Below are 57,671 nucleotides of genomic sequence, written 5' to 3'. Positions count from 1 at the left end.
GTCCAGATAATTTTGCAACGACAGATCACCGCTTTCGAAGGCCAGCATCTGGATCGCCATAAAGGCCTGCTCGGCGCCAACGTAATCGGCAAATTCTCCCTGCGCACCCGCTTCCAGAAGCGCAGACAAAACGAGCTGGCTGTCGATCCGGTTCGGCCTGGACGAGACGTACGCCTGCAATCGTCGAAGCACGTCATCGAGCGCCGCCGCCGCTGCCTGCATGCTCGCGGGACTCGCCGCTGTTGCCGCATGCAACGCCGCTACGGCCGCCGCCAATTCGTCAACCAACGCGCCACCGGCACCCTTTGCCACGGCCATTGCCATCACCAGGCTGCCGTCATTGAGGTAGGGCATGCCCAGCGCCAGTCCCCGGTGGCGTTGGCGCGGTTGCCAGCGCACAACTTTCATCGATCGGTGGCAGGCGTGACAATCGAACAGCCCGAGTTCCGGCAACAGGCCACTACCCAGGAAAGCCGGATCCTGGACCAGGGAAAGGCGTTGCCTGCTGTCGGCGAGCACGCCCGATACCCAGGCGAGCACGTGCCCGGCATCTTCCTTGCGCTCACGATAATCCTGGTCGACCTGGTAATGCGGCTGCCGGCCCGCCGTCCGCCAAAGTTCGGTAAAAGTATCCAGTTCAAATGCCAGCCTCGGATGACCTGCAGCCATCAGAGTGTGCGTGGCGAATTTGGTTTTTGTCCCCAGGTGACAGGATAGACACAGCCTCGCCCTGTCCACCACCTTGTCAGCCGGGTACATTCCGGCTTCGATACTGGCGGCGCGACTGGTCCCGCCTGCGTCGTCATGGGTGCTCAGCCATTGCCCGGCTCCGCCATGACAACTCTCGCAACCAACCCCGTCGGAGATCTGGAAACGCTCGCCACGCAAGCTGTGGGCTACATTATCGGCGTGGCAATCCAGGCAAAGATCGGCTTTCTCCGCGGCCTTCAAGCCAAGGCGGGCCGCGATGGCCTGTGACTGCTTGCCAAGCAGGGTTCGATAAGCGCCGGAATGCGGATCGGACCGCGTCCAGCTCACGTATTCGGTTTGCAGCACGCGGGAACCGCTGCGTGTCGTCGCCGATCCATGGCACTGCGACGCGGCGCAGGACGCCACACCCAGATGCTTTCTGCCATCGTCGGCAGGCAAAGTCTCGGGCCATGCGCCCACTGGGAACATTATCGCGAGAGCCAGTAAGCTACCGATCAGCGGGGTTGTGAATCTGTTCAAAGATTTATTCGTCATGGACATACCATGGATCTCCTTCCGCATCGAGATAAAGAGCTTCCATCTCCTGACGGTTCAACGGCCTGGATCCTCTGCGGCCAAACACGGCAATCTGCCCACCGGTTTCATCCACGCCACGATCCCGATCGAGACCCTTCGACAGCGACAACGCAGCGCTTCGCGTTGGATAACTCGCAATGATTTCAGGCCTTGGTTCCGGGCTAAACCCGTAAAAGTTTGGCTGCGATTCCGGTGAGGTCAGTTGCAATACCTTCAGCCCGCCTTTGCCATCGGCCAGGTAAGCGAACAGCGATGCGTTGGTCGACGCGGCGACAACGTCATGCGCATCGACGATTTGCCCGCCAGCATCGAACATCGTCAGCAAGCTGGGTTGCTCCGGATTCCAGACGTCGATAATGGCCAGACCATCCTTGCCGGCCGCAACATAGGCATAGGTACGCGCGACATAGAGTTTTCTCGCCTCGCGCAATGACACGCCCGCGCCATCGACCAGCACCGGGTTCTCCGGATCGGTGACATCGACCACCCGCATGCCGGTGCTGTCGGTGACAAACAAATATCTGAATTGCAAGGCCGATGCGTAACCGCCATCGAGCGGCAGCACTGCGGATATCTTCGGCTCCAGAGGATCGTCGAGGTTGACGATGACCAGCCCCCGCTCGGTCATCAGGTAAGCATAATAACCACCCAGCGTGACATGCCGTGCGCCTGCCAGCGCACCATCGCCGTCCCAGGTCAGAGCGCGTGTTACAAAGTTATTGTCCAGATCGCCATCTGAAAAAGTATTGATATCGACCAGGATCAGCCCCTCTATCCGATCGGAAATCACCGCGTAGTTGTAAAGCGGATGAAATGGCTGCTCCTGGTTTTCTACCCGCATCAGCTCACCCTGGTTTTTTGGCGGGTGGATCGGCTGATTGGTGGGCAGGGCGATGCAAGTCGCATCGCGACTCGGTAAATGCGAGTCATGGCCGAGCGGGCTGAACGGCGCGCCGACGATACGCTGACTGAAACCCTTGTTGGCCACGTTCGCTACATCGTAGACCCTGACCCCATCGGCCCCCTCGGCCGCATAGAGATATTCACCCCGAAGCTGCACGCAACTGGCCGCCCCTGCGTCACGATGATGTTCCTGCTCAAGAACATTGCCATTGCCTTGGTGAGCGCGGTAATTGTCGGGATAGGCGTAGCGCTGCAGGTAACTTCCTATCACCGCCTGCGGTTCATCCCATTCCGTAACCTGCACCGCGGATACCGCGTCTGCCAGGCCGAGCCAGACATTGAACCCGACAAAGTTGACGAAGTTCGTCCCCAGCAACAGCAATTGCGCCATCGCGGCATTGTTGTCCCGGTCTGCCGACAAGTGACATTGCGTACAGGTCCTGGTTTCCGTCTTGCGCGTCGTGTGGGGGAAATGCGGGTTAAAAGCCTGTGAGCTATAGCCACTGGCGGCAACGGGCGCCTGCTGTATATAAATGCGTTCGCGGTTCGCATTGGTCGAGGACAGGACCAGTGCGGACGACGAGCGCACCGGCGCTATCTTGCCGTCATTAGCCGGGCCCCGTTTACCGAGCATGAACATCTGATCGCGCGCAACCTGCGGATTGTAGGTCGCGTAGTTCCGGGTTTCCCCACCTTCATATTGGTGACGCTCGGTCTTCCAGTTTGCCTCGATCGGCAAATGACAACCGGCGCAGCTGGTCACCCACGAAGTATGGCAACTGTAACATTCCAGTTCCTCGTCCTGGTGTGCGAGATCGGCCGTTAGAATTTGCGGCCCCCACTCCTGGGTGCGCACATCCCGGCTCATCAGCTTGGCCCGCGCCGCCTTCGCGTTATACGCGTCGTGCTCAGGATCGACCGAGTCCTTGACCAGGCTCAACTCCCATTCCTTGTCAGGGTCCAATAACGAGCGCTGAATCAGTTTGCCGCCCCGCCACTCGAAACGCCGCTTGCCATTGGGGTTTCTCAGCAGGCGCAGATCGTAACCGCCGGGCCGGGCCGCCGGCCCGGAAGTCAGCAGTGTCGGGTATTGTTGCGCAGTCCCATGGCAATCCTTGCATTCGATTTCGATGGCGCTGGCGACCTCGCCGTAGATATGCCCGTTACTGTGATTGTCCTGGGCGAAATGACAATCGACGCAGTGCATGCCCTTGTCGAGATGAATCGAGGAAAGATGCACGGCCTTCTGAAATTTCTGCGGATCATCGTTGGCGACGATATTGCCATCGGCGTCGAGAAGCCTGCCGGTCTGGTCGCGCTTCTGAACGGCCCGGAAATTCCAGCCATGCCCATGATAATCGGCAAACTGCGTGTCATTTAGCTGTGGATTGAGCCCGGATACGCCACGCAGAAAATCGAGATCGGCCCACTTTCCGCGGACCACTGCGCCCTCCGGATTCCGGTCCAGAACTTCGCGCTGGGCCTGGGTACTGAGCTTCTGTTGCTGTTCTGGCCACATAAATGGAGCATCGGATTCGTAATCCCACATCGTGTAACCGAGATAAGTATTCATAAACATGTTCGGCTGGTGCATATGGCAAACCATGCACTGGCTGGTCGGGATCATGCGGGTAAACTGGTGCCTGAGCGGATGCCCGGATTTGCCCTTTGGAATCGCTGGGTCCACCGACGCCGATACACCGTCGTGACCGTATTTCGCATAGCCACCCGAATGCCGGGGGTCACGGTCGTTGGCATAGACCACATGACAGGAGGCGCATCCCGACGAGCGGTAGTCACCCGGTTGGTCGTTGGTGCCGAGAAACCACATCAGCGGATCGTTCAGCCGAGTCTTGTGGATATTGATCAGCGGCACGGAAATTCTCGCACCGGTTCCCGGCCCGCGGTTCGACTGGCGGATATCCGGCCGTCCCGGTTCCTCCAGCCGCTGGATCTGGCCGCTGACGTTTGGCAGACCGATCTCCGGGAACAGGTTGCCGATATTTCTGCCGCCGCGTTCGAACACGCGGAACACATCGGCGGGTTTGACCGTTTCCCAGGCGGGCATGGGGCTTAGTCCGGGCAAGACGCCATGGGCTTCCGCAATCTCCGGGGCCAGTCCCGTACCGGTCACTGCCGCCGCTTCCCCGTCGGCCGTATAAGCCTCACCCAGGATATATTTCTTGAATGGCAGGATGCCGTTGTTATAAGCGGCGGCGCCCCAGAACATGGCGCCGGTAGCCATCAGCGAGCGCACATTGGCATCGATCAGCGACTGGTGGCAGGCGCCGCACGCCTGGCTGGCCACCCGGTAATCCGATGGGTTTACAAAACGAACGTACTCGGCGCTCTCCCGGTTGAGCAAGGTATAGCTGCGCTCCGGGTTTGCGCTATCGGGGTAGTGCCAGGATTCCGGGTAAAGGGGCCGCACATGCGCGCGCCGCATCGTCTCGTCATAAGCGGTCTCTTTTGGTTCCGCACCTTGCGGCCTGCCGATGGTGGCAAGACCACCATGGCAGTCCGTACACCCCAGAACGACCGCATCGCCTCGGTGCATCGTTGCGGCATCGGTACGCTCGTGGCAGGAAACGCAACCGGCGCTCTTGGCACGCGCCGCGTCCCGCGTCTGCAGCCGTGGCGCCGGTGGATAAAAGGGGTAGTCGATGGCCTGCGGCTTCTCACCCTCGCTGGCCGGCGACCAGTCGGGAACTACTACCAACAGCGCCAACAACGCCGTTCGCAGGCAGGTGGTTGACAGCACATGTAGTGCGCGGCTCACCATCAGTACTCCATCACCAGGTTGGCCAATATGGCATACGGTGTGTCATTTCCGAACAGGCTCTTGTAACCGGCGCCCGGCAGCAAGGCTGACGCGGACAAGCGCAGGATGACGTTTTGCGAAATCAGCGGCCGGTAAATCAACGACAAGGAAACATCCTGCCCGATATTCCGGGATATCCCGGATTGGTTGCGGCTGGCCTCGAGTACCGCCGTTTCGTTGAACCATAGTTGATTCAGATTGACCGAAAGCCTTAACCGCGGCGTCAGGTCCAGGTCGGCGCCAAGACCGACCAGGCTCAGGCCGGGGTTGGTAAAATTGGATTGCGCCTGCCCCTTGGATGGCCTGAGTGAGTTCAGCAAACCATTCTGACCCGACAACGCGACCTTGCCGCCGCCGATAAACGGTACCGCCTGACGAATCCAGAAACTGGTGTCGGCGCCGGCAATCAGCGGGTTTTCGAGTATGGCATCGAAGCCGGTGGCGCGATCATCGAAGGGATCGTCATCGCCGCTGGCATAAACCATGGTTGCCCGAATCCGGTACCAGTCGAAATCGATCGAGGTTTCCGCCGCAGCAAAAAAAGCACGTATGTCGGTTTTGCCGTCCCGGAAAACACTCGGCGTTTCTTCTCCAAAAGCAAAGTAACCGGAGAGGGTCAGATTCCAGCGGCCGATGTGGCCATCGCCATTAAGACCCACATAGCTGACGTCATAATCGCGTAGCCTCTCGGTTCCCAGCGACGCAGGCCGGACTATGAACCCGTTGTCGTCAAAAAAGCCCTCGCCGGTTTCCCGGTTCCGGTTGTGTACCAGCACAAACTGGCTGTTGAAGCCGAGCCAGGGAAAGTCCTGCCGATACACATTAAACAGGAATACGTCATCGTCACGCAGTGCGTCCGCCAGGCTTTGCTTGGGGAAATCGTTCAGACCGCTGTTGGTGTCTTTCTCGAATCGCCTGAACCAGCCGATATTGTATTGCCAGCGATTGTTGTCGCGCGTACCGAAAAGCCGGACGCCAAACGGGCTGTCCTGAAACAAGAACCCCCTGAAATCGGCTGTGATCGGCTGGATGCCAATACGCAGGCTGTCAAAATCGTAACGCTCCGAAACGTTTCTCAGGTGCTTGTCGACAAACAACCCCTGGATGCCGACAAAACCCTCCTTCCGGCTGGTGCCGGTTGCCGGATTGACCCTCAAAAAACCGCGTTCATCGACCGCCACATGGTTCAGGTTAAACACTGGCATGAACCGAAACTCGTAATCAGGTGGCCGGAAAACGGTGTCGCCCTTGTAAATCACGGTTTCGACAATCAACAACTGGTTAAAGACCCGCTGATCGCTGCTGCCGAAAATATCGAGGCTGCCGGGTCTCTCGGTGGTCGAGCCGCCCACCGGCGTCGGTAGCCGCCGAAATTCAAAGATCGAGTCGGATACGACTTTCAGACTGAAAAACCAGTCATCGCCAAATGCCGGCCGGTCACCCTTGAGCACATTGTTGCCACTGTATGGGTCCCACCAACGCTCCGGGTAGCCGAGCGCCGAGACGATACGCCAGCGATCCGGCACGACCGTGAATTCCGGCAAGTCTCCCCACGCCGCCGGGGGCAGCCCCTCGGGATCGCAAGGCGGCGGCGCCGGCCGCGGACGCCCCGGTCGCCGCCTGCGGAGCTCGCCATGCCGGCCCGAACAATCCACGGCAACTGAATCCTCCACTGGAACCGGCTGGTCGCCAGGCGCGGGCGCCGAAAACAAAACCAGCGCACCGGCCAGCGCTATCGACGCCAGTTTATTTGTTGTCGCAGACATTTTGTTCGTCGCTGTCGAGATAGGGCGTGGGCGGGCAATTGACGTAACGCAGCCGGGTTCCCTGCGGCACCAGGTTGTCAGCGCGCATCTGGATTTGCGCGTTGTTGATCGTACCCAGTTGCAGCGCGGCTTCGTGTACTCCGAGAAAGGCGATCAAGTCGTCCTGGTCCACGCCATCGCCTGAAACGCCGATCCCCCCGACCAGTTGGGTACCGCGGTATATCGGCACGCTGCCCGGGAAAATCTGGATCCCGTTGGCCAGGGCCGGAATTACCCCAGCAACGGCAAAACCAGTGTCGAAACCGTCTATGCCGGTGCAATTGGCGGACACATCGGGCGCCAGTCCGAGCACAAAAGCTACGTGCTGGATCAGCGCGTTATACACCAGGTCCAGTTGCAAGCCGGTTGAAAAAGGACTCCATTGACCCGTTGCTTTGCTAAACGGCCCTTCGGGATTGCCATCGATGCCGTCAGGGAAAAACGGCCTGGACAGATTGCCGCCCGCCCGGTCGGAGAACGCGACCATGCCATCGGCCAGCGCCGTGGGCAGCCCGAGGAATGACCTGAGCCGGGAAACATACTGTGACAACGGCTCCTTGCGGAGAACGACCAGCCCGCCATCGAGATAAGTGGCCGGCGGCACGCCGTTCAGCGCACCGGCAGCGGCGCTGGACGAGAAAAACGTCGCCGTACGCGCCTTTTGCAAGGAAACATCTATACCAAACACGGGCGCGTCGCGGCTGCGGACGATCCCCAGCACTACGCCGTTGCTGTCCACAACCGATATGCTGACCCGGGCCGGGCTCCCCAATGGCCGGCGAATCTGCGCCCTGGCCCGGTTTGCAACCGCCAAAGCGCGCGACAGAATTTCATCGACCTCACTCGCGGCAAGCGCCGCGGCGCCATCGGTTCCAGCCTGCGGCCGAAACCTCTCGGCATCGACGGCATCGACCAGGACAAAAGCATCCAGCCCGGCGAAGTCCAGGGTATCGGGGCGTATGCCGGAGGCTGGCTGGCCGAAAGCGACTCCCTGCCTGACCGGGGCGCCGCCCGAATAACCGGGCACCACGATCAGCGAGCCGGCAACGCCGTCGATGCTGGAGAAAGATGGCGCGGCATTCGGATCGGCAAACAGATCGGGCTCCTCCGCATCGGAAAAGCGCAGGGTCTTGCCATCGATGCTGATACGTTCCGCCCGTCGCTCGCGCGGCGCCGCCAGGCCGGCTGCACCTGCCAGCGCGACCAGCTCGTCGGCGTCAATGTCGCGATCCGCAATATCGAGGTCGACGCTATAGCTTGCGTCGCTGATAACACCGATGCCGCCCACCGGCGTTCCGGCCTTGTATAGTGGCAATCCGCCTGGATCGGCGGACAACCCCAACGGCGAACGATAAGGGCCGGCGCCGGGCAGGCCGCCACTGAAACGCTGATTCAGGTCTGAACACGGCAGCTGGCTGAACTGCACGCCAAACAATGGCCCGCCAGGTTGCATCGTCTCCAGCGGATTGAAATGATCTTGAATGATTTGACTGGCAGTACGAGTGCTAAACGCATTGCCTTCACTGGAAAGATAAGCGGCGGTTACCGCCTTGCTGATCGCCGCCATCGAGTCCGGCACGATGTTGACCTGTTCGAGGCCGCCGCTGACCGGCATGCCGGACGCAACCGTCACCGACGTTGCCGCCCCGTTCATCCGAAAAACAGCCAGCACGTTGCCGAGCCGGTCGACGACGGCGATCGTCGCGCTGACTCCGCGAGCCTGCGCCTCCGCAACCGCTTGCGCGATCACCCCTTCGACATCGGCGACGCTGAGTTGAGTCGGCGTATCGGCGCAAAATCCGCTGCAGCCTATAGGTGGAGTATTCGGGTCCACACTGACCGGGGGCTGGCCAGGCGATCCGCCGCCGCACCCATAAAGCACGAGAACCAGGGCAAAGCAGAAAAATCGGCAGCCGGTCCACGCGGGCTTGCCGAAAAGGCTGCCGGCGTCGATTGCCGCGGTCACGGGAAAGCGCCCTTGTCAGGCGTGTGAAAACGGTGGCACATGATGCAGGTGCTCGCGATCTGCCCGCTGCGGTTTCGCCGCGCTACCGCGCTGCCATGACACTCGCGGCAAGTATCGATTCCCGGCATCAAAACATCCGCGGATGACTCGGAGCCTGCGGCGGCATGACAAAGGCCGCAATCCGCTGCCTCGGTGTCGTGCGCCCGATGTGAGAAAACGGCATGCGGGTAAAACTCCTGCGTGAGCTTGACCGCTTCGACTCGCCACGGCACGGCCCCGCCCTCACCAGTGCTCGATACCTCGTGGCAATTCACGCAGGTGGTTCTCTCGAAGATATCCTGGGCAACCGCCATCGCCTTTTTGCGCGCCTCCCCCGCCACCCGGTCCCTGTCTGCGCGGGTCAAGACCTGGCCCGGCCGCCGCAACCGCCGTCCCGCCGCCTCGGGATCATCGCCAAGTAAGCGGGCGCTGTAATATTCGATGAGAATCTGCAGCACTTTCTCCGGTTCGCCGTGGGGAACTTCCCGTTCGGGGTCGTCCGGATCGAAATTCAGGGTATGACATCCGCTGCAATGCTCGTCCATCGAGATCGGGATCATACGCGCGCCACCGGTTTCAACCTGGTGGCAATCGGCACAGACCAGGACCCGCCGGTCATCCGGCGTTGCCAACCCTTCTGCATCGAGATGGATGCTGTGATCGAACTTCAGCCGCGAACGGTCTTTCATACCGGGATCATCAAGCGCGACTCGTCGCACCGTCCATTCGGCATCGTCGTCACCGGGTAATGGCGGCCACAACAAACTCGGCCGGAAATCGGGATGTTGCTTGAGGAAATCAGTGACGACGGCCAGTTCCACACCTGCCGCCAAATCTGCATGGCAATCCGCACAAAGATCCTGGTGCTGTTTGATGAGTTCTGGTGGCTCATTGTGTTCAAGATGACAGCCAGCGCAACGCGCCTGCCCGAGTACCGCAACAGACTGGCTATCCACGCCGATATGCCGGTCGGCGGCATGACAATCAAGACAGGCCTGGTCAGACACCCGCGAGAAAGCGCCAACATGACAGACCTGACAATCATCACCGGCTCCGGAGTGCTTGCTGTGCAAAGGGCCAGCCAGCCACAGCCCATCGCCCGGCAGCACCGGCATGCCGCGCAGGAAGCTCGCAACGCCCGGGTGGATCAGGCCGGATGCCGGGATTATCAGCGCGAAGAGGAGAACGATGACGGCCAGCGCCCAGGACAGGCGTCGTTTGTTCCAGGAGGTCTGCGACAATCGCAGCGACCCGAATTGGGAGGCCAACTCTTCGCTGGTCGCGGCGGAGCTAAGCTCGAAAGTAATCGCGAAATCGAAGCCGGGCGGTGCCTCGATAACCGTCAGTATGTTCGAGCCGACTTCGATAACGTCGCCGGTCTGCAACTTCACGTCTCGTTGCGAACGCCCATTGACCGTGACGCCCGCCAGCGCGCGCGTGGAAATATGAACGTCGCCGTTCCTGGCCTCGATGCGAGCGTGTTGCAGCCGCGCCCTTTTGTCTTTCAGATGCAGGACCTGATCCGTCGCGCGGCCGATCGTTATCGTCGGATCGTCAACGATTTTGTCGTAATGCTCGACGCTCCCGGCAGCACCCTGAGACAGGAATCGGATCAGGTATCTCACCGCATCACCAATACAAGAATACGGTGATGATATGAACGGCAAGTGCCGTCATCAGAGCCACCGATAGTGGCACGTGGATGTACAACCAGGCCTCGAGCATCGCCTGTAGCCGAATGTCTATTCGCAGTCGCTCCAGCAGTTTCCGCTTGTTCCGCAGCAACCCCGACAACTCGGCCATCTTGGCCGCCGTCCCGGCATCCATACTGCGTGACTGCTGCTCGGCGAGCCAGTCCAGCGCCGCCTCCTGGCCGGGGTTTGCAACAACCGTATAGTCGTCACCCGTGGGCAATACGACCTGTGAATTGTCGCGGCCGGCGAGCATCGCCCACGCGGACCCACCGACCACCGTGCGGTTGATTCCGCTGTGGATCAGCTCACCATATCCTCTCGGCAACCCCTGTGCGACACGCTTTGACCGGCTATCGATGTCGTCAATCTGGTCAATCAGATCAGCCCGGCCGGCGCCCTGCCGATTCTCGCTCAGCCGCAGCGGATTCTTTATATACATATAGATGCCGAAAATGCCGCTCAGCACGACGAGAATCATCAGCACGAAGGCAAGCGTGTGCACGTTGATGCCAAACTGGAAACCGGAGTGCAGCAGTACCACGACGATGAGCGCGAGACCCAGGTACACATGGGCCGAGAGCCAGCCCTGAACGGTGCCGGCCGTCGACGAGTATTGCCTCTTGCGCACGCCGAACCAGGCAAGCCAAAAGATCAGCAGGGCCCCCAACGTGCCGAGCGTGTACCCAAGGGCCGTGCCACCGTTGGGCGGTTCCTGCGGATCGTGGAGCGCATAGGCGAGCACGGCTGCCGCGGACACGCCCAGCGCCACCCACAGGTAACGGTAGCGGTTGTACCTGATGATCGACTCTTGCATATCAGCGTGCCCGTTTGGCCAGCGTGACGAATTCGGACGGGCTCATTCTGATCGCCGCTCCGGTCGGGCAGGCGCGCACGCAGGCAGGCCCACCGGACAAGTCCTTGCACATGTCACATTTCACGGCCTTCTTGACCGCCGCCGTTTCCGCGGCCACCTCGCGTTGTCCCGGCGCGGTCCCACTGCCGGTCAGCATCCAGGTCAGCAATCCCGTTGGTTCTTCCTTGGCGCTGGCCATTTGAATCACGTCATAAGGGCAGTTACGCTCGCAATTTCCGCAACCGATGCAGCTATCCGCGATATAGACCTCGCCGTTCGGCGCTCTGTGGATCGCATCGGGAGGGCAATCCTTCATGCAATGCGGGTCCTCGCAGTGACGGCACGAGGTCGGGACATGCACCTGCGCATAGGTCGGTCCGGCCGCACGATCGAGGCGCGAAGTGCCGCCATGCGTCTCGGCGCATGCCTTCTCGCAATGGTCGCAACCGATGCAGAGGGACTCGTCGATCAGCAGGACATCCGTGGCCTCGCCGAGTCCTTGCTGCATCAGGAAAGTAATGATGTCGCCGGCCTCCGGCTGGGCTTCCATGCGCAGGTTTTCGCTGATCCGCTCGCGGACCTTTTCCTGCACGCGCCTCCGTAGCCCGGGGTTACGGTCGAGCATCGACAGGAATGTACTGGCGTCCAGGCTGATCGACTCCGTCGCCACGGTGGCGCGCACCGTGGCCGAGCGGTTGGCGTTGCCAAGGAGGCCCATTTCACCAACGTAGTTGCCGGCAGCCAGATACGAGGTGACGATGTCGCGGCCGCCGATGCGCTTCGAGATCGAAACGGAGCCGCTGCGAATCAGGTGCACGCTGTCGGCTTCGTCGCCCTCCGCGAATAGTATCTCCCCTGCCTTGTAGGATTTCAGCTCCGCCGCTTTCGCGACCTCATGCAGTTCTGCAAACGACGCTTCAGGCACCAGGCTTGCCCGCAAAGCCCGGATGATGAAGTGTTCATCGATCACGCGGCGAACATCGGCGTAGGAGTTCATCAGCTTGATCATCTCCCGGCGCGGCGATTCCAGTAATACGCAGGCCTCGGCTGCCCGCACGGTAGCGGCGCGCCTGCGGCCGGACAGCAGGCTGATCTCCCCGAAGAATTGACCCTCGGTAATGCTTATCTTCTGCCCACCGCCGGCCTCCACCTCGACCGCGCCCTGCAGGATCGTGAAGAAGGTGTTCGTATAGTCGTTTTGTTTGAAGACGACATCGCCGGCAGCCGGTGTCAGGAGCTTGCTCGCGAGTACGAGTTCGCGAAGGACCAGGCCGTTTACATTTGCGAACAGCGGAATCTTTTCGCGAATCAGCGCCAGCGTTTCGTCCACGCCGAGACCGAACGGCAACCCGGCGAACTTCTGCTCGAGGATCCCGTGATCGGCCGGCAGGATGTCATTGCCGGCGATATACTCGACGACCTCATAACCCTGGTTCATCGCTTGCTTGATCAGCGGGTAGCCGCCCAGCGCGCCGATGACGTACATGCCCGCGACGTTCGATTCGTACTGCGTGCTGAGTTCGGGAAGCGTGGCCGGGTCGTCGCTGGGAAATTCGATAGCGCAGGACTCGACGAAGCGGCGCGGCGGTATCGCGCCGAGGCGCGCGATTATTCGATGGCATTCGACACGCGCCTCCGCTGCCTCGGTCTTCAGAATGATCGCCCCGGTCGCCGCGCCGTCGGCATCAATGATTTTGGCGACGGTCGTGCTGTAAAAGCATTGGATAGCGCCATCGTCGATAGCCCGGGATATCAGCGAAAGGTTGCCGTCTTTCGCGCGGGCGAATTCGTCGCGGCGGTTAACGATGACGACATTGTTGTGCTTGGCGAGCGCAACCGCATTTTCGATCGCCGCGTCACCGGCGCCGACCACAACGATCGTTTCCTGGCTGTATTCGCCGGGATCATCGAGCGTGTATTGCACGAGGCGCGAATCCTCGCCTTCGACCCCCAGTTTGCGTGGATTGCCTTGCAAGCCGATTGACAGGATCACAGACTCGGCCGCAATCTCTTCGCCGTCCTTCAAGGTCAGATGGAAGGTGCCATTGCTCTTGCGGATTTCCGTGACTTCGCTCTGGTAGCGAATGTTGACGCCGAGATCGGCGAGGCCTTTTTCCCATTCGTCGAGAACCCGTTCGCGACTACCCGCCTCGAACTCGAGCGCGCTGCGCAATGGCACCAGCCCTGGCTCTGCCATGACGTGTTTGCCCTTCTGGTATCGCTGAATCGTATTCGCGTGGGCAGGACTGCCTTCCAGCAGGACGTAGGTGAGCCCGAGTTCCTCCGCGTGGGCGGCTGCGCTAAGACCGGCAGGCCCTGCGCCGACAATAGCAATCTGGCAGCTCACAGCAGGGTCCCATTATGCATATCGGCTACATGATTCCATAGGCCAGCATGGCATCCGCAACTTTCACAAAGCCGGCGACATTGGCGCCCTGCACATAATCGACCTGTCCATTGCTCTCGCCGTATCTAACGCAGCGCCCGTGGATGTCAGCCATGATCCCTCGCAAGCGCTCATTCAATTCATCGCGCGACCAGGACAATCGCATGCTGTTCTGGGTCATTTCCAGCCCCGATGTCGCGACGCCGCCTGCGTTCGCCGCCTTGCTCGGCGCAAAAAGAGTGGGCGCGTCCTGAAAAACATCGATGCCGGCTTGTACCGTGGGCATGTTGGCGCCCTCGGCAACGGCCATGCAACCATTCTTGACGAGTTCCCTGGCATCGTCCTCGCTGATTTCATTTTGCGTCGCACACGGAAAAGCCAGGTCTGCCGCGATGTCCCAGGGACGTTTCCCTTTATGGAATTTGACACCGTACTCCTTCGCGTATTCGGTCAGCGAACCACGGCGCACCGTCTTCAGTTCCTTGACATACGCCAGCTTCTCGGCGGAAATCCCGTCGGGGTCGTGGATGCACCCGGACGAATCGGACATCGTCAGGACTTTCGCTCCCAGCTCGATGAGCTTCTCAACCGTATACTGAGCGACATTGCCGGCGCCCGAGACCACCGCTGTCTTGCCATCGATGGACTTGCCATGATGTTTCAGCATGTCTTCCATCATGTAGACGCAGCCGTAACCGGTTGCCTCCACCCGAATTTCACTGCCGCCGAACGCGAGTCCTTTTCCGGTAAGAACGCCGGTGAACTGGTTTGCGAGGCGCTTGTACTGGCCAAACAAATAACTGACTTCGCGTGCACCGACACCGATATCGCCGGCGGGAATGTCGGTATTGGGCCCGATATGGCGGAAAAGTTCGCTCATGAACGACTGACAGAAGCGCATGACTTCCCGGTCCGATTTGCCTTTCGGGTTGAAGTCGGAACCGCCCTTGCCGCCACCCATCGGCAGTCCGGTCAGGCTGTTCTTGAAGGTCTGTTCGAATCCCAGAAATTTAAAGACAGCCAGGGTCACATCCTTTTGAAATCGAAGCCCGCCCTTGTAAGGACCGATCGCGTTGCTCCATTGCACGCGGTATCCACGGTTAACGCGTATGTTGCCTTGATCGTCTTCCCAGCCCACTCGAAACATGATGACGCGGTCTGGCTCTGACAGCCGCTCGAGTATGCGGGCTTCCTTGTAGTCCGGCCGGGTTTCCAGGAACGGGATGATGCTGGTCGCGACTTCGCGCACCGCCTGGTGAAATACTTCTTCGCCCGGACTCCTGCGGATCAGTCCCGCCATGAAATGTTCGAGTTCGGTTTGCTGGCGGCTCACGGGCCCCCTCCTCCCGCGGGCGGCGCGGTGGGTACCGGGTCGCCGAAAACCAACGCGCCGGAGACCCATTGGCTAAGGTCGTCAAACAACGTATAGGTCAGCCCGACGCCGCCCGGCAGGCTCGGATCAGACGTGTTCCCGGGGTCGCTGAAGAAACCGCTGAAGAATCCAAAGTCGGTCGAAAAACCGTCTACCGTCACGTTATTATAAAAGCCGGAAAACTGATGTGCCGGCAGACCTGCACGAGCGCCAATATCCCCGCTGCCCGATGCCACCCATATGGATTGACCGATATTCAGGTTCAATGTGTTGAACACTTGCATATTCGTAAAATCCGCAAGAAACGTCGCGCTGCCGACTACGCCGATTTCACCGAGATTGTTGGTCGGTGAGGTGCTGCCGATCAGGCTGTAGTCGACTGCGCCTGACAGAGGAATCACTGGCGGCGTCATCCATTCAGGGCCGCTGATCCAGTGAAGGCTCTGTTGCGAGAGATCCTGACTGGCGTCGGCGCCGGTATCCAACGTGATGCTGGCCATGCCGCCCGACCATCTGCCCCAGCGCAGCATCGTCACCGAGTCGAAGCCTGTCTCCGCGTTGCCCGCCGCGCCGATGGCAAAGTTCGCCCGGACGACACCGCCAGTCGCATCCGGATGCGGACCAACGAAGCCCTCCAGGTTGTTGCCCGCATCGAGTATGTACTCGAGCGGCGTGTTGTCCTGCGTTCCCGCAAATCCGGAAAATAAAGTTAGCGGCAGCGGACCATTGGACCAGCTTATCGTGCGATTTCCCGGATTCCGTTTCGGGTCGGTAAGATCCATCGTGTTGCCATCGGGATCCGTGCCAAAGATGGGAATCTCAGGCGTTTCGTCATCCCTCGGGCCGGCGCCCGAATCCTGTCCATCTGTTTCTTCCGGTGCACCAACGCGTTGCGGACGGCGATCCGTCAGCGGGACCACAAATTTCTGGCCAGCCGTTATCTCGACCTCCCCGAACTCATTGCGGAAAACCACAATTCCGGCAACAACGCTGATATGCAGACCGTTTTGCAGCGACGAACCACCGGCTTCCGGCGCCGATTCGCAATCGTCCTGGCAAAACAGGACCGTATAGTCGGTGCCACGAATGCCGAGCGTGCCGACCGGGGTGCGAACCTCATAGTCCGCTTCGTTCTCCTTGCCGATCGCACCGGTGATCGAGCGGAACCCGCCTTTGATGAGCCTGTACACCGCACGATCCGCGCTCGCTGACGCTACCGCCGTGCCTTCCGGCACCGGCTCGCCGCTGGCGTACAGAAATTCCTCGATCAGCAAACGGCTGTTCGGGCGGATCGCAACCTTCGCGCCGTCCAGCATCAGCAATTGCGCGCGCGCCGCCTCACCGGTCACGATCGCGTCCGCCACCAGGACTGAGTCACCTTTGGCAAGCGGCACCGGTGGGTCGCGTTCGGCGCTGACCGGCCCCTTCACGAAGATTACCTTGCCGGCTTCGATCGCTTCTGCTCTCAATCCGGGAAAAACAGCGAGCATCGCCGCCAGCAGCAGCAGCGGATATACCCACCGCCGATCTTTTTGAACATTCATTTGGGTGACCATCGGATCAATACTCCCACTTCGGTGCGGTCATAGGTGTAAAGGCCGACATCGGAGTCGTTGTCGATGTACAGAACCCGCGGGATTATCGCGAGGCCCGCCGCCAGTACATCGCGAAATTCCAATTGCAACATCGCGGTCGTTTGATCGTCCTTGCGAGAAGCGCCGAAGAACATGCCGTCGTAATCGGTCTCCAGATAGCCGATCGATCCGAACATGCGGGTGTTCCCGGTGACTGGCGCGCTGATGCTAAAACGTACGCCCGCCTTCGAATTTCCATAGGGCGAACCAGACTGTGTTTCGGAATCGTTGCCGCCAATCAGCTCGAATTTGACACTCGCATCCCCCATGACAGGGCGCATCAGACCGAGGCTGTAAAGCAATCGGTCGACATTCAGAATACCGATACTGTCTTCGTATCGTTGCCCACCGTAGCGAATATTGGTGCTTATGTCCCAGCTGTCCCCGATCGGCCGTCCAAGTTCAAAATTGACGCCAGCGTACTTCTCGTTGTAGTCGCCATCGCGGGCACCCCAGTACCCGTCAAAACCGAGCCGACCATGGAACGATTCGTTGCGCCAGGCAATCGCAGCCTGCCCGCTTACCGTGGTTGCGTCTACGAATGACGCATCGGGATTGTTACGATGTCTGGCGCGCATTCTCGCAAACCACACCGACTGCGGGCCGGATTTCCTGACCCAGTTGAATCCCGCACCGACTTCGGTAAACACCGAGCTTGTCTCGACGCTGTTCGGTGTCAGCATGAAACCCAGAAAGTTCTGGCTCCCGGTTGACGCATTGGCATTGGTGTCATGACCGACAAGGGTTTCGATAAAGGGTGTAAATCGGCTTTGGGGTTTCGGCCGGCGATCGATCGCGGCCAAATACTGATTTACAACCTGTCGTACCGTGTCGGGCGGTTGCTCTTCCAGAAGTTGCAGGAAGAGGGAGCGCGACTGGACCTTTTCGCCAGCCTGGAAATGTGCGCGCGCCAGCGCCATGCGGGCACCGGAGAAACTCGGCTCCACGTCCAGAATCCGCTGCAGGCTGAATATCGCTTCGCCATACCGGCCCGAATCCAGCGCTGCAATGCCCAGCAGATAATCGTACAGGGGGTTGCCCGCCAGTTCGGCCTCACGCGTGCCCAGCAGATCGAAAGCCCGATCGTTCTGCCCGCGGCCGATCAGGGTCTCAGCCTCCGCAAGCAACTGCTGCGTCTCAGCGTCCAGGTCGATATGCACGGTTACCGTTGCCGGGCCGACATCCTGGGCGCCGGCCGCAACCGCCCAGGCGCTCAGCACCAGCACGACCACTCGCAATATGCCTTTTGCAATTCCCCGATGGGTTTCTTGTGGCATTTATTTTTCTCTTTGCTTGTCCGGGATTCCCGATCAACCGCGATCAACACGGTCACCGGGCCCAGGATCGTTCTTGTTTCGTTCCTTTCAATCAATCCGACATCATCTGCCGGACCCGGACCGAGCCTATTTGCTCAGATGTTCGAACACACCGTCCCAGTCCGGCGGCGGCGGATCCTTTCTGAACAGTTCGATGCGATCCAGGTAGGTATTATAGAGTAGTTCGTCCTCCCGCGCCGCCGCCAGGCGCAACAACCTTTCCGCGGCATCCCAGTCTTGCGCGCGATAATGCTCGAGTATTTCGGCGAAGCGGGCAACAGCTACGCGCGCCGGTTCATCGAGCCCGTCTGCCAGCCCCAGTGGTTCGTAAATCGCTACCGGTTCAGACTTCCCTTTGACCCGCACCAGATCGAGTTCACGAAACGCTATGCCGGGGGTTCTACGCATGGTCCCCTCACTGACAATCATTTGCACGCCATAATGTTTGGTGAGGCCTTCCAGGCGCGATCCCAGATTTACCGTGTCGCCCATGACGGTATACGCCATGCGAAATTCCGACCCCATGTTGCCAACATTCATTTCGCCGCTCGATACTCCAACACCCACGGCAATCGACGGCCAACCACGAGCCTTGAATGGCTCGCCAAGGTCGGTGGTTTTCTTGATCAAAGCCAGTCCGGCAAGCACAGCATGTTGAGCATGGTCGGCATCTTCGAGCGGCGCCCCCCAAAACGCCATAACACAATCGCCCATGTACTTGTCAATCGTGCCGCGATGCTCGTGGATTACTTTCGTTACCGGCGTCAGAAACTCATTCATCAGCTGGGTCAGCTCTTTGGCGTCGAGTTTCTCCGAAATACTCGTGAATCCACGTACATCGGAAAACAGTACCGACATGTCGCGGCTCTCTCCCTCCAGTGACAGCTCGGCGCCCCCTCCTTCCAGTTCCTCGACGATTTCGAGCGGCACGTACTGGCCAAATACCTTGGACAAATGGCGCTTGCTGCGAGATTCGATGAAATAGCCGTAGTTGATCTGCAGCAATCCGACGACCAGCGTATAGCTAAGCATCGACGCCAACGGCACCACCAGGTCAAGATAGGACCACATCCAAAGATTAGCGGCCAAAGCTACCGCGACAATGCCCAGCACCATCAACAAACCGGCAAGCGCACCCAACCCGGGCAGCAGCAGTCCCGTCAATAGCGCGAGCACCATGAGAACGAAAAGCTCAAGACCCGCGGAGTATGGTGGCTGCTGCTTGATTGTGCCGTCCAGCAGGCCCGCGATCAGGTTGGCGTGCGCCTCGACGCCGGCGTAACGTGCGCCAACTGGTGTCGGACGCAGATCGTGGAGACCAACCGCGGTCGCGCCGAAAAGTACGATCTTCCCTGCCAACTTGTCCCGGGGGGCGGTCCCATCGAGCACCGATCGGGCGGAAACGTAATTGAAACTGCCCTGGCGCCCGCGAAACGGTATGTAGACGGCGGCCTTTTCATCGACTGCAATATCCTGCTCTCCCAATCGAAAAGCCTCCAGGTTCAGACCGCTGTATTGATCCGGATCGGAGGTGGCGAATACAAAACTCACCGGTGGCGATCCCAGGGCCAGGCGAGCGATCGCCAGCGAGAGCGTCGGATACAGGTCGCCCCGATATCGTTGAACCAAAGGCATGCGGCGGTACACACCGTCGGCATCGATCAGCGGCGTGTCTACGAACCCTCCGGTCTCCGCGTTCTGTTGCAGCTGGCTCAGGTTGCCGAGATACCCTCGCGCTTCGACGAAAGGAACCGTCCATCCGGCGATCGCGTCCCTGCGAAAAAGTGGTGGCGGCAGGTCCCCGGTCGCTTCCGGCTCATCGGCAACAAGAAAGTTCTTGAATATGAATCCAGGCACAACGTCACGAGCAATAAACGATTCAGCGAATTGCGTGTCTTTATCCAAGGTCATTTGCAGCCGTCGATACTCGACTTGAAACTCGGGCAAATTGCCCAAAGCAGTGGCTGCAAGATCATTCAGGACGCGTTTCCCCGAAGTTTCCTCCTCCTCGACGTAATAAACGTCGAATCCAAGAATGTCTATGAGGTATTCGTCGAAAAGAGCATCGACGATGCCGGCAAGCGTATCCCGCGACCAGGGCCACTGCCCGAGTACCGCCAGGCTGGCCTCGTCGATTTCGACTATGACGATTCTTTCATCGACAGTGCCGGGCATCGTGAGCTGCACCCGGGCGTCGTAGAGATAGCTCTCGATGCGGTCGATCAGTTCCAGGCGCAGGGTACCCTGCACATGCAGTCCGAAAATCACCAGAAACAGCCCGCTGATAGCCAGCCGTATCAGACCGCGAACCCAGCGATGTTTCGCCCGTGTAACCATGGCCCGAATTTAAGCGATTCCGAGCGCGCTTGCACGCGTGCCCGCCGCGCTGGGTTCAGCTTCAGTTCAGCTACCCTGGGTTAATGTTGGCCCACGATGGAGGAAATGGGAGTGTCAGATATGTTCAAGTCATTACACGGCAGTCGGTTCTTGTCCCTGGCAGTATTGTCGGCGGCATTATGTTCAATGACTCTGGCAGTTACGCCCGTGGCCGCCCAGTCGCCGGGCAATGGCGAAAACAACCATGTCGTGGTCGGCAATACCGGTGATGAAGCCCTGGCCGGGGCAAACCTCGGGCAAGTCGAGCCGTTCACCACCGAGGAACTCGAAGACCTGGTGGCGCCGGTCGCCCTTTACCCGGATGACCTGCTGGCGATCGTTTTGCCGGCCGCCGCGTATCCATTGCAAATAGTGCAGGCTGCCCGCTTTCTGGATGCGTTGGAAAATGATGCCTCGCTGCAACCCGATAAGAACTGGGACGAATCGGTCGTCGCCCTGCTCAACTATCCCGAGGTCATCGATCTGCTAAACAGCGACCTGGAATGGACCTGGCAACTTGGTGAGGCCGTAATCAACCAGGAAGCGGAAGTCATCGAGGCAGTCGAGACTTTTCGTGACCGCGCAATACTCGCTGGCAATCTGCAAACAGATGAACACCAGGTCGTCAGCATCGAAGACGGCGCCATCGAAATCACGCCGGTTGACCCGGAAGTGATTTACGTTCCCTATTACGAACCGGAGCGGGTCGTCGTTTATCAGCCCTACCCCGTGTATCACTATTATCCCAGGCCTTATCCGGTCTATTACTACCCGTACCCGGTGGGCCACCACTTTAGCTCCGGGTTCTTCTGGGGGATCACCACTGCCTTTACCATTAGCTGGCATTCGCATCACCTGAATGTGCACCACTGGAATTACTACAGTCACCCGTACTATGGGCACACCTATTATCGCTACAGCCATTATTACCATCGGCCGTCGCGTCATTACGGTGGACACCGGTTTGCCGGAAACCCGCGGCATCATGGCGATCGCTGGCGGCCAAACCACGGCCATGGCGCCAGACCCAATCACCGGCGTCCGGGCGGCTTTGACCGCGGTGGCAATGATTTTGTCAGGACATCCGATGGTTCGAGACTTGGGCAGCCAGGCACGTTCAGGCCGCGCCCGGGTTTCCGCGGAAAAATTATCAAAGGCGTCAATGCTCGTTCCAAAGGTGCAGACTTCAGAACGAGGGTCAGACCCGCCGTTCGGACGACCCGAGACGCCACCAGACCTGCTCGGCGTGATGGCGCCTGGAAACATAATGCGACACCCGAAACCGCTTTTGTTCCGCCAAACAAACGGTCGTCCGGCAAAATCAGGCGCAGCAACCCGAACCGGGACCAGGTTCGGCGTGACCTGAGAAACGAGCCGGTCGTTCAGAACAAATCGCGCGGCAACCGGGTGGTCCGAGCCGCAGAACCGCGACGCACTTACAGCAGGCCGACAAGACCTGCAAATCAAGGCCGGTCTGTCAACCGGCCCGACCGCAGCCATACAGTGCGGACCAGCCGGCCGCAGCCTGTGGTGAGCAATCGGCCGCACGGCAGACGTGCCGATGCCGGCGCACATTCGAGCAGCCGCGAGGCCAGGCCCTCACCACCGCCAAGGCAAGCCAGACCGGCCACCCGGCCGCCCCAAAGCCGGGCGCCGGAAAGCCGGCCCGCGCCCGCTGCCAGTAAACCTTCACCTCCGCACAGATCCGACGGTGGCAGAAGCGAAGCCAAAGGTGACAGCGGGAAAAGGCACGGCGATGGCCGCGGCAGGCGCCGGTAAAGGAAGAACGCCTGGCCCGTTAACGGCTCTCTGTACAGTCAAGAAAAGAACAAGGCCCCGGGGCAGCGGGGCCTTTTTTTGTTGGTGGCCTGAGCAGATTTCAGCCGCAATCTGCCAACAACAATACCGACCGCCCTGCCTGGCCAACGCGCATCTGCCCCTCGCGCCCTTGAAAACTACGCTCCTGCCGCTGTAGCCACGCCGACAGCCCAGACATGAGAGCCAGTTAACAGCTTCATACACGATTTTTCCACAAACTCATATAAATCATGTTTTACGTAGAAACAAGAACGCTGCCAGCACACCTGTAAGCTATTTAGCGGCGTTTTCGAGTGTGGCCATGTCAAAATCGGTACGGGGGGTCGACAAGAACCTGTGCAATGGCTATGCAGGCACACTCAACGCGCGGCCGCTAGGCAGCGACGTTATAAGAACTTATACCGAATACCTCGGGAACTTTGCGACCTTGCGGATGGCAACTACGCGCCAATGGTGAACATCGGTGTTTAATCTTCCCAGTCGCCAGGCAACCAGCGCGCAGCCAGCCACAACAATCCGGCGGCCACCAGGTAGAGGCTGGTACCTGCCAGGATCGAGTATTTGAGTGCATCGTTGCCATACCGTCCTTGCAGCCCATCCGACAGCATTCCTATCACGACAGTGCCTGCGCCAATGCCGATCAGGTTGTTGATAAACAGGAACACGGCGGAAGCGGTGGCCCGCATATGGGCTTTGACCATGTGTTGTATGGCGGCGATTACCGGCCCCAACCAGACCAGGCCCAGGGCAGTCGGTATCAGCATCAATAAAAATGTCAGGGCCAGTGACGTCGATAGCACACCCGCTACATACAAAGGCACTGTGGCGACGAAAGCGATGGCTGGGACATACGCGTAGACCGCACGGTTGCGTTGCCCGAAACGATCGGCAGCCCAACCCCCCATCCAGATACCGGCCAGCCCGCCGACCAGGATGATCGCCCCATAGAAAAGCGACGCTTCCAGAAGCGTGATGCCGTAGCTGCGGACAAAAAACGATGGCAACCAGAAAAACAGCGCATAGCCCATCATTGACGAAAAAGCAGAACCAACAGACATCAGCCAAAAGCTTTTCTTACCGGCAAGCGTACTCAGAATTTCGCGAAAGCTGGCTGGCGATTGAACCTGCCTGTCCCGGTCAAATCGCCCGCGCACCGGTTCCCTGACCGTCAGCCGAAAAATCGGCGCAAGGAGAACACCGGCGGCGCCGACCACAAAAAAAGCCACACGCCAGTCCATGGTGCTTGCAATAAGGCCGCCAGCCACGATACCCAGCATGCTGCCTATCGGTATGCCAAAAGAAAAAATGCTCAGGGCGCGCGCGCGCTGATTCGGCGGAAAGTAATCCGAGATCAACGAGTACGATGGCGCGACGCCCCCGGCCTCGCCCACGCCAACGCCGAGCCGCGCCAGGAAAATCTGCCAGAAATTCTGAGCCAGACCACAGGCCGCGGTCATCGCGCTCCACAGGACCAGCGCGATAGTGATAATCCACGTGCGACTACTCCGGTCGGCGAGCATCGCAATCGGTATACCCAGACCCGTATAGAACAGCGCGAATGCGAGACCACCCATCAGACCAAGCTGGGTATCGGTCAGCATCAGGTCGGCCTTGATCGGCACCGCCAGGATGCCGATGATCTGGCGATCGATGAAATTGAATGTATAAACCAACACCAGCATGAAAAGCACATAGCCACGGTTGCCGGACGAACCGGCCAGGGACTGCTTTGCGCGCGTCAAATTCATCTCGTCACTCGAAGCATGAAAAATATCTGATGGGGCCGGCCTAAGCCGGTGGAAACTCGATGGGCCCCATATTCTCGGGGTGACGGGGAGTAAAGGAAGCATAAAACTTCCGTATCAATGCCAGATCCTGCTCAAGAATGCCGCTGGGGATAAAAATTTTCTCTATACCCACCCTCTTTTTCCGGTAATCGATAAACCCCAGCACTATGGGCACACCAACTTCGATTGCGATGTGGTAGAAACCGGTCCTCCAGTACGGCATCCACTTGCGGGTGCCTTCCGGCGCCAGCCCAAGCAAAAAACGATCGTGGGTTTTGAACATCTCAATCGCGTTCCGCACCAGGTCACGGCTTTCGTCGCGATTGACCGGGATAGCGCCCATCTGTCTCAGGATGCTGCCAAGCGGCCACCAGAACAATGTGTGCTTGCCGAAAAAACGGGCGTCTATCCCCATCGCGACCTTGTAGGCCAGCACCCAGAAGCCGTCCCAGTTTGAGGTATGCGGGGCAACGATCAGCACGGCTTTGTCGACGGCCGGAGCTTCACCGACCATCTCCCAACCGGTAATTTTCAGCATACTTCTGGCGAGTTTTTGCAACATGATGGCGAGACCGGAAAGACGGGATTTTGCGTTAGTGCTGGTGGCGTGAGGTTGCGTTACTCGGTAGCGAGAAAAATTGCAGCTCGCCGAGTTCGTCTTCCAGCAATTCCATGGCCACTGACGGCTCCCCTTCCAACCTCGCCTGCCAACGCTCTGCTTCGGTCAGGTAATGATCGTAGAGTTGTTTGCGTAATTCCAGTGAAAGAACCGCCGGCTCCCCTTCTGTATCGTTCAACGCTGCATCGAGCGAGAAGCTCTGCAACTCATCTTTAATCTGTTTGTGCGACCAGGTGCCGCTGCACAGGTCGAAGTCATACAGTCCGAGGAAGCGGTGCCCGCTTGCCGCAACGAAACGCACCGCTTCGATAACGTAATTCGCCTCGGCGTCATCCATGACCCAGTGCAGGCCGACACGACACCAGCCCGGCTTCATGCCGCAGTATCCGTCCCGCACCGCATGCCGGTAACGTTCCGACGTGTCGGTATCGATATCCAGCAGCCTGTGGCCATAGGGCCCTGCGCACGAGCAACCCGCCCGAGACTGAATGCCAAAAAGATCGTTTAGCAAAGCCGTAACGAACTTGTGGTGCAGGTAGTTGCCATCCCGGTCTTTGATATTGAATGAGATAATGCCGACCCGCCTTGCAGGATCCGGATTGCCGAGGATTTCAATGTTGTCATTTTCGCCCCAGCTCTTCAGTGCACGCTGGGTCAGCTCGTGCTCTCGCTTGTCGATGACATCGGTGCCAACGCGATCCTTGACCTGGAATACCAACCCGGCTTTTAGCGTCTGCAGCACACCCGGCGTGCCGGCCTTTTCGCGCTCTTCGATCCTGCCGATAAAATCCTGGCCCTCCGGACCGACGTAGTCGACCGTTCCTCCGGCACTGACGCTCGGCGGCAACTCGCGGTGGTAGATGCGTTCGTTGAATACCAGCACGCCACTCGAGCCGGGCCCGCCGAGAAACTTGTGCGGCGAAATGAACAAGGCATCGATAGACGGGTCATCGCCATCTCCTTCCGGTGCGGGGTTCATGTCGATTTCGACGTAGGGTGCGCAGGCTGCGAAGTCGAAACAGGCGATAGCGCCGTAAGCGTGCAGCAAGCTGGCAATCTTGTGTACGTCCGTACGGATACCCGTGACATTCGAGGCCGCCGAAAATGACCCTATGCGCAACCGGTCCTGGTAGGCCGGGTCTTGCAGCAGCTCTTCCAGATGCTTGAGATCGATATCACCAACTGCGTCCAGGCGGACTTCGATCGTGGTTGCCAGCGATTGGCGCCAGGAAATCTCGTTCGAGTGATGTTCGTATGGCCCGATAAAGACGACCGGTTGCCTGGCCTCGAGGAGTTTGCGGAAGGAATCGGCATCGTAGCCGGAGTCCGGGTCGTCCATCAGTTGATAGATATTCTGGCGAGTGGCGGGCGCCAGCGCGACCCCGATAATCTGCTGCAATTTGTCGATCGCGCCGGTGGCCCCCGTGCCACAGCAGATAATTCGCCCGCTTGGCCCGGCGTTTACCGATTGCTTGATGGCCTCTTCCGCTTCATGCAGCAACTGGCTCATGCTGCGCCCCGTGATGTCATCTTCGGTGTGGGTGTTTGCGTACACCCTTTGCAGGCTTTGCAGGTACGACTCCACAAAGCGCAGGCACCGGCCCGATGCCGTGTAATCGCAATAAACCATCAGGCGCTCGCCGAACGGCGTCTCGAAAGTCGAATCCACACCGACAATCTGCTGCCGCAGATATGCCGGATCGAGTGATTGTCTACTCATTGTATATAGCCTTCGCGTGATTTCGGTTTACCCGGGAATGCAGCCAGTAACTGCAAAAGACTATTGTGCCTTATTGGGCACTGCGCGCGGAAGCGCCAGCCAGATATTCACCGTTGCCGCCCTGATGACATGCAGCCTACCGTTCCAGCGCAAGGCGATAGTTTTCGAATTTTAGAGCCATCACGACCGGTTCATTCAATCCGCTCAGGCCACCGAGTTCCTCGAGTATCGGGTCGATACGCGCCTTTTGCCCGGCAGGCAGGGACTGGTAATGGGCCAATGGCCGCTGAAACATCCATTGCGCGAACGGCATGACCCGTCGGCTGGCCTTCACTTTGCCAAGAACAAATTCGTGTTTGCCGATGAACCGGGGAATTCGCTGAGCATCCGGATTTTCCGCCGCCCACCGCCCAACCTGCCGCAAAGTATCCACAAGTACCGGCAATTGCTCGTCGAACATGCGCCTGAGCAATGGATACAAACTTTCCGGCACTTCATCATCGGTAAGAAAACTGCCATCGAAATCAGTGGGCCGTTGCATGCGTTCAACCCATACCGCGACATTCGGGGCACGCCGCCTCATTAGCTGGCCCGGGTACGGGTCTCGATAAAGATGAGCATACAGTGGTCCGATCAGGCCGAAATCTCCAATACTGGGCCTGCTGCCCAGCAGAAACGGATGATCTTCAAGATGCCGGTTGAAGTCATCCAGAAAGGCCTCGTAGCTTTTTTCTATTTCATCGATATTGCCGCGACTCCGCCCCATAACCGGCTTGTAAAAGGTGGCAAACAGCATTGCCATCGGCAGCCCGCCGATCGGTCGCAACCAACGCGGCCAGCCCGGTTTGATAATGTCCCCGAAATTTTTCAGGACGTAGGCCAGGTTCTGCCGTTTGAAATGCCAGCGATAGTGCATCGCCGGCAACACTAGCCACTCATCGCCGTAAACTTCGAACAGCAGCGAAACCAGCCGCTGCCACGGACCCTCCGGGTACACCGACCGTTCGGGATAGTGGCGCTCGAAGTAGTCGATAATCTCGGTCGTGTCCTGCACGTACTCACCATCGGCCGTCACGACCACCGGTATCACGCGACGCCCGACATGCTGTTCTATGAGCTTGCGATCCTCCGGCGTAGCACTCTCGACGAATGGAATCTGCTTGTGCCGAAGATAGGCGCGCGCCTTCCCCGAATAAAGCGAGAATTCGTGGCCGATCAATCGAACAGGAGGGTCAGAGGCCTTTGGCGAGTTGGACATGGTGCGACTACCTTAGCAATTCCCCCGCGTCGCCAACAAGGGGCCTGCTCCCTGAAAGCCGGACCCGCCCGCCTATTACATTCCAGCGGCTAACGCCTTGGTGAAATATGTAGGTGCTTTTATATCGCTGTGGCCCCATCGTTCTTGCTATCCTTGATTCAGGTGGATCCATGGGAGCCTGCATGTCCGGTTCGTTGATACAGGAACTGAAGCGCCGCAACGTGTTTCGCGTTGCTGCGATCTACGTGATCGTCAGCTGGCTGCTGATGCAGATAGGCGACGTGATGTTCCCGGCGCTGCGCCTGCCCGAGTGGACGACCACGATGCTGGTGGCGTTTCTGCTGCTGGGCTTCCCGATCGCGGTGATTCTTGCGTGGGCCTACGAGGTAACGCCGGAGGGCGTCAAGCGCACCAAAGATGTTGAGCCAACCGAGTCGATCACCCATGCCACCGGGCGCAAAATCGATTTTATTATCATTGCCGTACTGGCGGTCGCCGTCGTTTTTCTGATCGCAAAGGTCTGGTTTGAGGACGATACCGCTCCTCCGGGCGTTGCTTCCATCCCCGACAAATCGATCGCGGTCCTGCCGTTTGCCAACATTAGCGCCGCCGAAGAGAACGCAGAGTTTTTCGCGGCCGGCGTGCACGATGAGCTGTTGACGCTGCTATCGAGGCTCGGCGGGATCAAAGTCATATCCCGAACATCGGTGGAAAACCTCGACGACGGCCTCAGCATTCCCGAGATCGGCGCTTTGCTCGGCGTCTCCACCGTGCTCGAAGGCCAGGTACAGCGCGCCGGCGACCGCCTGAGGATACACGTGCAGCTTATCGATGCGGTGATGGAAAACCATCTGTGGGCAACCAACTATGACCGCGAACTCACCGCCGAAAATGTATTCGAGGTCCAGAGCGACATCGCAAAAACGATCGCAGATGCGTTGCAAGTGCAACTTTCGGAAAGTGACGAAGCTCTGCTCGAAGCCGTCCCTACTGAAAATACGCAGGCACTGAACCGTTATCTGCTTGGCTGGCAGCTGAATTTTCGAAATACTTTCGAATCGCTCCGCCAGGCGGAGCGCTATTTCCAGGAGGCGACGGAACTCGATCCGGGGTATGCGCAAGCCTGGGCGGCGATCGCCTACAACCGCAATCAAATGCTGTTGACCGGCTTGATTGACGCACAGGAATATATTGCCGTTGCCGAGCCGGCAATATCGCGCGCGTTGGAACTCGATGATCGGCTGCCGGAAGCACAGGCACAATTGGCGGTCTTGCATTGGCGCTCCGGAGATCTCACAGCAGCGGAAGCATTTTTCGAATCGGCGTTGGATCTTTTCCCGGATGATTCGACCAGCCTGCTCGCATACGGGCGCTTTCTACGCGTGACCGGCCGGCCGCTCGAGGCGATACCGGTGCTGGAAAGAGCGCTCCGGATTGATCCGCTGTCAGTGGGAATTCTTTTCAATCTCGGAAAATCGGCAATGTATGCCGGACATCCCGAGCAGAATATCGCGTACGGCAATCGGATCCTCGAAATCGATCCATCCAGCATCTACGGGTATACCAGTCTCTTGCAATCCTATATCTGGATGGGACGGTACGACTTGCAGCGGCCCTGGGCCATCAAGACCTTGTCGGTAGACCCGGAGGATTTCGAACTATGGGCCCACATTGGTTTGGATACCAACCAACTCGGTGATCCTGATTTGGCTGACCTATACCTTAACCGCGCCCTGGAACTTGGCCCGATGGAACCCGTAACGCTAAAGTGCTTTGCAATGGTGGTGTCGCAGCGTGGCGAATATGCCGAGGCGCTGGCGATTGCACGCAAGGCTCTGGCAGCAGGTTTGGATAACCGCTGGGGTTCCGACCAGGTTTTTATCAGGCTGGTTCGCGACGATGCGTTGCGGACCGGCAACTTCGACGAGCCGCTAGCCTGGTATCGCGCTCGACATCCGGAACTTTTTCGGGATGGGCTGGAGATTACGATCGAAAACGTCGACGCGGCGGCAGACCTGGCATTGTTGCTGCAGCGTGCCGGCGAAGCGGACCGTGCCGATTCGCTTATCGATGCTGGCCTTACCTGGTATAGCGAAACGCAGATCCCTGGCGTGCATGGCTATTTGACCAACATCGTCGATGTTGAATTGCTAGCGTTGAATGCGGAAAAAGATGCCGCTCTGGAAGCATTGCGTGTAGCCATTGATGGTGGCTGGAAATGGTCATGGTCCTGGTACATGAGCAATGAGAATCTCTCGTCGTTGAGAGTAGAACCGGAATTCCAGGACATCATCGCGCAACTCGAAAACGACATGGCTACGCAACTCAAGGCGATACGAGCGCTGCCACACATGGGTGAAGCCGATTTCCGGTTTCCCGAAAGTGACTGATAGGGCGCTTCCGATCCCGGCAAAGCTTGAGGAATCTGCCGCTATGGCAAGCAGGCACGGACCGTTTCCGGAAATAACCAGAATTCATGGCCTGAAAGGCGGGAAAAAGGACCAGAGTCCCGTGCAGAATATGGCATTGCCTGCCAATGCTTGGCGATTTCCTGCCATTGAGCAACTTGGGTAGATGGGTCTGAAACGACCGATTTCCCTGACATTTGCTGTCTATTCGATTGATTTACCGCGAACTGGGCTGCTGGATGCGAGAATTCCTCTCGAATTGCCAGAAATACTGATTTCTGGGATGATTGGGCCAGACTCAGCAAGCTATCAGTGCCCCCGGCAGGTGCTCCGGGGATCGATTGTTGGCCGCAAGCCTATAGACACCGGGAAAACTGAGACAGGGTCGACAAATACGGGTTTTCCTGCCCCCTTGGACTTGAGATTTCTAACGACTGCAAGGATAATACTCAGCCGGATAAGCCCTTGAAAAATTAGAACTTACAAATAGTTGGCCAATTTAGCTCACCCTAAATAGCTTGCATTTGTAGCCAAGTTATTTTGCAAGCAGGGAGAGGACTCTTTTGACGTTTGAAATAACGCCGACCAAGCATGATTTAGCATTTCGACCGGGAGACTTTCCGACCCTGGTCGATGCGCTGGATTACGCCGCCCTGGGAAAAACTGGCACCAACTTCTTTACCGGCCGAGGCGAACAATACGCCCGCTTGCCATATAGCGAATTGCGAATCGAGGCCCGCAAGCTAGCCCGAAAATTGCTGGGGCTCGGTCTTCAAAAAGGAGACCGGATGGGATTGGTTGCCGAAACCAATCCAGACTTCCTGATTTTTTTCTTTGCCTGTCAATATGCCGGGTTGGTGCCGGTTGCATTTCCGGCAACACTCACCCTGGGTGGCCATGACGCTTACGTCCAGCAACTTGCCAGACTGATAAGCAACAGCAAGATATCGGTCGCCATGGCATCCAGTGGTTATATCTCCTTTCTACTGGAAGCAGTCGAAGGATACGACATCAAGTTTGTCGGCGATCCAGGCGATTTCGAAAAACTTCCCGATGGGGAAACCAAGCTGCCGATCATTGAAGCAGACGATATTGCTTACCTGCAGTTCACGTCCGGAAGCACGCGCTTTCCGCGAGGCGTCGTGATCAGGCAAAAAACCGTGATGAGCAATCTGACCGGCATCATCAACCATGGGATCAAGATTCAACCCGGGGACCGGTTCTTTTCGTGGCTTCCTTTCTATCACGACATGGGCATGGTCGGCCTGATGCTGGTTCCCATTACCGCGCAGACGTCGGTCGATTATCTGGATACGCGCGATTTTGCCGTGCGCCCAAGGCAATGGCTCAACCTGATGACATTGACCAAGGCAACGATATCGTTCGGCCCGTCCTTTGGCTATGATTTGTGCGTGCGACGCCTGCGTGCCAACGATGCGGAAAAGTACGATCTGAGTAACTGGAGAATGGCCGGAGTTGGCGCCGAAATGATTCGCGCAGAAACTCTGGAAGAATTCGCCAACGCTCTGGAGCCGGCCGGTTTTAAAGATTCAGCATTCCTGGCCTGTTATGGAATGGCCGAGTGCACGCTGGCAATTACCTTCGCGCCGTTATCCCGCGGCCTGGTGACCGATTGTATCGATGCCAACCACCTTTCTGAATATCAGGAAGCATTACCCATCGACTCTTCGCACCCGGATCAGTCCAGGGCCAAGAGATTTGTAGCCTGCGGCTACCCGCTTCCTGATTTCGAAATCGAAATCCGGGACAAGGCAGGGAACAAGCTCCCGGACCGGCGCAGCGGTACGATTTTTCTGCGCGGGCCCAGCGTGATGTCCGGCTATTTCAACGATCCCGACGCCACGAAGGCTGTATTGTCCGAAGATGGCTGGCTCGATACCGGCGACCTGGGTTACCAGGTAGATTCGAATCTCGTTATCACCGGGCGAGAAAAAGATCTGATTATCATCAATGGCAAGAATATCTGGCCCCAGGATATTGAGTATCTGGCCGAACAACAGCCCGAAGTGCGGGTTGGCGGCTCGCTCGCGTTTTCGGTGCCCAATCCGAACGGCGGCGAGATCTGCGTACTCAAGATTCAGTGCCGGCAAGCCGATCCAGGCAAACGATCTGAACTGATTGCTCGCCTGACCAGTATTATTCGCAGCGAGCTTGGTATCGACTGTTATATCACCCTGGTTTCGACACGGAAACTGCCGCGCACATCGTCCGGCAAACTATCGCGATCCAAAGCTCGTCTGAATTTCATGGCGGCACATGATATTGACCGCCTGGTTGAAATAGCGGATGAGAACGAACTGCGGAAATCAATCGCTTAAGCAAAGCGCTCGTTTGTGGACCCCAAGTTGAAAAAGGTAATCGCCGTCACAGGCGCGACCGGGTTTATAGGTCATGCGATTTACGGCCGGCTGATTGCCAGCAATTATTCCGTTCGCGTGCTGGTTCGCAATCCTCGCAAGGCCTCTGCGCGCACCTTCAGTGATGCCGAAATCATACACGGCGACCTGGCCGACCCGGATAGCTTGCAGCGTCTAGTCAGTGGCGCCGATGCCGTCATACATTGTGCCGGCGCCGTCCGGGGTGCGACTCAAGCTCAATTCGATCGGGTTAACGTAGCGGGGACCAGGAACTTGCTGCACGCCATCAAGGCCGGCACGACCAGTCCAAGGCTGCTTTTTATCTCGTCGCTTGCAGCGCGCGAGCCGCAATTGTCTTTTTACGCCGCCAGCAAGCATCGCGCGGAGCAGGTACTGAAAAAAGAAGGCAGTGGCATCGCCTGGACTGTTTTGCGACCACCAGCCGTCTATGGCCCCGGGGACCGGGAACTGTTGCCGGTGTTTCGGCTGATGGCACGTGGGCTGGCGCTGACCCCCGGGTTGCCTGGCGCTCGATTTTCGATGTTGTATATAGACGATCTGAGCTCCGCCGTCATTGCATGGCTGGGCGCTGACCTCGTTGCGGAGGAGATATTTGCCATTGATGACGGCCACGCCAAAGGCTATGACTGGCATGATGTCGGCAAGGTCGTGGGCGAACTGTGCAAGCGGAGAGTCCGCGTCGTCCGGGCGCCATCGTGGCTGCTTGATGTGCCGGCGTGGGCAAACAGCCGCATCGGCACTCTTTTCGGCGCTGCTCCGATGCTGACCCCGGAAAAACTGCGCGAGCTGCGTCATCACGACTGGGTATGTGAAGGCACTTCATTCCAGCGTGCCGTCAACTGGCGCCCAAATGTACAATTGCCTGAAGGGTTGCGGGCGACTCCCGACTGGCCCGGCCATCGTCAGGGAGATATCGGCCCGGAGTGATCCGTGGGATGCCAGGATTCAGGGTGTTATACGGTACGGGCGCTTGCGTCTTTCGCGATTCAGGCCTGCCGGCAGAATCCGGAACCCCTGTCTAATTTTTGATCGCCCGCTATGCTATTATTGCGAACTGAGATGCAGAAACTACCCATGGAAAAGAAATCTGTAAGACTTTTCAAGAGTGACTTTATGGAGTCACTTACCCACGTTCACCCGATCATCCCTCTTTTGTTCTGGTCGCCGGTGATCGGGTTTTTGTTGTGGCGGTCTTTTTCCGTACACGAATTGTCTGCCATTCAAGTCGCGGCAATGATTCTGCCCGGTCTATTGGTCTGGACCCTGACGGAGTATCTGTTACACCGATTCGTCTTCCACTTCCACGCAAAGAGCGCTGCCGGCAAGTGGGTGGTGTACCTGTTTCACGGCGTCCATCATGACGTGCCGACCGACAAGAGCCGGCTGGTCATGCCGCCGGCTGGCGCGGTTATCGTGATGGCGATGCTGTGGGTTTTGTTTTCGCTGCTGATACCCGCGCCATGGGTAGAACCTTTTTGTGCGTTTTTTATAGTTGGCTATTTGATTTATGACTATACGCACTACGCGACACATCATTTTTCAATGCGACATCCATGGTTGCATGCATTGAAAATCCGTCATCTGAAACATCATTATTCCGAAAACAAAGAAAAATTCGGTGTTAGCTCGCCATTATGGGACTGGGTATTCGGCACTTTGAACTGACCGTCTCATGCCGGTGCATTAAAATGCACCTGGTTTCCACCCACAGGAAAACCAATCGATGGAAAAACCATCTGGTTCCGGTTTGGTCGTCCAACGCGTATCCGGACGAAAACAACTCAAGCAATTCATAACATTCCCGCAGAGGATTTATGCGGGTGATCCAAACTGGGTCGCACCGCTTTGGATCGAGCAGATGCACAGATTTTCGGAAAAAAATCCTTTCTTTGAGCACGCCCGGTGGCAAGCGTGGGTTGTGCGTCTCGGCTCCATGATTGTTGGACGAATAAGTGCGCAAATAGACGATTTGTATAGAGACACCCAACGTGAAGACGCAGGTTTTTTTGGATTAATAGAAGCAGAGGACGACCCCGCGATTTTCCGGTTGTTGCTCGAGACGGCAGAAAACTGGTTGCGGGACCAGGGCATGAAAATAATCCGCGGCCCATTCAACCTGTCCATCAACGAGGAATGCGGTTTATTGATTGATGGCTTTCAAAGGCCTCCCTTTATCATGATGGGGCACGCTCCCAAATATTATGGCGGCCAGATAGAGGGCGCTGGCTATTGCAAGGCAAAAGACCTGCTTGCCTATGAGCTTGACCCGGATTTCGATGCCCCTGGCATAATGCAGAGGCTGCTACGGGGGTTTGGCAGGAAAATTAAAATACGTGAACTCAGACGCAAAAAATTGCAGGAGGACCTCGATATTCTTCGTGATATTTTTAACGATTCCTGGTCTGAAAACTGGGGGTTCACACCGTTTACTGAAGCGGAATTTTCCGATATGGGTGAGCTGCTTACGCTCCTGGTAGACGATGATTTTATCCAGATTGCAGAAATCGATGGCCGGCCCGTCGCGATGATCGTCGTGTTCCCGGATATAAATCAGGTCATCAAAGACCTGAATGGGCGATTGTTGCCCTTCGGGTGGTTGAAGCTGTTGTGGCGCCTGAAAATCAAATATCCGGATTCGGCCCGCTGCATACTCATGGGCGTCCGGAAAGAATACCAAAAATCCCGGCTGGGACCGACACTGGCATTTATGGTTATCGATGCGGCACGCAAGGCACTTGTCCGGCGAGGCATTAAAAACGTTGAAATGTCCTGGATCCTGGACGACAACGAGGGAATGAAAGGAATTCTGGAAGCGATGGGCGGCGACCCGTACAAGCGTTATCGCATCTACGAAAAAACCTTGTAGTTACGTCATGGTGATCGATAAACCAAAACTGAATATGACCGCCATTGTTTTGGCGGGTCAGCGAGATGGCGAAGATGCGCTCGCACAACATGCCGGGGCCAGCTGCAAGGCATTCGTCGAGATCGATGGCAAACCCATGCTGTTGCGCGTGCTTGCAACGCTTTCAACATCGCCAGGCATAAAAACAATTCTTCTATCCGGCCCGAGCAAGGACAAACTCAAAGATCAGCGCGAGATCAACAATTTAATTCAATCTGGCGATATATCCTGGCTGCCACCGCAATCGAGCCCGAGTACCAGTGCCTATGAAGCTTTGCGCATGCTGCCGCCAGAGCAACAGGTTTTATTGACAACGGCTGACCACCCGCTGCTATCGGTGGAGATCGTCGATGAATTTTGTACGCGGGGCGCCGAACAGGATGCGGATCTTGTTATTGGTTTCGCACGGTTTTCTCTCGTACAGAAAGAATTTCCTGGGCTGGAAAAAACAGTGTTGCGTTTTTCCGATGGCGAATTATGTGGTTGTAATTTGTTCGCATTTTTGACGCCCGCCGGCAGGGAAGCAGCAAACTTCTGGCGGCGCACCGAGTCTCGGCGTAAAAACCCGTTTCGGGTGATTGGCGCCCTGGGGTGGATAAACGTGCTCAAATATTTCTTCGGTGCGTTGACGCTCGAGGATGCGCTGGACGCTTTGTCGCGAAAACTGGAACTGCGTGTGCGTGCGGTTGTGCTGCCTTACGCGGATGCGGCCGTCGATGTCGATTCAATAGCGGACTATCGCACCGTCCAGGAACAGTTTCTGAAGCGACAGGATATCTCGCCTTAGCCCGCATATTTCACCAATCTATTCTTCAAGTGTAGAAAATGCGTCGGCAATTTGCTGAATTTGCTCAGCGCTGTGGGCGGCGCTTACGCTACAACGTAACAGGCTGTAAGTCGATGGAGACGCGGGTGGTATCACCAGGTTTACGAAGACTCCTTTTTCGAAAAGTTCTTCCCACCAGCGAATCGCGGTCTCCGTGCTTTCGGACTTCACGGCGATTACAGGGCTGACATGAGAATCAACCTGTAGTCCCAGTTCTGCCAGTTGCTTGTGTAGCTGGTGTGCGTTTTTCCAGAGCTGCTCTCGCAATTCCGGGCGTTGTTGCATGAGCTTCAGTGCCACCCGCGCAGATGCAACCACGGATGGCGATGCCGAGGCCGTGAATATATAGGAGCGTGTCGCAAATCGCACAAGCTCTAGCTCTGGATGATTGCTCACGCAATAACCGCCGATGCTGGCAAGGCTCTTGCTGAACGTGCCGACTATAAAATCCGTATCGTCTTCGACCCCTGCAGCAGCGGCGGCCCCCCTGCCGTCATCACCCATGACACCCAGGGAATGCGCTTCATCGACCATCAGGTAGGCGCCGTACTTTCGCTTGATTGCGGCGATCTCCGCTAACGGCGCTATATCGCCAAGCATGCTGTAGATGCCCTCAACGATTATGAGTGTTTTCTCAGCGCGTTGCCCAAGCCGGCGCAATCGCTTCTCCAGATCGGCGGTGTCGTTATGGCGGAAACGAATTATCTCCGCACCACTGAGTCGAACTCCGTCATAAATACTCGCGTGAGAATCGGCATCGAGAAGAATCACCTCCCCCGGCCCAGCCAGGGTTGCGCTCATCCCCATGGTCGCCGAATATCCTGTCGAGAAAAGGACCGCTGCCTTCGTGTTGAAGAATTTCGCCAACTCCTGTTCGAGCATTACATGGCCGGCAAAGGTTCCGTTGGCCATGCGCGAACCCGTAGTCCCTGTACCACTTTCCTCGATTGCACGTTGTGCCGCGGCTATTGCCTCCGGATCGAAGTTCAGTCCCAAATAATTGTTAGTGCCTGCAAGGATGACTCGATGTCCATTCACAATGGCTTCGGTGGAAGACAAACTGCGTTCAGTTACCGCGCCAAAAGGCATCGTGCCTCGTTTCTCGAAAAAGTCACGCATCTCCTGGTATTGGCTGAATTTTTCGAACAAACTCATGCTGGCTCTTATAATATTATTGATCGAGTACTGCGAAGATTTCCTGAGCTAGGTCTTTTATAGTCCGAATGTCCGGCAGGCGATTGAGCGGAAAGGAAATATCGAATTCCTCTTCAATTTCCAGAACAAGGTCCATCACTTGCAGCGACGTCATGCCGACATCCTCTTGCAAATCGGTATCCGCACTCAGCTCGGTATCCGACTTGACCAATCGGCTGACTATCGAAACAGCCGCGGCAAGTACTTTGTCGTAACCAATACTCATTTACATCAAGATCCGCTTACGCGATGACCAACTCCGGGTTTCGACTGAACTATACGCATTTCCCAATGTTATTGGCAATCCGGCTATCGGACGACTTCGCCCGTGGAGAGAGACCGTTTGTTCACGCCTTGCACCACCTTTCCGGCAGACAGGAAAAGTCTGCAAATGCTATTACATCATCCGGAAAAGGGTTTTTGTCATTTTCAGCGACCCGTCCCAAAAACTTCAGCCTGTTGGACATGGCGCCTTTGTGGTCCGCAATTGCATCGCCAATCATCACGCAGCGGCTGGCATCTATTTCATACTCGACCAGCAGCTCGGAGATGTGTTCTGCCTTGGTCCCAGGAGATCCTCTAATCCCTTCGAAATACTGCCGCAATTTACGTCGCTGTAGAATTTCATCCAGCTCGGACGTTGGGGTTCCCGATACAATATACAGCGCCAGGCGATTTTGACAGTAGTCCAGGAATTCTTGCGCCCCTGTCACCATCGGCGCCGAAACGACCCGGTCAATGACGAGTTTCGAAAATAAGGCTGCCAAATCCGAAACTTCGTGGTCGTGCAGTGGAGGCCCACCCAGTATTTCAGTCTGGAAGTAACGAAATTTTTCAAACCGGGACTCTCCGCCGTGACGCAAATGATAATCCTCGACCTGCGCCACGACCTTCTCGCCATGATCCGCGTAAAGGGCTGCGAAGGCTTGCGTCTTGATGTCAACGGATTCGACCAGAACCCCGTCAAAATCGAAAATAATCGCGTCCAGACCGTGCAAATTCATAAGACTGTTGTATGTTGGCCGATTTGATTGCTAGCCAATTTCCGGCAAATTCGCACGCGATTGATCGCTTGAGTCAAATTCCTGATGTTTTTGCAGGTCGCAAATACACTCAAGAAGACCCTGCCCCAAATCCACGAAATCCGTCCCCACCAGCTTATGACCGATGTTCGGTTGGTAAGCGTAAGGCGTCATCGTGTAATGGCTGATCGGATTGCCTCTCTCAAATTTCAGTTTCACGTTCCCGGGAAGAATCTCGGCAATCATTTGCATCACATCGCGAACCCGCATTCTTTCGGTCCCGGTCAGGACCAAATGCCTGTTCGCGTATTTCTGCTCCAGTATCTGTACACTCAGTCGAGCTGCATCGGTGACATGAATGTATTCTCGAACCGCCTCGCCATCTCCGCCATAGGTGATGCAATTCTTCGTAATGGCCTGCTGCAGCATCCGCAACATGCCGTTGTTCGGGTCCGCTCTGGGTCCATACAGCGAGCCATACCTCAGGACTGTGTAATCCAGGTCGTAGCGTGAATGGTAGGTTTCCACGAAGCGCTCTGCTGCTTGTTTGCTTGCGCGGTAAAACGAACCGGCCTCGGAAAAAACGTAGACACTGCTGGCAAAAATAAAACGCTCAACCTTGGCGAGCCTGGCAGCCTCTAACAAAGTGACCGCCCCCAGCACGTTGACCTCGACGGTTTTCACCGGTTGATCGTGCGCCTTATCAATATCGGCCACGGCAGCGAAGTTATACAACGCCAGTGCACCCTTGGCGACCTCCAGCGCCTGATCCAAATCGGTGATGTCGCCGACCACCATTTGCTGATCGTCCCGAAGATACTGGGATTGCTGAGTATCGAATACGACGACCTCGTACCCGGTATCGGACAGGCAATCCGCAACATGGCTACCCAAAAAACCACTGCCACCAAAAACCACAACTTTTTTAGCCGTCACGGCTGATCTCCATCGCCAATTACGCCCGCATCGCACAACCCCAGGTGCAAATTACGGGCTGCCTCCATTTCCATCTCGCGGCGTGATTCTACAGCACTGGAAGCCAGGTGAGGAGTCAGCACTACCCGCGGCAGATCGCGCAATTCTCCCGAGTACGGTTCCGACTCGAATACATCCAGACCAGCCCCCCACAAATGGCCGCTGCGCAGCGCTTTTACCAGTTCTTCTTCTTCTACCAGGCTGCCTCGCGCGGTGTTAATCAGGACTGCGCCGCGTTTCATTGCGGCCAGGTTCTCTTTGTCGATCAGGTGATGAGTTTCCTCATTATATGGAATATGCAAACTCACAATATCGGACTGCGATAACAGCGCTTGCAGATCTACACATTCCACATCGGCTGAAGTGTTTTGTACGACTGGATCGTATGCTATTACCCGTGCTCCAAATGAGGAACAAATACCGGCGACTTTGCTGCCGATTCGACCCAGGCCCAGGATGCCAACCGTCTGGGCTTTGAGTAATCGCCCTTTGAGCCGCGGCCAGCCATCATTGCGAACCTGGTGGTCGGCCTCCGGAATCTGACGCAATGTGGCCAACATCAACCCCATCGTCATTTCCACGACTGCATCCACCGGGGCGTCCGGCGTCGACATTACGGATATATTGCGATCGCGGGCGGCAGAGAGATCGACGTTGTCCAGCCCAACGCCACATCGTGAGATCACCCGCAAGTTTTTTGCATTGGAGATCACCTGCGCCGTCAGGGGCTCGACGCCGGCCAGAAGCCCAACGACGGAGTCGGTGAGCAGTTTGCTTATTTCGTCTTCTGTCAGCTTGCGACCGAACGGATTGGTGGCAATCCGCAGCCCGGCGGCCCGTAACGAATCTATACCCGGATTGTTATCAACATCAAACGATGAGGTGGAAATTACGACTTCACTCATAGCGACTGCGAATATCCGCCAGGTCCCGACGGCAAAGCGAATCCAGCATCCGGATATCCAGCCCGTACCCAAGGAAGCGGAAACCAGAATCGATCTGCCGGTAGAGCTCGTCGCAATCGGGCTCGACCACATGAACCCCGCCAGGTATGCCATGAGCAAGCCCCGCTTTACGCGCACGCTTTATTGCCTTCTGCACATCCGGATGAGTGATCTCTCCAGGCATCCCCATGGACGCCGAGAGATCATATGGTCCGATAATAAATGCGTCCACGCCGGAAACGGCGAGAATCTCATCAATATTGTCTATCGCATCGCGGTGCTCAATCATCACAATGACGACCGCGCTACTCGACAACCAGTCAAGGTAAGACTTGAAAGTTGCACCATATCCCTGCGCCCGCGCTAAACCGACGCCACGAGTTCCCCTGGGTGGATAATACGTGTGCCGAACCGCGGCTTCAGCATCGGCGGCGCTGTTCACCATAGGCACCATGACTCCAGTGGCGCCGGCATCCATGACGCGCTTTATCTGGTTGGCGTCGTTCGAGCTTACGCGCACAATCGCAGGACAATCGTACGCATCCATCGCCTGTATCAAAATTTGTATCTCAGACAGCTCAATGACACTGTGTTCCGCATCCACCACCAGCCAGTCAAAACCGGCCCCCGCCATGATCTCTGCGATGGAAGGGTGACCCAGGGTAATCCAGGATCCGATCGTCAGTTCATTTTTCGCCAGCCGCTGCTTTAGCGACGCGGACTTCCTTTGGGCTTCAACTCGCATCCTGATCCCTTCTTGCATTTGTTCAAACAGTAACCAGCTCAATAGGTTTTTGCCAAGGCATCGTGACTCAGCATTTCTTCCACACGCGGCACATCTTCCGGACAATCGACAGCGATCGTGTCTCGTTCGGTGGGCACCATATGTACGGGTCTTCCATGTTCCATCAAACGCAGCATATCGATGGATTCGTATTGTTCCAGGGGCGTTGGATCAAGACGCGTATAAAGCTCGAGCTCGCTACGCCTGAACACGATAACGCACACCTGTTTCAGCGCAATCGTATCGGCGAGCCCCTCCTTGGTCAACGTCGGAATGGGAGCTCGCGTCATATACATCGCGTTGCCTTGCTTATCTGTTACCACTTTGATCGTATTCGGGTTTTCGTAGTCATCCTGACTGTCCAGCCTGCGTGCCAGGTTAACGCACCCGATGCTGCCGTCACTGAGGAAGGGCGCGACCGCGGCATCGATCATATCCGGGTATATCATGGGCTCATCGCCTTGCACCATGACGATCAGGTCAGCTTCCAGTTTTTGCGCTGCTTCCGCGACCCGGTCGCTGGCCCGCTCATGGGTAGATGATGTCATGACTACGGGTGCGCCAAAATTCTCTGCTGCGTGGCGAATTTCTTCATCACAGGTTGCAATAACCGTCGCGTGCAACTGCTCGCACAGGGAAACACGACGATAGATATGTTCGATCATCGATTTGCCCAGAATCGGAGTCAGCGGCTTTCCGGGGAACCTGCTCGAACCCATCCTGGCCGGAATGATTGCAACAATCTTCATGGTCAATGGTTTTCCTGGGGCGACGCGAAGCGGAAAGGCGTTGCTCGAATCGCCATTGTACTATCAATTTTCTGGGAACTGGCCCGCGGCCGGCAACGGCTGCGAACCCGGCTTTCCCTGGTGTGGGCGGGCAAGATTACACCCGTTGCCAGAACTGACCCGCGATAGGCAGGCAACACTCGTTCATGTAAAATAACTCGTTTGCACGCGGCTTTTTCCATCTTCCGGCATCCCCATGAAAGCACTCTTTTTTCTTCGCCACTACAACGACATTGATCACATTACACCGGTCGTGCATAAATGGATCGAGCGAGGCCATAGCTGCGATGTGGTCCTTATGGGGAACGCGCATTTCCGCGAGGACTTCAGGATCGTGTATCTGGCTACCCTGGACGGAGTTCGCGTCGCCCGGGTCGATGAAATTCTGAGCCGGCGTCAATTTGCTCGCCTGCGCCTGCAAAAACTGCTGCTCGACAGAAACTTGCGTGCAGCGCTACCGGCGGTAGTCGCCCGGATGCTCGACCGGATGCTCGATACCGAAAAACGAACGAAATTCTGGCGGAAAATATCCCGGCTTATCCTGGAACGGAGTTTTGCCAGGAACGAGCCTGGCGTGGTGACATTCGACTGGATCAGCAGCAATTCCGTTTTCCCAATCGAATTTGTGAAAAATGTGGTTGCCACTGCCAAGGGCATGGGGCTGAAGACCGTTTCCCTGCCACACGGCGATAGCCCGCACGCGAATCATCTGGTCCGGGTAGAAGAACTCAAACTGGCGCCCCACACCAAATTCGCCGCGGCGAGCATGTTCGATCGAATCGTCGTGCCGAACGAATTGTGTGCGACTCGTTTTCGCCCGTTCGCAGACGGTTCGTCTATTGCTGTCCTAGGCTCACCACGTTATTGCGATGAGTGGCTGGAGAAACTCAACACACTGCTGCCGGATTCACCGCTAGAGGATGACCCCGGCAAACTCAAGATTGTTCTTTTTCTGAGAAAACGCGTTTTCTCTATCTTTTGGGATGAGGTGGGCCGGGTTATTCAGTTATTGGCAGCATTTCCAAACGTGCAATTAATTGTTAAGGCACATACGCGAGGCGGCTGGAAACAGCCATTGTCACGCAACCTGGCATTGAGAAAGCTGGAAAATGTACGCTTCGTGGCGGCAAAGGTGCATTCAGCCCATTTACTCAGTTGGGCGGATGTAGTGGTCGATATCGCCACGTCAGTGGCGTTCGAGGCCGTCAAACTCAACAAACCGGTGTTGGCGGCCGACTATCTGCACGCCGGGATCTCCACGGTGGGCACGTATATTCCAGAATGTGTTTTGAATTGCCGGGATGATATTTACACTAAGGTTCAGAATTTTCTGGAAAATGGCTGTGACAATTTTTATGTAGAAACGCATCGCAAGCAGTTTCTTGCTGAAATCGTTGACTTTCCAGACCCGGACGTACTTCCGCGTTATGTCGATTTGCTGGAATCACAGGTTGCATCTTGAAAACAAGATATAATCCGCCTATCACCGGTTTTCCGCTCCTCTTCGAACTCCATGCTATTCGACGACAATGGCTTTTCTAACACAACGTATTATTCAATCAGTCCTGAAGCTTCCGGCAACGATCAAGGCGACTCAAGTGCGTGCCGAGCCTGAGTTGGTTGTGCTTCCGGTCCGCGCCGGCGTTTCTCCAGGCGGGAAAACTCCGGTCAGGATTTATCTTGGAACCGAAAACGCTCAATACAAGGCCGAGCGGGTCTTCATATGGTCGATAGAGCAGGTGCGCGACCCTGCACGCGTGTATGAGATTTACCTGATGAAGCATCTGTGCGGATTTCGTTCGCGATTCTGGCTCACCGGGTTTACCAACTATCGCTTCGCTATCCCACATTTTGCGGGTGAGACCGGCCGCGCAATTTACAACGATGTAGACCAGATTTACCTCAAGGACCCTGCTGAATTATTCGATCTCGATATGAATGGCCACGGTTATCTGGCGATCGATCCAGGCGATACTTCGGTTGCCCTGTTTGATTGCGAAAAGATGGCGCAGATATGGAACTTGGAAGACGCACAAAAAGGCCGCAAGAATACTTTGCAGGCCAGGGCCAGTTCCATCGAGGGTATGTGGGGGAAAATGGCTGGCATCTGGAATGCACGCGATCGGGAATACGTACCAGGACAGTGTGGCGTACTGCATTACACGGCATTGCATAAACAACCGTGGCACCCGTTCCCAAACTTGTTTGTCTATCAAAGCAATAAGGTAGGAGGTGTCTGGTTCGATCTCGAGCAAAGCGCCAACGCTGCGGGCTTTCAGGTTTTCAGCAGGGAAAATCCCAGCCAGGCATTCAAGGACTTGTGCCATGCTGCACAGGACCAGCAAATAATTTCACGGCGAAACGATAGCAAGACGACAACCACGGTCCGTTCGAATCAAGCCGGTCTGGCTCCATTACTTGAGGCATGTTCTGCACGCACGGTGCTTGATTGTCGTATAAGCGCCGCTTCCCCAGGTTCGATAATGCGGTTTCCCGCGGTAGCGAAACCTGGTATGGAGCAGGCGCTGGAATTCGACCCGACGGCGCGTTTGCAGCAAGCCGCTTCATCCGAACGCGTTGACGCGGCGGTTTGCCTTGAGACACTGGACTTTATACCCGATGACGATATCCCGTGGCTGCTGAAACAGCTGTTCGAGCGCAGCAAACGACTGGTGTATTGCGAAGTTTCAAACAAACCAGAGAGTCGGTATCCGGCAAACGGCGCGAGACTCAATCGCCGTAATCGGCCCATTGAATGGTGGCAATACCAATTTGAACTCGTGGCAAGCCATTACCCGGCCGTGCGTTGGCGTCTATGCATACAAAATAATCGACGACTATCAATCGTTGAGGGCAACGAATACAACAACGACGACGCCGTGGTTTGGGTCATCGCGAATCAAAAACCCGGCCATACCGCCCAGGCAACCGCTCTTGCCGAAAAGGTTGGCTGGCCTTACCAGGTAGTCCGCGTCCCACAAATATTCAAATCCCTGCTACTCGTTATGTTGCGCAATAATTTTGGCCAGGTGGCACCACTCCGGCCACCTTGGCCGAATATTGTGATTGCCTGTGGTTGGTGGCCGACTCGAGTTGCACGCTGGATAAAAATGCGTAGCGGAGGTCATGCTCGCTTGCTGCTCGCCGGCCGCAAGTGCGGTCCGATAAAAAGCCCGACAGATATCCTGGTCAGTTGCAAGCATTTCCATTTGCCGTTACATGAGCGTCGCATCGAGACCTTGCTACCGGTGCATCCTATTACAGATTCCAGCCTGGACACTGCCCGGCAACTCGGGCAACAGATTATGGACGGCGCAACTCAGCCGCGAGTTGCGCTGCTGGTCGGCGGTTCCTCGAAGCAACATGCGCTAACAGCAGCGGATGCGGCTGTGCTGGGTCGTCGAGCGCTTGAGCAGGTGCGGGCAGTCGGCGGTTCATTGTTCGCGGTCACTTCGCGGCGCACCGGAAACAAGGCTGCCGCGGCGCTCGCGAAAACCCTGCACGGAGCCGCGCAACTACATGTATGGTCACACGGCGAAGCGAATAATCCCTACCTCAGTTATCTGGCTGCTGCCGACATATTGATTGTGACAGGGGAAAGCGAGTCCATGCTGATGGATGCAATTGCGACAGGCAAGCCGGTTTATATTTATCCGCTCAGGCAGCGTCGCTACGGTCCGTGGCTTACGCTTGGCGCCAAACTTTCCGAATGGTCCCAACGCCAGCCGAAAAATCGACGCGGCACCGAAAGGCCGCAACAGGGATTTGAATATCTCTGCAGTCGGGTCCTGAAAAGCGAATGGATTTTGGCGCCTCGTGATCTCGATGGTTTACATCGCGGGCTCGTTGAGAATGGAATGGCAAGAATGTTCGGGCAGCCATTCTCATCGACGGAGACTCCGCCTCCGCCCATAACCGATGATCTCGGTCGCCGGCTACGGATGATGCTGGCACAGCCGCAAGAGGAAATTGGCACCCACAGAGACAAGCAATTTTCTCGAAACCTGAGCATTGAGACCTGATGCAATACCTCGATGTTGACAAGCTGGACGCAATCGATGCCGATGCGTTTGCCGATACAAAACCATATCCCTTCATCAACCCGGCGGGTTTGCTGACCGATGACGGTTATTCACGGTTGCTGGAAAACCAGCTCGATGTATCCTTGCTCAACCCCAGTTTCGGCCGCAAAAGATCGCACGGACAATATTCGCATGACCGTTACGTGCTCGAATATCAACCCGGTCTTGAGTTTATTCCTGCTGCCTGGAAAGACTTCATTGCTGAATTGCGGGGCCCGGAATACAGTCGATTTATCAAACGACTGTACCGTTGCAGGTCGTTCCGTCTCAATATGCACTGGCACTATGCACCGGGCGGCTGCGGGGTTTCACCGCATTGCGATGCGGTTCACAAGATGGGTTCTCATATATTTTATCTCAATACTCGTGACGATTGGGATCCGAGCTGGGGCGGTCAGACTCTGGTACTCGATGACCACGGCCGCTTCGATACAAATTCAGCGCCGGCATTTGAGGACTTTGACAATATCATTTCCAGCGAGTGCGTTGGAAATTACAGCACCTTGTTTCATCGTCGCGATCGGTCCTGGCACGGAGTCCGTGAATTGACTTGTCCGGATGGCAAGCTGCGAAAGGTTTTTATTATCGTAATCAACCGGCCGTTATTGTACGCAGGGAGGCGTGCGCTCAATTGGCTCAAGAAAAAGAAATGATGCCTCCAGGGCAAGATCATAGCCCCGAATCCCGTCAACGTGCGGTTCTGGTTTTGGGGGCCGGTCGTAGTGGCACCAGTATTGTCACTCGAGCGATTCAGGCGGTGGGAGTGGATCTGGGCGATGACTTCAAGCCACCTTCGCGCAAGAACCCCACAGGCTTTTTTGAGGATGCTGTTCTACTGAAACTCAGCAAGAGGCTGCGCCGCACGCTGGGTTTACGGCCGGATAGTCTTCGTCTGCTCGATGACTCAGTTTGGACAAGCCCTGCAGTAATGCCCTTCTATAAAGAATTTTCCGCAACGATCAATGATCGTTTCGGCCAGGCGCCGGTATGGGGCTTCAAATATGCGCGTACCATGCGATTGCTGCCATTTTGGATACGCTTGTTCGAGGAGATGGATATCTCGCCAAGCTATGTCATGCCAATAAGGAATCCGTTGAGCGTGGCGCGCTCCCGGTCCAAACTCGATGCGAATCGGGGCCAGCAGGAGCACAGCGATCTCGAATGGCTGGTCAATGTGGTGCCCTATTTTCATCGGCTGCAAGATAAGAACCTGGTGGTAATCGACTACGACAAACTGATGGAAAATCCGAAAGCACAACTGGAACGCCTGGCGACCCGCCTGGAGTTGCCGCTAACCGACCAAACGCAGCAGGAAATCCATACATTTGAGAATTCATTTCTCCAGCGTGGCCTGCAACATACCCGTTTTTCCATCGATAACCTGGAAAGTGCAAAGAAAATCAATGTCCTCGTGCGTGATGCTTATTTCTGGCTCGATCGCCTGGCCGAAGACGATATTCAAACCAATGCTTCTGAATTATGGGATGCCTGGGGAAAAGTAAACTCTCGTGTCTCGGCGCTGGCTCCGATTCTTGCGCGGCTGGATACGCTCAATCGTGAACTGCGTTATGCGCAGTGGAATCCCTTGAGCCCAATCGCCGCAGCATGGAACCTGGCGCGCCGATTAATGCGTCGCTGATCTTGGATCAGCGGGTAGACTCCGGCCTGGCGGTTAACCGGACTCCCTCGGGGCCACCTGCTTCGAGCTTGTCTCGCTCAAGATCGTAGCGGATTTCACTGCTTCGCATAATGCTTCCACCACTGCTAATCTTCGCGCCGCCAGACAGGTGGAGCACCCCGGCCTCTTTCAGGTATTCAAGTTTCTGGCCTTCGGCCTCGGTAATCGAGCCATTTTCTGCGTCAGAACTCTTGAAGATGAATCGAACGGGTGATCCCTCGGCCACAATTCGTTCCAGGTCGTCCAATCTCCCGTATACGGTGGCCTCATCGGCCATTACCGCCCATCGTGGCGTCCTTATTTCGAAATTTCCCCGGAAGTGAAAAATATCCTGCTCCGGCTCCTCCCAGACCTCATCTGCCGAAACAAGAATCGTATCCGCGCCGGATATTTTCAGTAGGCTCGCCGCTGCGCTATGCCCTGCATACAGGGCAATTACAGCAACCGCTACAGTTCTCAGTTTCGTCATGACATAATCACATACGACTCAGGGGTTGATTTTGCAACCATCGATATCGACCAACTCGCTGACTCCATCAATATAAACTGCAGGAACACGAATATGCAGGTCGATCGCTATCTGTTGCGCGAAGTCAGTGTACCTTTTATCGGAGTGAGTAGCGTACTCCTGGTTATCTTTCTTACCTATAGCATGACGGTTTTCCTGGCTCAGGCCACCAGCGGCCTGTTCAACCCCGGCGAAGTTGCCTATCTGACCTTTCTCAAATCCATCATCGCTCTGGAAGTGCTGTTACCCCTCGGCATGTATCTGGGAGTCATACTCGGAATGGGCCGTCTTTACAGCGACTCGGAGATGTACGCGTTGCAAGCTGCCGGGATCGGTGAGCTTCGCTTATTGCGGCCGATAATCATTTTCGCCGCCACCATAGCCATCGTTATCGGCCTGCTGTCAACAATAGCGCGACCCTGGGCCTACCGGCAGGTATATGAAGTAGGGGCAGCTGCTGCCGCATCCACCGAACTCGAACGCATCCGGGCTGGCCAATTTTACGTCGATGACAAAGAAGGACGGACAATATTCATCCAGGGTATGTCGGAAAACCGTCACCAGTTGCAGGGAATTTTTATTCGCAGCCGCGATAAACAGGGTCTCCAGGTTACTTCGTCCGCCACTGGTTTCTTTGAGCCGTTTGCCACAGAGGGCCATCATAGACTTGTGTTGGTCGATGCACAGGTTTACAAGACAGTTGACGATGGCCCGAACGTCCTGGGCCGCTTCAAAACTCTTTCCCTTTTCTTGAGAATCGCCGACCCCAAGCCCATTGGGTATAAGGTCAAAGCTGAGTCAACCCTGAATTTACGAAATTACCAGAATCCGAAAGAAAAAGCCGAATACCAGTGGCGGTTGTCGACATCACTGTCGGCACTGCTCCTTGCGCTGGCGGCCGTTCCGCTCAGCCGCTCACTCCCTCGTCGAGGGCGCTACGCAAAGACCTTGATTGCGCTGCTGGTTTATGCGTCGTATTTGAATTTTCTTACCATGGCGAAGACCTGGGTAGAACAGGAAAAGGTAGCCTCGATCTGGTGGGTGCCGGGGCTGTTTGCCCTGGTGGTAGTTGTTCTTTATGCCCCCTGGCGAATACTGGTAAGACGCCACAAGGCAAAGCAAACTTATGCCGATCGTTGATCGTTACATTGCACGCAACTTTCTGAGCGGCGCTGCGATAGTGCTCTTTGTCTTGTTGTCGTTATTTGGCTTTTTGACCCTGGCTGAAGAATTAGAGAACGTTGGCAAAGGCGCCTTCACAACAATCGATGCGCTGACGGTAGTCGGTTATTCCCTCCCCAAAATCATGCTGGATTTACTTCCGGTCACCGCATTGTTGGGGGTCCTGATTGGTTTGGGGGCAATGGCGAATCATCAGGAATTGGTCATCATTCGCGCTCTTGGCCCTCCCGTGGGACGCATAGCCTGGCCGCTAGTCGAGGTAATTATTGCAATCATTGCCCTGGTGCTGCTCGTGCAGTTCTTTGTAGTACCAGAATTTGAGCTCAGCGCAGCACGAATTAAAGCGAAGACTACGCCACAGACGATTATTGCGAGTACCGATACTGAATTCTGGACTCGCAGCGGTGATCGGTTCATCCGCATAGGCAAGGTGATTCAGCAAGGGGCATTGCGCGATGTCGAAATCTTTGAACTTGACGAAAACAATAACTTGCGGGAACTTATACAGGCGTCCAGTGTTGAAGTATTGGATGATGGCCAATGGTTACTGATTGATGCGAAAACAACTGATCTCGCGCTTGCCGAAATCAAGGAAGAACATTCGACAAGTAAGCTGTGGCAAAGCTCTTTGTCGGCACGGCAGACATCGGCACTGATCGTACCGGTTGAAGCCATGGCGCCTTTGGCTCTTTATCGATATATTCGTTTGCTCGATCAGAATAATCTCGATACACATCGTTATCGTGTGATCTTTTGGCAACAACTGAGCATCCCGGTTGGCTTGTTGGCCATGTCGCTGCTCGGCGTACCCTTTTTATTGGGATCGGCCCGCCATGTCCACGCTGGCCAGCGAGTCGCGATCGGTGGGAGTATTGGCATATTGTTCTACCTTTTGGAACAAATGACGGGGCAACTTGCCATATTGTTTGATCTCAGCCCGGCACCGGCGGCGCTGGCGCCGGACATATTCCTATTGCTCCTGGCGCTGGTATTCCTGCATCGAATCCGTTGAAACACGCCGATCGATAGCAACCATAAAATGAACCAGGATCAACATGTTCAAAAGGCGATCGCAAAACGTATGAGAATCCAGGCAATGGTCGGCAATGGATGCTGAGCTGACTCAAGATCAATCTCTGCTTCGCCGCATCGGCAGGAATTTCGTTAAATTGCTGCGCGGCCGTGGCGTAGCCGCTGTGCTCGAGCTGATAACCGTCGCAGTGCTCGCCAGATCGCTTGCGCCCGAAAACTTTGGCCAATTGGTACTTCTCCAGACCTATGTTCAGATGGTTCGTGGACTGTTCAATTTCAGATTGCACGAAACAGTCGTGCGGTTCGGTGTCCCGGTGCACGACGCCAACAATCTCCATTCACTAAGACGGCTGTTGCGATTAACGCTTTTTATCGATATTGCAGCCAGCGGAGCGTCTGTCGTCGTAGCGATCCTGGCGGTGCCATTGGCTGGACTACTCTTCGACTGGGACCAAGACCTTATCTTTGGCGCGCTGATTTACAGCAGCATATTGCTGACCTCGGCGAAAGACACGCCCAAGGGGATACTGCGGCTGTTCGATCGCTTCGATGCGCTGGGCATACAACTGATGATCAGCCCGTTGCTGCGGCTGATCGGCGTCCTCGTCGTTTCAACGCAAGTTCCCGATGTGCTGTCGTTCGTTGTCGTGCTGGCGCTGGGAACCATCGCTGGGAACATTTTTCTGATCGTGCGTGGCTGGATGGAATACACGCGACGGGTAGGCGGCAGTCTGCTGCGAGGCCCGTCCATCAAGGGTTGGCGCGATGAATTCCCCGGCCTCCGGGCATTTCTATCTGTCGTTTACCTGCAATCGAACCTCGATAACGTGCAAAAACAAGCGCCCACCTTACTTGCAGGCGCGATTCTCGGCGCGGCAGGCGCGGGTTTGCTGCGCATTGCGCGTGAAGCCACCAAAATCCTGTCCAAACCGGGCGCTTTGCTGCAACAGGTCTTGTTCCCGAACCTGGTGCGCCTGTGGACTCGGCATACCGTTAATTTTCATTCGATACTGTTACGCATAGTGCTTGTGTCGGGAGTGTTTGGGATCGTTTTCATCAGCGCTTCAATTTTCGGCGGCCGCCTCTTGTTAACCAGCATTCTTGGGCCGGACTATGCGGATGCGGCGCCCTTGATGACGCTGTTGTTATTTGCGGCAACCCTGGAACTCATGGTGTTCATGCTTCGCACGGGGGGTTACGCCATGGGTCTTGCCACCAAGATCCTATGGCTGTATGCGATCAGCGCGGTGCTTTACGTGATCGCTTTTGTTGCGATCACTCCATCCATCGGTTTGCTCGGCCCGGGTTTTGCGGCCTGTTTCTCGGCGGCAGTAACCCTGATTGGCATCAGCTTGCTCGTTTCCAAGGGTATCCGGGATGCACCGCTGAATCCTGAGCAAGCTCGCGAATAAAAGAAACCGGGCCCGCTTTATGCCAGTCCAGAGGACCGCTACCGTCGGTCGCGATATTTTATTGCCGGCGAACCATGGGTATAGGCCTCATGCGGCCAACGCCGGCCAAAGCACATCCATTGGTCCGGGGCTTCGCGAATCCATTCCTCAAAGTGCTCAAATACTTTTTGGGTCATTTGTCGCGCTTGTTCAGCCGTGGGTGCGCTTGGATCAGCGGGCTGAATCGGCCGGCAAATTGTGATACGAAATCTCATCCCTGGCAGGCGCTCGGCCCTTACCGGGAAAAAATCACACTGGTGACGCAGCGCAAGGCGTGCGGCAGTCGTATTTGTCGGCACCGGTACGCCGAAAAAAGGAACCAGTTCGCCGCTGTCGAGACGTGTGTCCGATACCAGGCCCACAATATTCCCTTGCTTGAGCTCTTTGGTCAGCTCGCGCATGCAACCGTCACGGGAAATCCAGCGGCACGGCAACGCCGATCGCAGCCGGAGAACGAAGTTCTCCATATAAGGGTTCTCCTCCGGAGCGTAAACGGAGGAAATTCGCAAGTTGTACCGTGCGGCAACGAAAGTGCCGATCTGCCATGCGCCAATGTGACCGATTATCATAACGGCCGGCCGGCCACGGTACTTGCCAAGGTCGATTCCGTCTTCCATGACAAATTCTATGCGTTCATCTCGCTCTGCCCATATACGCTCTGCCAACACCAGCTCCACAACGGTGGTGCCCAGATTGCCGCAAACACTACGAGTGATTTTTTCTATTTCCCGTTTGTCTTTTTCCGGAAAAGCGATTGTCAGATTACCGCGAATTTTATTGCTAAAGGGAAGTACTGGCTTTAGATTTCTAAACAGAAAGTTCGCTAGCCTGGCAGCACGCTCCGGCGGCATGGTTCGCAACAATCCCACCAGAGCTTTGGCAATGACAGCCTCCAGCATCCAGCCAAACTTGCGAAGTGCTGGTAGCCTGTCAAGTAGCCATGCCGGAATCAGAAAGTGTTTTTGTGCCATGGAAGATCAGCTTGGAGATCGCGCCCGTTGCGGTTTTTATTACCGAACCTACAGGTTGACACGGGACTTTATGCAGTTCAATCAATAATGTGACCCGCGGTTCAACGAATAATTCCCCGCCGGTAAAGCTTCCACAATAAGCCCCAGACAAATATCAGGGGATACTTCCTCACCCGATCTGGAATCTCGACTGCTTGCCCGGTGTGGCGTTCAAGCTTCCAGGCGGCATAGTCCAGACCGCCATCGAATGTAAACAACGCCTTCAGCAAGCGAGCCACCGACAAGATTTTGCCCTGTACCCTGCGAACTACCCATGCAAACCGTCCAAAAAAGCGTCTGGATGCCGGTACTGTCGCCGTGTACCGGGCAGTTTTTCCCGCTCCCGTTATTTCCAGCGGGAAACTGATCGATGAGGCTACTGCCATGCTCATTTCAACATAGTGCTGCAAATCATAGTCAACCAATTCTTGCGCACGACCAGGCGCCTCAGTACGCAGCTCGGCTGCATAACTCAGGCGCAATCCCTGTGCCCACAAATCACTGACTGAACCGGAATCTGCTACGGCGGGAAGGACACGCTCCAGGAATGTTTTTGCGGCGAGGCCGAGACACGCTTCCGTCTTGCTCCTGATCGCCTCGTTACGACACCAGAGAATCTCTACAGGTTGGGTAAACCGGCCCCAAAAATAGGAATGCATTGCCCGGCTGGAAAGGCCGCGTTGCAAATCAGCAATCGATAGCACGTTGTACTTTACGCGCAGAGTTCGGTCTCCCGCAGCCATTTCTTTATAGAAAACATTTGGCGGCAAGACCCAATTCAAAAATGCGTGAAATTTGCTCGAGTAGACGGCCCTGTAACCATCGGTAATCAGGTACAAATCAACGATGCCATTAAACGGGTCCTTGTTTCGCATGCAAGACCCATAATACAAAATCGCATTGACCGCGCCGCCGTGGTGGCTAAGCAGAAAGGCGACCAGGATATCCAGTTCCCGAGAACTTGACGATTCAGCATGCGCACTCATCAAAGCTTCCCTGATTCGCCGGGCTTAGATTCGAAGAAAAACGAGCTCGCCGGCTGTGCTGATTTCGACCGGCCCGGATCCAATGTGGGCATGCAGTATCTCTCCATCCAGTGTAAACGGCCCGTCAAAATCCAGACTTATGCTCTCGACATTATAACTGAGGTACCCCTGATCCTCGGACAAATAGCGATTTGGTTTGCCGCGCAACAAGGACGGCAGGTTTCTGAGCAATCGGGTGGCCGGACTGCGGATCGTCGTCACATGCAATGGTCGACCATTGTCTTCACCCCAGTAAGGATGCATGTTCAGGAACAGGCGCTCCAGACCGCTGACCAGCGTCATAACGATACTTTCCGGGGGCGCAACGGTATTGCCATCGACGCCGATGGCTATATGGACGGGGCGGATGAACCTGGGGTCCTGGCGGGCGATCCCCCACATGGATCTCACCAGCCCAAGGCCCAGGCTGAATTCACTCTTCAAACCGCGCGAATGAATATTCTCGTTCGTGTATTCGATGCCCTGGACAACCGCTCCGGCGCCAAAGAACATCCCGTAATGATCGGGCTGGCCCTCGCCAGGCTGGACTCGAAGCACCGGCCGGCTTTGTAAATGAATTTGCCCCGCGCCGTTTTCTATCCATACTCGCAAGCGTTGCAAAGCAGACGCCACGCTGCCAGGCGAGCCAACGTCTCCGGCGATCATATTCGCCGTGCCGCCCCGCAGGATGGCAATGACAGGCATGGTTTCGAAGGGCCGCTCTGCGTACAGATGCGTCAGGATTCGAGATACGGTCCCGTCTCCACCGCTGATTGCCAAAAGGTTGACCGACTCAGCCGCGAACTCTGCCAGGACTTTCGATATATCGCCCGGCTGATCAACGACCCGATAATGAGTCCTGGAGCAGTTACTGACAGCCTGGATGATTTCGTCCAGGTGTTTCTTGTTGCGGCGACTGCGTGGGTTGACCAATACCCCGAGAATTCGATCGCCATGCAGCAGCGTGTCGCTACTGGAACCGGGTAATTGTCTTGCCTGTTTGTTGACTCGCACCGAAAACTGCCCCGGGAATTTGTTTAATTCTTCCACACTCAGGGCGTGATTATGGCTCAGGTTTTGGTTGTTTTCCTAGTCGCCTGGCCCAGACATTGAATTCAACCGGATAGCGACCTCGTTCTCAATGCTCTGGTAAGCGCTCAATAGGTCAACGATCCGGTTGTAGCGGCCGAGAGACAGGCCAGCGCCCTGGATAGCGGCTTCCAGCGTGTCGTCATCGGCATTCGACAGATCAACCACCGCCCGATAAGCCTGTGCAAAACGGTCGAGCTCGTCTTCGCTGGGGATGTCGCGGGGCGGCCTTTGCCCGGCAAGCGCCATCGAAACAAATTCCCGGTCAAATTCGTCGCTGCCGTGCATCGTTGCCAGCATATTCTTGAACTTTCTCTTGTTAACCGGCCGGGTACTAACCATGATCGTCCCGTAACCTGCTCTGCGGTTGGCCGGCAACAGAGTATGCCTGTCCGGCCTCAGGGCCCATAAATCACCATTGCGCGCGCAGGACAGATACCGCAAACGACTCCCTACGTCCCGGTCAATCCAACATACCCATTTATCGCGGTCTTCTCGTTTGTCGCTGCGTGGCGTGTCCATGGCATATCGCACCAGCCGAAACGCAACCTCCTGCTCAAAAGTGAACTGGCTACCGGTAACGACCACCTCACCAAATTCCAGCGGCGCTTCTTGCGCCCCGGCCAGTTCCTCCTCGGTCGGTGGCTCGATCGCGGCGACGTTAAAAGAGCAGATCAATGCAATTGTGGCAACCAGGCTGCGCATGGCCAAAATATAGTCCAGAAAGACCACAAACGCGAGTGTTGGTATTGCGGAAATATATTGGCTACGCTTGCAAGCAGTAGCGGCCATCAAGAAGTCAGCCATTGTCCCTGTTTAATGAACTCAAACGCCGTAATGTCCTCCGCGTAGGCGCTGCCTACGTTGTCGGTGCGTGGCTGATCATCCAGGTGGTAGAGACGATTTTTCCGGCGTTCGGTTTCGGTGACGCCGCCTTGCGCGCCGTCACTATCGTCCTGGCCATCGGCATTATTCCCGCACTGGTCTTTGCCTGGGCGTTCGAACTCACACCGGAAGGCCTGAAGAAAGAGCAGGATATCGACCGCGCACAATCGATCACCTCGCAAACCGGCAAGAAGCTGGACCGCGTCATCATGGTGGTACTGGCGTTGGCCCTGGGTTACTTCGCTTTCGACAAGTTCGTGCTTTCGGAATCCCGCGAAGCATCCATCGAGCAAGCGGCCCGTCAGGAGGGCCGTTCGGCAGCATTGGTAGAGTCCTACGGCGACCAGTCCATTGCGGTACTGCCTTTCGTTGATATGTCTCCACACGGTGACCAGGAGTATTTCTCGGACGGCATCGCCGAGGAACTACTGAACCTGCTGGCGAAAATACCGGAATTGCGGGTGGTATCGCGTAGCTCCGCATTTTCATACAAGGGCAAGGACTTCAAACTAACCGATGTGGCACGTGAGTTAAACGTCGCCAACATTCTCGAAGGTTCGATACGCAAGGCAGGCAACCAGATTCGCATCACCGTCCAGTTGATCGAGGCGCGCTCCGACACCCACCTGTGGTCGGAAACCTATGACCGCACGCTGGATAATATCTTTGCCATACAGGATGAAATTGCCGCGATGGTCGTGGAGCAGCTCAAGATAAAGCTGTTGGGGAATGCGCCAAAAGCGCGGACAACAGATCCCGCAGCTTTCGCGATTTTTCTGAGAGCGCGCCACCTGCGCCGGCAGAACACTGCCGACAGCCTGGCGCAATCGCAGCAACTGCTCGAACAAGTGCTGGCGATTGATTCCAACTATCTCCCCGCCATGGACGACCTCATCACGGTGTATATCAACCAGGCGCATGCCGACGAGCGACCTTTCGAAGACGGGTATGAACTCGCTCGCACCCTGACGCTGAAAGGCATGGCAATGGACCCGGGTTTCGGCCGCCTGTACATTCAGTTGGGATGGATCGAAGCGTTCTTTGATGGTGACATGAAAGCTGCCGCAAGATCGTTCGAGCGCGGTCTTTTGCTGGATCCGACCAACACGACAAGCATTGGTGACGCCGCTTCATTCTTGCACGCACTTGGCCGTATTGATGAATCCATTGCACTGAATGAATACGCGAACGTTCGCGACCCGGTTCACCCGGTGGGTCTTGTCAACCTGGCCATTATACTGGTAAGCGCGGGACGATACGACGAGGCCATTTCCAACTACCGAAAAGCGTTGAGCCTGAGTCCTGAATACGGAGGTGCGCAATATCTTTTGAGTGCGGCCTTGTTGAAAGTAGGTAAACCCGAGGCTGCGCTGGTTGAAGTTGAAAAGGAAACCGATGATGGGTCTCGGCTTGTCGGCCTTGCAATCGTAAATTTCGCTCTGGGCAATACGCGCGAAGCCGACATGGCGTTACAGACCTTGATTGACAATCATGCCGACGACTGGGGTTTCAGTATTGCCGGGGTATTGGCATTTCTGGGCGATACCGACGCAGCGTTTGATTGGATTGACAAGACCATTGAACGAGGCGATTCGGGGTCGGCATGGATTATTGTTAACCCCCTGTACACCAACCTTTACGACGACCCCCGTTGGCCGAAGCTGCTGAAGAGACTCGGCAAATCCCCTGCTCAACTGGCCGCAATCAAGTTCGAGGTGAACCTGCCCGAATAGTTTCAGGCCTGGTTCGCTGTAACGAACCGCTCATGGTGTATTGCGTTGCCGCAACCAGCCATCGACGGAATACTTGTCACTGCCACCCGGCGCCAGC

General features: G+C 56.5%; 42 protein-coding genes (1 of these 42 running past the window's edge). 15 read left to right on the top strand and 27 right to left on the bottom strand.

Annotation, left to right across the window (positions count from 1 at the left end; all coding sequences use genetic code 11):
* The 11 genes from IIA05_03590 to IIA05_03540 all read right to left on the bottom strand — a co-directional run.
* Positions 1–1,245, bottom strand: partial view of a hypothetical protein gene (locus tag IIA05_03590; protein MCH9026185.1) — the 5' portion only. Its footprint begins 90 nt before the window's first position; only the first 1,245 of its 1,335 coding nucleotides appear in the window; its start codon is at positions 1,243–1,245; its stop codon lies off the left edge, out of view.
* The gene (locus IIA05_03585) at positions 1,235–4,972 is read right to left on the bottom strand and encodes a hypothetical protein (GenBank protein MCH9026184.1); all 3,738 of its coding nucleotides are present in this window, start codon (positions 4,970–4,972) and stop codon (positions 1,235–1,237) included. The genes IIA05_03590 and IIA05_03585 overlap by 11 nt, the downstream gene beginning before the upstream one ends.
* A complete protein-coding gene (locus IIA05_03580) occupies positions 4,972–6,777 on the bottom strand; it encodes a hypothetical protein (protein MCH9026183.1) in 1,806 nt (601 codons plus the stop codon). Before IIA05_03580 ends, IIA05_03585 begins: the two co-directional genes overlap by 1 nt.
* Positions 6,758–8,770, bottom strand: a complete 2,013-nt coding sequence (locus IIA05_03575; GenBank protein ID MCH9026182.1) for a heme-binding protein — start codon at positions 8,768–8,770, stop codon at positions 6,758–6,760. The genes IIA05_03580 and IIA05_03575 overlap by 20 nt, the downstream gene beginning before the upstream one ends.
* An 8-nt stretch (positions 8,771–8,778) precedes the next feature.
* Complete coding sequence (locus tag IIA05_03570) at positions 8,779–10,446, bottom strand: FHA domain-containing protein (GenBank protein MCH9026181.1); 1,668 nt, start codon at positions 10,444–10,446, stop codon at positions 8,779–8,781.
* Positions 10,447–10,450: 4 nt separating this feature from the next.
* Positions 10,451–11,329, bottom strand: a complete 879-nt coding sequence (locus IIA05_03565; protein ID MCH9026180.1) for a hypothetical protein — start codon at positions 11,327–11,329, stop codon at positions 10,451–10,453.
* Position 11,330: 1 nt separating this feature from the next.
* Positions 11,331–13,715: a cyclic nucleotide-binding domain-containing protein gene (locus IIA05_03560; protein ID MCH9026179.1), complete on the bottom strand. Its 2,385-nt coding sequence runs from the start codon at positions 13,713–13,715 to the stop codon at positions 11,331–11,333.
* 25 nt (positions 13,716–13,740) lie between these two features.
* Entirely contained in the window at positions 13,741–15,156 is a 1,416-nt protein-coding gene (gdhA, locus tag IIA05_03555; protein MCH9026178.1) for an NADP-specific glutamate dehydrogenase, read from the bottom strand.
* The gene (locus IIA05_03550; GenBank protein ID MCH9026177.1) at positions 15,084–16,670 is read right to left on the bottom strand and encodes a FecR domain-containing protein; all 1,587 of its coding nucleotides are present in this window, start codon (positions 16,668–16,670) and stop codon (positions 15,084–15,086) included. Before IIA05_03550 ends, gdhA begins: the two co-directional genes overlap by 73 nt.
* Positions 16,667–18,037 (bottom strand): tetratricopeptide repeat protein, encoded by a 1,371-nt coding sequence (locus IIA05_03545; GenBank protein MCH9026176.1) that lies wholly within the window; start codon positions 18,035–18,037, stop codon positions 16,667–16,669. Before IIA05_03545 ends, IIA05_03550 begins: the two co-directional genes overlap by 4 nt.
* A gap of 126 nt (positions 18,038–18,163) precedes the next feature.
* Complete coding sequence (locus IIA05_03540) at positions 18,164–20,413, bottom strand: adenylate/guanylate cyclase domain-containing protein (protein ID MCH9026175.1); 2,250 nt, start codon at positions 20,411–20,413, stop codon at positions 18,164–18,166.
* Between the two features lie 186 nt (positions 20,414–20,599).
* Between IIA05_03540 and IIA05_03535 the strand changes: the two genes are divergently transcribed.
* Positions 20,600–22,231 carry a DUF3300 domain-containing protein gene (locus IIA05_03535; protein MCH9026174.1) on the top strand — a complete coding sequence of 544 codons (1,632 nt, stop codon included), beginning with the start codon at positions 20,600–20,602 and terminating at the stop codon, positions 22,229–22,231.
* Positions 22,232–22,737: 506 nt separating this feature from the next.
* Here IIA05_03535 and IIA05_03530 read toward each other — a convergent pair.
* From IIA05_03530 to IIA05_03515, 4 genes are all read right to left on the bottom strand, one after another.
* Positions 22,738–24,018 (bottom strand): MFS transporter, encoded by a 1,281-nt coding sequence (locus tag IIA05_03530; protein ID MCH9026173.1) that lies wholly within the window; start codon positions 24,016–24,018, stop codon positions 22,738–22,740.
* 40 nt (positions 24,019–24,058) lie between these two features.
* Entirely contained in the window at positions 24,059–24,595 is a 537-nt protein-coding gene (locus tag IIA05_03525) for a 1-acyl-sn-glycerol-3-phosphate acyltransferase (protein ID MCH9026172.1), read from the bottom strand.
* Between the two features lie 55 nt (positions 24,596–24,650).
* Positions 24,651–26,396, bottom strand: coding sequence for an aminotransferase class V-fold PLP-dependent enzyme (locus IIA05_03520; protein MCH9026171.1), 1,746 nt, complete (start codon positions 26,394–26,396; stop codon positions 24,651–24,653).
* A gap of 136 nt (positions 26,397–26,532) precedes the next feature.
* On the bottom strand, positions 26,533–27,654 hold the full coding sequence (locus IIA05_03515) for a glutathione S-transferase family protein (GenBank protein MCH9026170.1): 1,122 nt from the start codon (positions 27,652–27,654) through the stop codon (positions 26,533–26,535).
* A 182-nt stretch (positions 27,655–27,836) separates the two neighbouring features.
* On the opposite strand from IIA05_03515, the gene IIA05_03510 reads away from it, so the two are divergent.
* The 6 genes from IIA05_03510 to IIA05_03485 all read left to right on the top strand — a co-directional run bounded on the left by IIA05_03510 (position 27,837) and on the right by IIA05_03485 (position 36,153).
* Positions 27,837–30,044 (top strand): tetratricopeptide repeat protein, encoded by a 2,208-nt coding sequence (locus IIA05_03510; GenBank protein ID MCH9026169.1) that lies wholly within the window; start codon positions 27,837–27,839, stop codon positions 30,042–30,044.
* A 581-nt stretch (positions 30,045–30,625) separates the two neighbouring features.
* A complete protein-coding gene (locus tag IIA05_03505; GenBank protein ID MCH9026168.1) occupies positions 30,626–32,401 on the top strand; it encodes a fatty acyl-AMP ligase in 1,776 nt (591 codons plus the stop codon).
* A 27-nt stretch (positions 32,402–32,428) separates the two neighbouring features.
* Positions 32,429–33,388 (top strand): SDR family NAD(P)-dependent oxidoreductase, encoded by a 960-nt coding sequence (locus IIA05_03500; protein ID MCH9026167.1) that lies wholly within the window; start codon positions 32,429–32,431, stop codon positions 33,386–33,388.
* 147 nt (positions 33,389–33,535) lie between these two features.
* Positions 33,536–34,126: a sterol desaturase family protein gene (locus tag IIA05_03495; protein MCH9026166.1), complete on the top strand. Its 591-nt coding sequence runs from the start codon at positions 33,536–33,538 to the stop codon at positions 34,124–34,126.
* Positions 34,127–34,184: 58 nt separating this feature from the next.
* On the top strand, positions 34,185–35,327 hold the full coding sequence (locus tag IIA05_03490) for an N-acetyltransferase (protein ID MCH9026165.1): 1,143 nt from the start codon (positions 34,185–34,187) through the stop codon (positions 35,325–35,327).
* Between the two features lie 10 nt (positions 35,328–35,337).
* Positions 35,338–36,153, top strand: a complete 816-nt coding sequence (locus IIA05_03485) for a nucleotidyltransferase family protein (GenBank protein MCH9026164.1) — start codon at positions 35,338–35,340, stop codon at positions 36,151–36,153.
* Positions 36,154–36,171: 18 nt separating this feature from the next.
* On the opposite strand, the gene IIA05_03480 is transcribed toward IIA05_03485, so the two are convergent.
* The 7 genes from IIA05_03480 to kdsB form a co-directional block, all read right to left on the bottom strand.
* The gene (locus tag IIA05_03480) at positions 36,172–37,347 is read right to left on the bottom strand and encodes an aminotransferase class I/II-fold pyridoxal phosphate-dependent enzyme (GenBank protein MCH9026163.1); all 1,176 of its coding nucleotides are present in this window, start codon (positions 37,345–37,347) and stop codon (positions 36,172–36,174) included.
* Positions 37,348–37,363: 16 nt separating this feature from the next.
* Positions 37,364–37,612: an acyl carrier protein gene (locus IIA05_03475; GenBank protein ID MCH9026162.1), complete on the bottom strand. Its 249-nt coding sequence runs from the start codon at positions 37,610–37,612 to the stop codon at positions 37,364–37,366.
* Between the two features lie 121 nt (positions 37,613–37,733).
* Positions 37,734–38,390, bottom strand: coding sequence for an HAD family hydrolase (locus tag IIA05_03470; protein ID MCH9026161.1), 657 nt, complete (start codon positions 38,388–38,390; stop codon positions 37,734–37,736).
* A gap of 30 nt (positions 38,391–38,420) precedes the next feature.
* Positions 38,421–39,344 (bottom strand): NAD(P)-dependent oxidoreductase, encoded by a 924-nt coding sequence (locus tag IIA05_03465; protein MCH9026160.1) that lies wholly within the window; start codon positions 39,342–39,344, stop codon positions 38,421–38,423.
* Entirely contained in the window at positions 39,341–40,288 is a 948-nt protein-coding gene (locus IIA05_03460) for a phosphoglycerate dehydrogenase (GenBank protein MCH9026159.1), read from the bottom strand. The genes IIA05_03465 and IIA05_03460 overlap by 4 nt, the downstream gene beginning before the upstream one ends.
* Complete coding sequence (locus IIA05_03455) at positions 40,281–41,072, bottom strand: 2,4-dihydroxyhept-2-ene-1,7-dioic acid aldolase (protein MCH9026158.1); 792 nt, start codon at positions 41,070–41,072, stop codon at positions 40,281–40,283. Before IIA05_03455 ends, IIA05_03460 begins: the two co-directional genes overlap by 8 nt.
* A gap of 38 nt (positions 41,073–41,110) precedes the next feature.
* Positions 41,111–41,860 (bottom strand): 3-deoxy-manno-octulosonate cytidylyltransferase, encoded by a 750-nt coding sequence (kdsB, locus tag IIA05_03450; GenBank protein MCH9026157.1) that lies wholly within the window; start codon positions 41,858–41,860, stop codon positions 41,111–41,113.
* 235 nt (positions 41,861–42,095) lie between these two features.
* On the opposite strand from kdsB, the gene IIA05_03445 reads away from it, so the two are divergent.
* From IIA05_03445 to IIA05_03430, 4 genes are all read left to right on the top strand, one after another.
* Positions 42,096–43,361 carry a hypothetical protein gene (locus tag IIA05_03445; protein ID MCH9026156.1) on the top strand — a complete coding sequence of 422 codons (1,266 nt, stop codon included), beginning with the start codon at positions 42,096–42,098 and terminating at the stop codon, positions 43,359–43,361.
* Positions 43,362–43,497: 136 nt separating this feature from the next.
* Positions 43,498–45,921 carry a mitochondrial fission ELM1 family protein gene (locus IIA05_03440; protein MCH9026155.1) on the top strand — a complete coding sequence of 808 codons (2,424 nt, stop codon included), beginning with the start codon at positions 43,498–43,500 and terminating at the stop codon, positions 45,919–45,921.
* On the top strand, positions 45,921–46,634 hold the full coding sequence (locus tag IIA05_03435; protein MCH9026154.1) for a hypothetical protein: 714 nt from the start codon (positions 45,921–45,923) through the stop codon (positions 46,632–46,634). Before IIA05_03440 ends, IIA05_03435 begins: the two co-directional genes overlap by 1 nt.
* Positions 46,613–47,620 carry a sulfotransferase gene (locus tag IIA05_03430; GenBank protein ID MCH9026153.1) on the top strand — a complete coding sequence of 336 codons (1,008 nt, stop codon included), beginning with the start codon at positions 46,613–46,615 and terminating at the stop codon, positions 47,618–47,620. The genes IIA05_03435 and IIA05_03430 overlap by 22 nt, the downstream gene beginning before the upstream one ends.
* A 7-nt stretch (positions 47,621–47,627) precedes the next feature.
* Here the strand turns inward: IIA05_03430 and IIA05_03425 are convergent, their stop codons facing one another.
* Entirely contained in the window at positions 47,628–48,128 is a 501-nt protein-coding gene (locus IIA05_03425; protein MCH9026152.1) for a hypothetical protein, read from the bottom strand.
* Positions 48,129–48,221: 93 nt separating this feature from the next.
* Here IIA05_03425 and lptF point away from each other — a divergent pair, with 93 nt between their 5' ends.
* From lptF to IIA05_03410, 3 genes are all read left to right on the top strand, one after another.
* On the top strand, positions 48,222–49,307 hold the full coding sequence (lptF, locus tag IIA05_03420; protein ID MCH9026151.1) for an LPS export ABC transporter permease LptF: 1,086 nt from the start codon (positions 48,222–48,224) through the stop codon (positions 49,305–49,307).
* On the top strand, positions 49,294–50,361 hold the full coding sequence (lptG, locus tag IIA05_03415; protein ID MCH9026150.1) for an LPS export ABC transporter permease LptG: 1,068 nt from the start codon (positions 49,294–49,296) through the stop codon (positions 50,359–50,361). The genes lptF and lptG overlap by 14 nt, the downstream gene beginning before the upstream one ends.
* Before the next feature lie 94 nt (positions 50,362–50,455).
* The gene (locus IIA05_03410) at positions 50,456–51,793 is read left to right on the top strand and encodes a lipopolysaccharide biosynthesis protein (protein MCH9026149.1); all 1,338 of its coding nucleotides are present in this window, start codon (positions 50,456–50,458) and stop codon (positions 51,791–51,793) included.
* A gap of 38 nt (positions 51,794–51,831) precedes the next feature.
* On the opposite strand, the gene IIA05_03405 is transcribed toward IIA05_03410, so the two are convergent.
* The 4 genes from IIA05_03405 to IIA05_03390 form a co-directional block, all read right to left on the bottom strand.
* Entirely contained in the window at positions 51,832–52,803 is a 972-nt protein-coding gene (locus IIA05_03405) for a hypothetical protein (protein ID MCH9026148.1), read from the bottom strand.
* A 101-nt stretch (positions 52,804–52,904) separates the two neighbouring features.
* On the bottom strand, positions 52,905–53,828 hold the full coding sequence (locus tag IIA05_03400; protein MCH9026147.1) for a hypothetical protein: 924 nt from the start codon (positions 53,826–53,828) through the stop codon (positions 52,905–52,907).
* A gap of 24 nt (positions 53,829–53,852) precedes the next feature.
* Positions 53,853–54,881 carry a hypothetical protein gene (locus tag IIA05_03395; GenBank protein MCH9026146.1) on the bottom strand — a complete coding sequence of 343 codons (1,029 nt, stop codon included), beginning with the start codon at positions 54,879–54,881 and terminating at the stop codon, positions 53,853–53,855.
* 75 nt (positions 54,882–54,956) lie between these two features.
* Positions 54,957–55,763, bottom strand: coding sequence for a DUF4168 domain-containing protein (locus IIA05_03390; GenBank protein MCH9026145.1), 807 nt, complete (start codon positions 55,761–55,763; stop codon positions 54,957–54,959).
* Between IIA05_03390 and IIA05_03385 the strand changes: the two genes are divergently transcribed.
* Positions 55,763–57,574 (top strand): tetratricopeptide repeat protein, encoded by a 1,812-nt coding sequence (locus IIA05_03385; protein ID MCH9026144.1) that lies wholly within the window; start codon positions 55,763–55,765, stop codon positions 57,572–57,574. The two genes, IIA05_03390 and IIA05_03385, sit on opposite strands and share 1 nt — an antisense overlap.
* Positions 57,575–57,671: the final 97 nt, after the last annotated feature.

The sequence above is a fragment of the Pseudomonadota bacterium genome, assembly GCA_022572885.1.
Lineage (GTDB): Bacteria > Pseudomonadota > Gammaproteobacteria > Steroidobacterales > MnTg04 > MnTg04.
Note: the sequence above shows the minus strand (reverse complement) of the source record. Positions and strands in the feature narration are given on the sequence as shown.

Bases quoted from the DNA above. Each gene is read 5' to 3' on its own strand.
- IIA05_03585 (MCH9026184.1), bottom strand. From the start codon at position 4,972: ATGGTGAGCCGCGCACTACATGTGCTGTCAACCACCTGCCTGCGAACG.
- IIA05_03580 (MCH9026183.1), bottom strand. From the start codon at position 6,777: ATGTCTGCGACAACAAATAAACTGGCGTCGATAGCGCTGGCCGGTGCG.
- IIA05_03565 (MCH9026180.1), bottom strand. From the start codon at position 11,329: ATGCAAGAGTCGATCATCAGGTACAACCGCTACCGTTACCTGTGGGTG.
- gdhA (MCH9026178.1), bottom strand. From the start codon at position 15,156: ATGGGTCTCCGGCGCGTTGGTTTTCGGCGACCCGGTACCCACCGCGCC.
- IIA05_03550 (MCH9026177.1), bottom strand. From the start codon at position 16,670: ATGAATGTTCAAAAAGATCGGCGGTGGGTATATCCGCTGCTGCTGCTG.
- IIA05_03545 (MCH9026176.1), bottom strand. From the start codon at position 18,037: ATGCCACAAGAAACCCATCGGGGAATTGCAAAAGGCATATTGCGAGTG.
- IIA05_03540 (MCH9026175.1), bottom strand. From the start codon at position 20,413: ATGGTTACACGGGCGAAACATCGCTGGGTTCGCGGTCTGATACGGCTG.
- IIA05_03535 (MCH9026174.1), top strand. From the start codon at position 20,600: ATGACTCTGGCAGTTACGCCCGTGGCCGCCCAGTCGCCGGGCAATGGC.
- IIA05_03530 (MCH9026173.1), bottom strand. From the start codon at position 24,018: ATGAATTTGACGCGCGCAAAGCAGTCCCTGGCCGGTTCGTCCGGCAAC.
- IIA05_03525 (MCH9026172.1), bottom strand. From the start codon at position 24,595: ATGCTGAAAATTACCGGTTGGGAGATGGTCGGTGAAGCTCCGGCCGTC.
- IIA05_03520 (MCH9026171.1), bottom strand. From the start codon at position 26,396: ATGAGTAGACAATCACTCGATCCGGCATATCTGCGGCAGCAGATTGTC.
- IIA05_03515 (MCH9026170.1), bottom strand. From the start codon at position 27,654: ATGTCCAACTCGCCAAAGGCCTCTGACCCTCCTGTTCGATTGATCGGC.
- IIA05_03510 (MCH9026169.1), top strand. From the start codon at position 27,837: ATGTCCGGTTCGTTGATACAGGAACTGAAGCGCCGCAACGTGTTTCGC.
- IIA05_03495 (MCH9026166.1), top strand. From the start codon at position 33,536: ATGGAAAAGAAATCTGTAAGACTTTTCAAGAGTGACTTTATGGAGTCA.
- IIA05_03490 (MCH9026165.1), top strand. From the start codon at position 34,185: ATGGAAAAACCATCTGGTTCCGGTTTGGTCGTCCAACGCGTATCCGGA.
- IIA05_03480 (MCH9026163.1), bottom strand. From the start codon at position 37,347: ATGAGTTTGTTCGAAAAATTCAGCCAATACCAGGAGATGCGTGACTTT.
- IIA05_03475 (MCH9026162.1), bottom strand. From the start codon at position 37,612: ATGAGTATTGGTTACGACAAAGTACTTGCCGCGGCTGTTTCGATAGTC.
- IIA05_03470 (MCH9026161.1), bottom strand. From the start codon at position 38,390: ATGAATTTGCACGGTCTGGACGCGATTATTTTCGATTTTGACGGGGTT.
- IIA05_03460 (MCH9026159.1), bottom strand. From the start codon at position 40,288: ATGAGTGAAGTCGTAATTTCCACCTCATCGTTTGATGTTGATAACAAT.
- IIA05_03455 (MCH9026158.1), bottom strand. From the start codon at position 41,072: ATGCGAGTTGAAGCCCAAAGGAAGTCCGCGTCGCTAAAGCAGCGGCTG.
- kdsB (MCH9026157.1), bottom strand. From the start codon at position 41,860: ATGAAGATTGTTGCAATCATTCCGGCCAGGATGGGTTCGAGCAGGTTC.
- IIA05_03445 (MCH9026156.1), top strand. From the start codon at position 42,096: ATGAAAGCACTCTTTTTTCTTCGCCACTACAACGACATTGATCACATT.
- IIA05_03435 (MCH9026154.1), top strand. From the start codon at position 45,921: ATGCAATACCTCGATGTTGACAAGCTGGACGCAATCGATGCCGATGCG.
- IIA05_03425 (MCH9026152.1), bottom strand. From the start codon at position 48,128: ATGACGAAACTGAGAACTGTAGCGGTTGCTGTAATTGCCCTGTATGCA.
- lptF (MCH9026151.1), top strand. From the start codon at position 48,222: ATGCAGGTCGATCGCTATCTGTTGCGCGAAGTCAGTGTACCTTTTATC.
- lptG (MCH9026150.1), top strand. From the start codon at position 49,294: ATGCCGATCGTTGATCGTTACATTGCACGCAACTTTCTGAGCGGCGCT.
- IIA05_03410 (MCH9026149.1), top strand. From the start codon at position 50,456: ATGGATGCTGAGCTGACTCAAGATCAATCTCTGCTTCGCCGCATCGGC.
- IIA05_03405 (MCH9026148.1), bottom strand. From the start codon at position 52,803: ATGGCACAAAAACACTTTCTGATTCCGGCATGGCTACTTGACAGGCTA.
- IIA05_03400 (MCH9026147.1), bottom strand. From the start codon at position 53,828: ATGAGTGCGCATGCTGAATCGTCAAGTTCTCGGGAACTGGATATCCTG.
- IIA05_03390 (MCH9026145.1), bottom strand. From the start codon at position 55,763: ATGGCTGACTTCTTGATGGCCGCTACTGCTTGCAAGCGTAGCCAATAT.